This is a genomic window from Parabacteroides sp. KHUB-01 (assembly GCF_056640935.1).
On the sequence record NZ_CM153256.1, the window covers coordinates 3,756,345 to 3,814,015 of the forward strand.

General features: G+C 39.6%; 48 protein-coding genes and 1 pseudogene (2 of these 49 cut by a window edge). 34 read left to right on the forward strand and 15 right to left on the reverse strand.

Going from position 1 to position 57,671, the window contains the following annotated elements; all coding sequences use genetic code 11:
- The 5 genes from ACYIAR_RS15805 to ACYIAR_RS15825 form a co-directional block, all read left to right on the forward strand.
- Positions 1 to 1,296, forward strand: the 3' portion of a protein-coding gene (locus ACYIAR_RS15805) for an ABC transporter substrate-binding protein (RefSeq protein WP_480331053.1). The gene continues 51 nt to the left of window position 1, outside the view; 1,296 of the gene's 1,347 nt are visible here — the last part of the coding sequence; the start codon falls outside the window, past its left edge; the stop codon is at positions 1,294 to 1,296.
- Between the two features lie 17 nt (positions 1,297 to 1,313).
- The gene (locus ACYIAR_RS15810) at positions 1,314 to 1,937 is read left to right on the forward strand and encodes an HAD family hydrolase (RefSeq protein ID WP_480331055.1); all 624 of its coding nucleotides are present in this window, start codon (positions 1,314 to 1,316) and stop codon (positions 1,935 to 1,937) included.
- 20 nt (positions 1,938 to 1,957) lie between these two features.
- Positions 1,958 to 2,467, forward strand: a complete 510-nt coding sequence (locus ACYIAR_RS15815) for a methylated-DNA--[protein]-cysteine S-methyltransferase (protein ID WP_480331057.1) — start codon at positions 1,958 to 1,960, stop codon at positions 2,465 to 2,467.
- Between the two features lie 65 nt (positions 2,468 to 2,532).
- On the forward strand, positions 2,533 to 3,408 hold the full coding sequence (rfbA, locus tag ACYIAR_RS15820) for a glucose-1-phosphate thymidylyltransferase RfbA (RefSeq protein ID WP_480331059.1): 876 nt from the start codon (positions 2,533 to 2,535) through the stop codon (positions 3,406 to 3,408).
- Between the two features lie 176 nt (positions 3,409 to 3,584).
- Positions 3,585 to 4,727 carry an OmpA family protein gene (locus ACYIAR_RS15825; protein WP_480331061.1) on the forward strand — a complete coding sequence of 381 codons (1,143 nt, stop codon included), beginning with the start codon at positions 3,585 to 3,587 and terminating at the stop codon, positions 4,725 to 4,727.
- A 369-nt stretch (positions 4,728 to 5,096) separates the two neighbouring features.
- Here the strand turns inward: ACYIAR_RS15825 and ACYIAR_RS15830 are convergent, their stop codons facing one another.
- From ACYIAR_RS15830 to ACYIAR_RS15845, 4 genes are all read right to left on the reverse strand, one after another.
- A complete protein-coding gene (locus tag ACYIAR_RS15830; RefSeq protein WP_217298653.1) occupies positions 5,097 to 5,327 on the reverse strand; it encodes a hypothetical protein in 231 nt (76 codons plus the stop codon).
- A gap of 75 nt (positions 5,328 to 5,402) precedes the next feature.
- On the reverse strand, positions 5,403 to 5,714 hold the full coding sequence (locus ACYIAR_RS15835; protein ID WP_480331063.1) for a helix-turn-helix domain-containing protein: 312 nt from the start codon (positions 5,712 to 5,714) through the stop codon (positions 5,403 to 5,405).
- A 29-nt stretch (positions 5,715 to 5,743) separates the two neighbouring features.
- Complete coding sequence (locus ACYIAR_RS15840) at positions 5,744 to 6,058, reverse strand: helix-turn-helix domain-containing protein (protein ID WP_015531180.1); 315 nt, start codon at positions 6,056 to 6,058, stop codon at positions 5,744 to 5,746.
- Positions 6,059 to 6,393: 335 nt separating this feature from the next.
- A complete protein-coding gene (locus tag ACYIAR_RS15845; protein WP_480331066.1) occupies positions 6,394 to 6,519 on the reverse strand; it encodes a hypothetical protein in 126 nt (41 codons plus the stop codon).
- A gap of 278 nt (positions 6,520 to 6,797) precedes the next feature.
- Here ACYIAR_RS15845 and ACYIAR_RS15850 point away from each other — a divergent pair, with 278 nt between their 5' ends.
- From ACYIAR_RS15850 to ACYIAR_RS15900, 11 genes are all read left to right on the forward strand, one after another.
- On the forward strand, positions 6,798 to 7,325 hold the full coding sequence (locus ACYIAR_RS15850) for a DUF3408 domain-containing protein (RefSeq protein WP_480331068.1): 528 nt from the start codon (positions 6,798 to 6,800) through the stop codon (positions 7,323 to 7,325).
- A gap of 325 nt (positions 7,326 to 7,650) precedes the next feature.
- Complete coding sequence (locus ACYIAR_RS15855; protein ID WP_480331070.1) at positions 7,651 to 8,016, forward strand: plasmid mobilization protein; 366 nt, start codon at positions 7,651 to 7,653, stop codon at positions 8,014 to 8,016.
- The gene (locus ACYIAR_RS15860) at positions 8,013 to 8,945 is read left to right on the forward strand and encodes a relaxase/mobilization nuclease domain-containing protein (RefSeq protein ID WP_480333681.1); all 933 of its coding nucleotides are present in this window, start codon (positions 8,013 to 8,015) and stop codon (positions 8,943 to 8,945) included. Before ACYIAR_RS15855 ends, ACYIAR_RS15860 begins: the two co-directional genes overlap by 4 nt.
- Positions 8,946 to 8,972: 27 nt before the next feature.
- A complete protein-coding gene (locus ACYIAR_RS15865) occupies positions 8,973 to 9,707 on the forward strand; it encodes a hypothetical protein (protein ID WP_480331072.1) in 735 nt (244 codons plus the stop codon).
- A 7-nt stretch (positions 9,708 to 9,714) separates the two neighbouring features.
- Positions 9,715 to 10,923, forward strand: a complete 1,209-nt coding sequence (locus ACYIAR_RS15870) for a site-specific integrase (protein WP_480331074.1) — start codon at positions 9,715 to 9,717, stop codon at positions 10,921 to 10,923.
- Between the two features lie 326 nt (positions 10,924 to 11,249).
- Positions 11,250 to 12,803: a hypothetical protein gene (locus ACYIAR_RS15875; protein WP_480331076.1), complete on the forward strand. Its 1,554-nt coding sequence runs from the start codon at positions 11,250 to 11,252 to the stop codon at positions 12,801 to 12,803.
- Positions 12,804 to 13,113: 310 nt separating this feature from the next.
- A complete protein-coding gene (locus ACYIAR_RS15880; RefSeq protein ID WP_480331078.1) occupies positions 13,114 to 14,382 on the forward strand; it encodes a DUF3575 domain-containing protein in 1,269 nt (422 codons plus the stop codon).
- Positions 14,379 to 15,440, forward strand: coding sequence for a DUF6562 domain-containing protein (locus ACYIAR_RS15885; RefSeq protein WP_480331080.1), 1,062 nt, complete (start codon positions 14,379 to 14,381; stop codon positions 15,438 to 15,440). Before ACYIAR_RS15880 ends, ACYIAR_RS15885 begins: the two co-directional genes overlap by 4 nt.
- 12 nt (positions 15,441 to 15,452) lie before the next feature.
- Positions 15,453 to 16,313, forward strand: coding sequence for a DUF6562 domain-containing protein (locus ACYIAR_RS15890; RefSeq protein ID WP_279101817.1), 861 nt, complete (start codon positions 15,453 to 15,455; stop codon positions 16,311 to 16,313).
- Between the two features lie 263 nt (positions 16,314 to 16,576).
- Entirely contained in the window at positions 16,577 to 18,775 is a 2,199-nt protein-coding gene (locus tag ACYIAR_RS15895; protein ID WP_480331082.1) for a hypothetical protein, read from the forward strand.
- A gap of 280 nt (positions 18,776 to 19,055) precedes the next feature.
- The gene (locus ACYIAR_RS15900) at positions 19,056 to 19,787 is read left to right on the forward strand and encodes a DUF6261 family protein (RefSeq protein WP_480331084.1); all 732 of its coding nucleotides are present in this window, start codon (positions 19,056 to 19,058) and stop codon (positions 19,785 to 19,787) included.
- 91 nt (positions 19,788 to 19,878) lie between these two features.
- Here the strand turns inward: ACYIAR_RS15900 and ACYIAR_RS15905 are convergent, their stop codons facing one another.
- The 3 genes from ACYIAR_RS15905 to ACYIAR_RS15915 all read right to left on the reverse strand — a co-directional run bounded on the left by ACYIAR_RS15905 (position 19,879) and on the right by ACYIAR_RS15915 (position 22,831).
- On the reverse strand, positions 19,879 to 21,138 hold the full coding sequence (locus ACYIAR_RS15905; protein ID WP_279091251.1) for an ATP-binding protein: 1,260 nt from the start codon (positions 21,136 to 21,138) through the stop codon (positions 19,879 to 19,881).
- Positions 21,139 to 21,233: 95 nt separating this feature from the next.
- Positions 21,234 to 21,602, reverse strand: coding sequence for a virulence RhuM family protein (locus ACYIAR_RS15910; RefSeq protein WP_279091253.1), 369 nt, complete (start codon positions 21,600 to 21,602; stop codon positions 21,234 to 21,236).
- A 2-nt stretch (positions 21,603 to 21,604) separates the two neighbouring features.
- A complete protein-coding gene (locus tag ACYIAR_RS15915; protein ID WP_279091257.1) occupies positions 21,605 to 22,831 on the reverse strand; it encodes a site-specific integrase in 1,227 nt (408 codons plus the stop codon).
- Positions 22,832 to 23,126: 295 nt separating this feature from the next.
- On the opposite strand from ACYIAR_RS15915, the gene ACYIAR_RS15920 reads away from it, so the two are divergent.
- The 5 genes from ACYIAR_RS15920 to ACYIAR_RS15940 all read left to right on the forward strand — a co-directional run bounded on the left by ACYIAR_RS15920 (position 23,127) and on the right by ACYIAR_RS15940 (position 27,486).
- Positions 23,127 to 24,524: an undecaprenyl-phosphate glucose phosphotransferase gene (locus tag ACYIAR_RS15920; RefSeq protein ID WP_480331087.1), complete on the forward strand. Its 1,398-nt coding sequence runs from the start codon at positions 23,127 to 23,129 to the stop codon at positions 24,522 to 24,524.
- A gap of 77 nt (positions 24,525 to 24,601) precedes the next feature.
- Positions 24,602 to 25,024, forward strand: coding sequence for a Holliday junction resolvase RuvX (gene ruvX / locus ACYIAR_RS15925; protein ID WP_480331088.1), 423 nt, complete (start codon positions 24,602 to 24,604; stop codon positions 25,022 to 25,024).
- Between the two features lie 7 nt (positions 25,025 to 25,031).
- Positions 25,032 to 25,589, forward strand: a complete 558-nt coding sequence (gene def / locus ACYIAR_RS15930) for a peptide deformylase (RefSeq protein ID WP_480331090.1) — start codon at positions 25,032 to 25,034, stop codon at positions 25,587 to 25,589.
- Positions 25,590 to 25,598: 9 nt separating this feature from the next.
- Positions 25,599 to 27,146: an acyl-CoA carboxylase subunit beta gene (locus ACYIAR_RS15935; protein ID WP_480331093.1), complete on the forward strand. Its 1,548-nt coding sequence runs from the start codon at positions 25,599 to 25,601 to the stop codon at positions 27,144 to 27,146.
- A 13-nt stretch (positions 27,147 to 27,159) separates the two neighbouring features.
- Positions 27,160 to 27,486, forward strand: coding sequence for an acyl-CoA carboxylase biotin carboxyl carrier protein subunit (locus ACYIAR_RS15940; RefSeq protein ID WP_480331095.1), 327 nt, complete (start codon positions 27,160 to 27,162; stop codon positions 27,484 to 27,486).
- A 101-nt stretch (positions 27,487 to 27,587) separates the two neighbouring features.
- Here the strand turns inward: ACYIAR_RS15940 and ACYIAR_RS15945 are convergent, their stop codons facing one another.
- A complete protein-coding gene (locus ACYIAR_RS15945; protein WP_480331097.1) occupies positions 27,588 to 28,898 on the reverse strand; it encodes an anaerobic C4-dicarboxylate transporter family protein in 1,311 nt (436 codons plus the stop codon).
- A gap of 136 nt (positions 28,899 to 29,034) precedes the next feature.
- Here ACYIAR_RS15945 and ACYIAR_RS15950 point away from each other — a divergent pair, with 136 nt between their 5' ends.
- The 7 genes from ACYIAR_RS15950 (at position 29,035) to ACYIAR_RS15980 (ending at position 40,429) form a co-directional block, all read left to right on the forward strand.
- Complete coding sequence (locus tag ACYIAR_RS15950) at positions 29,035 to 30,204, forward strand: DUF418 domain-containing protein (RefSeq protein WP_480331098.1); 1,170 nt, start codon at positions 29,035 to 29,037, stop codon at positions 30,202 to 30,204.
- Positions 30,205 to 30,254: 50 nt separating this feature from the next.
- Complete coding sequence (locus tag ACYIAR_RS15955) at positions 30,255 to 31,703, forward strand: tagaturonate reductase (RefSeq protein ID WP_480331100.1); 1,449 nt, start codon at positions 30,255 to 30,257, stop codon at positions 31,701 to 31,703.
- A 331-nt stretch (positions 31,704 to 32,034) separates the two neighbouring features.
- On the forward strand, positions 32,035 to 33,519 hold the full coding sequence (locus ACYIAR_RS15960; protein WP_480331102.1) for a UxaA family hydrolase: 1,485 nt from the start codon (positions 32,035 to 32,037) through the stop codon (positions 33,517 to 33,519).
- Positions 33,520 to 33,634: 115 nt separating this feature from the next.
- A complete protein-coding gene (locus tag ACYIAR_RS15965) occupies positions 33,635 to 35,278 on the forward strand; it encodes a dipeptidase (RefSeq protein ID WP_480331104.1) in 1,644 nt (547 codons plus the stop codon).
- A gap of 232 nt (positions 35,279 to 35,510) precedes the next feature.
- The gene (locus ACYIAR_RS15970; protein WP_480331106.1) at positions 35,511 to 37,142 is read left to right on the forward strand and encodes an ArnT family glycosyltransferase; all 1,632 of its coding nucleotides are present in this window, start codon (positions 35,511 to 35,513) and stop codon (positions 37,140 to 37,142) included.
- A 51-nt stretch (positions 37,143 to 37,193) separates the two neighbouring features.
- On the forward strand, positions 37,194 to 38,135 hold the full coding sequence (locus ACYIAR_RS15975; protein WP_480331108.1) for a glycosyltransferase family 2 protein: 942 nt from the start codon (positions 37,194 to 37,196) through the stop codon (positions 38,133 to 38,135).
- Between the two features lie 71 nt (positions 38,136 to 38,206).
- Positions 38,207 to 40,429 (forward strand): GH92 family glycosyl hydrolase, encoded by a 2,223-nt coding sequence (locus ACYIAR_RS15980; RefSeq protein WP_480331110.1) that lies wholly within the window; start codon positions 38,207 to 38,209, stop codon positions 40,427 to 40,429.
- Positions 40,430 to 40,544: 115 nt separating this feature from the next.
- Here ACYIAR_RS15980 and ACYIAR_RS15985 read toward each other — a convergent pair whose 3' ends face one another.
- From ACYIAR_RS15985 to ACYIAR_RS16005, 5 genes are all read right to left on the reverse strand, one after another.
- The gene (locus ACYIAR_RS15985; RefSeq protein ID WP_480331112.1) at positions 40,545 to 42,122 is read right to left on the reverse strand and encodes a glycoside hydrolase family 43 protein; all 1,578 of its coding nucleotides are present in this window, start codon (positions 42,120 to 42,122) and stop codon (positions 40,545 to 40,547) included.
- 170 nt (positions 42,123 to 42,292) lie between these two features.
- Positions 42,293 to 44,290 (reverse strand): transcription termination factor Rho, encoded by a 1,998-nt coding sequence (gene rho / locus ACYIAR_RS15990; RefSeq protein WP_480331114.1) that lies wholly within the window; start codon positions 44,288 to 44,290, stop codon positions 42,293 to 42,295.
- 256 nt (positions 44,291 to 44,546) lie between these two features.
- Positions 44,547 to 45,899: a tRNA lysidine(34) synthetase TilS gene (gene tilS / locus ACYIAR_RS15995; RefSeq protein ID WP_480331116.1), complete on the reverse strand. Its 1,353-nt coding sequence runs from the start codon at positions 45,897 to 45,899 to the stop codon at positions 44,547 to 44,549.
- A gap of 93 nt (positions 45,900 to 45,992) precedes the next feature.
- Positions 45,993 to 46,754 carry a zinc ribbon domain-containing protein gene (locus ACYIAR_RS16000; RefSeq protein WP_480331118.1) on the reverse strand — a complete coding sequence of 254 codons (762 nt, stop codon included), beginning with the start codon at positions 46,752 to 46,754 and terminating at the stop codon, positions 45,993 to 45,995.
- Position 46,755: 1 nt separating this feature from the next.
- Positions 46,756 to 47,853 (reverse strand): Nif3-like dinuclear metal center hexameric protein, encoded by a 1,098-nt coding sequence (locus ACYIAR_RS16005; protein WP_480331120.1) that lies wholly within the window; start codon positions 47,851 to 47,853, stop codon positions 46,756 to 46,758.
- 490 nt (positions 47,854 to 48,343) lie between these two features.
- Here ACYIAR_RS16005 and ACYIAR_RS16010 point away from each other — a divergent pair, with 490 nt between their 5' ends.
- Both ACYIAR_RS16010 and ACYIAR_RS16015 read left to right on the forward strand, forming a co-directional pair.
- Complete coding sequence (locus ACYIAR_RS16010) at positions 48,344 to 49,432, forward strand: DNA/RNA non-specific endonuclease (protein ID WP_480331122.1); 1,089 nt, start codon at positions 48,344 to 48,346, stop codon at positions 49,430 to 49,432.
- Between the two features lie 92 nt (positions 49,433 to 49,524).
- Positions 49,525 to 50,439 (forward strand): annotated as a pseudogene (locus ACYIAR_RS16015) (DMT family transporter).
- 103 nt (positions 50,440 to 50,542) lie between these two features.
- Here the strand turns inward: ACYIAR_RS16015 and ACYIAR_RS16020 are convergent.
- Both ACYIAR_RS16020 and ACYIAR_RS16025 read right to left on the reverse strand, forming a co-directional pair.
- A complete protein-coding gene (locus ACYIAR_RS16020; RefSeq protein WP_480333683.1) occupies positions 50,543 to 52,159 on the reverse strand; it encodes an alpha-galactosidase D in 1,617 nt (538 codons plus the stop codon).
- A 197-nt stretch (positions 52,160 to 52,356) separates the two neighbouring features.
- Positions 52,357 to 52,857, reverse strand: coding sequence for a GNAT family N-acetyltransferase (locus tag ACYIAR_RS16025; RefSeq protein WP_480331124.1), 501 nt, complete (start codon positions 52,855 to 52,857; stop codon positions 52,357 to 52,359).
- Positions 52,858 to 53,205: 348 nt separating this feature from the next.
- Between ACYIAR_RS16025 and ACYIAR_RS16030 the strand changes: the two genes are divergently transcribed.
- The 4 genes from ACYIAR_RS16030 to ACYIAR_RS16045 all read left to right on the forward strand — a co-directional run.
- Positions 53,206 to 53,796, forward strand: coding sequence for a hypothetical protein (locus ACYIAR_RS16030; RefSeq protein ID WP_480331126.1), 591 nt, complete (start codon positions 53,206 to 53,208; stop codon positions 53,794 to 53,796).
- Between the two features lie 11 nt (positions 53,797 to 53,807).
- The gene (locus tag ACYIAR_RS16035) at positions 53,808 to 54,683 is read left to right on the forward strand and encodes a DUF2764 domain-containing protein (RefSeq protein ID WP_480331128.1); all 876 of its coding nucleotides are present in this window, start codon (positions 53,808 to 53,810) and stop codon (positions 54,681 to 54,683) included.
- Between the two features lie 51 nt (positions 54,684 to 54,734).
- On the forward strand, positions 54,735 to 56,492 hold the full coding sequence (locus tag ACYIAR_RS16040; protein WP_480331130.1) for a V-type ATP synthase subunit A: 1,758 nt from the start codon (positions 54,735 to 54,737) through the stop codon (positions 56,490 to 56,492).
- Positions 56,493 to 56,554: 62 nt separating this feature from the next.
- Positions 56,555 to 57,671, forward strand: partial view of a V-type ATP synthase subunit B gene (locus ACYIAR_RS16045; protein ID WP_480331131.1) — the 5' portion only. Its footprint extends 206 nt past the window's final position; the window shows 1,117 of its 1,323 coding nt (coding positions 1-1,117); its start codon is at positions 56,555 to 56,557; the stop codon falls past the right edge of the window.

Below are 57,671 nucleotides of genomic sequence, written 5' to 3' on the forward strand. Positions count from 1 at the left end.
GCATTGGTTATGCTGAGCGTTTCCTGTCATAGAAGTGACGAGGAGAGGAGCAAAATACTTAAAATATATAATTGGGCAGATTATATTGATGAAAGTGTTTTGGATGATTTCAAAGTATGGTACAAAGAACAGACAGGTGAAGATATCAGGATAATATATCAAGTGTTTGATATCAACGAGATAATGCTTACGAAAATTGAGCGTGGACATGAGGATTTCGATCTTATATGTCCTTCGGAATATATTATCGAACGAATGCTTAAGAAGAATCTGCTTTTGCCAATTGACAGAAATTTTGGTTCGACACCGGATTATATAGGAAATATTTCTCCGTTTATACAGATGCAGTTGAATAAGCTAAGCCAGCCAGGAATGAAAACTACAGATTATGCCATTGCGTATATGTGGGGAACTGCCGGTATATTGTATAACGAAAAATATGTAACAAAGGAAGATGTTTCAAGTTGGAGCTGCTTGTGGAATCCTCGCTACAAAGGTAAGATTCTGATGAAAGACAGCTATAGGGATGCTTTTGGCACGGCTGTTATTTATGCTAATGCTAAATCTCTGAAAGAGGGAAGAATTTCTGTTGAAGATATAATGAATAACAATTCCCATGAAGCTGTGGATTTAGCTGAAAAATATCTGAAAGATATGAAGCCTAATATTGCCGGATGGGAAACGGACTTCGGAAAGGAAATGATGACCAAGGAAAAAGCTTGGCTTAATTTTACATGGAGTGGAGATGCTGTATGGTCAATTGAGGAAGCAGCTTCTGTAAATGTGGATTTGGCATATATTGTACCCTCAGAAGGTAGTAATATATGGTATGATGGATGGGCTATTCCAAAGTATGCAAGAAATATAAAGGCAGCAAGTTATTTTATGAATTTCCTGTGCCGTCCTGATATTGCAATGCGCAATATGGATGCGACTGGATATGTGAGTGCCATAGCATCTGAAGAAATACTTGAAGCAGGTATTGATACTTCTTTTACAGAAAAATGTGATCTTACATATTTCTTTGGTAATATACCGGGAGCTGATAGTGCAAATGTTAATCCTGCTCTATATCCGGACAAGTCTGTTGTGGAACGTTGTGCAATGATACGTGATTTTGGCAGCGACACAGAATATGTACTTGAAATGTGGAGTCATGTTAAGGGAGATAATTTGAATATTGGAATACTTATTCTTATATTTGCTGTATTCGGTGTTTTGTTTGTATGGTCTGTATATAAAAAATATATAAGATACAAACAGAAGAAACGTCATCGTCGCCGTCGCAAGTGGTAATTTTAGGAGGTACTATTATGGGAGAGATTCGTAATGTAATCTTTGATTTCGGAGGAGTATTGATAAATATAACTCGTAACAGATGGATTGAGGCATTCAAAAATCTGGGAGTTTCCAGTATTTGGGAAAATATGATGTCTCCGTCATATCAGCATAAGGAGCTGTATATGCAGTTGGAATTAGGGAATATTTCAACTGCTGCATTTCGTGCAGGTATCCGTCGTCTGACTACTAAGGAAATTACAGACGAGGAAATTGATAATGCATGGATATCTATGCTTGGTGAAATAGCGGATTATAAGTTGGATTTACTCCTTAAGTTAAGAGAAAAATACCATATCTGTTTGTTGAGTAATACAAATATACTGCATTGGGAATGGGCAGAGAAGAATAGCTTTGTTTATCATAACCATAAGGCTGAGGACTTTTTTGATCGTATTTATTTATCTTATAAGCTACATATGCAGAAGCCGGATCTAGAGATTTTCCAGTACGTATTGGAAGATGCGGGAATGAAAGCTGAAGAAACTCTATTTTTGGATGATGCTTTGGTCAATTGCCGTGCAGCGGAGAAATTGGGTATAAGGACATATACACCGGAAGCTGATGAGGACTGGTCTCATGTGTTTGAAAACCTATAATAATATATATTATTGTAGATATGCTTGCCGCCAAAGAACATCATTACTTTTATGAATCTCCAATAGGAAAGATATTATTGTCCTTTAAAAATGAAGCTTTACAAGGTCTTTGGTTTGAGGGCCAAAAGTATTATGCTTCTAATTTAGGACGTGAATCATTATTGAAACTGTCCCCTGTAACAAAAAAAGTTATACAATGGTTGGATATGTATTTCTCTGGTGATTCCCCGGAAATAGATTTCCCTTTGTTTTTAGATGGTACAGATTTTAGGGTGAAGGTATGGAAAGCTCTAGAAACGATTCCGTATGGGAAAGTTGTTACATATTCAGAGTTGGCTTCTTCTATATATGGTAAACCATTTGCAGGAAATATGGCTAGAGCTGTGGGTGGTGCGGTTGGACATAATCCCATATCAATAATAGTTCCGTGTCATCGTGTTGTTGGTGCAAAAGACAATTTGACAGGATATGCAGGAGGTTTATGGCGTAAGTCATATTTGTTGGATTTGGAAAAATCTTTTTTGAAATAGTTTATAAGTAGATGAGTTGACTAAGGTTATATAATCTCGTCTACATTAATAAAAATATAATAAATATGAAAGGTATAGTGTTAGCCGGTGGTTCTGGAACAAGATTGTATCCAATTACCAAAGGAGTATCAAAGCAATTGTTGCCAATTTTTGATAAGCCTATGATTTATTATCCTATATCAGTGCTTATGTTGGCTGGTATAAGAGAAATTCTGATTATATCAACACCTCAGGATTTACCAGGTTTCAAACGTCTTCTAGGTGATGGTTCTGATTTTGGTGTTAAGTTTGAATATGCAGAACAGCCTTCGCCTGATGGTTTGGCCCAGGCTTTTATTATAGGTGAAGAGTTTATAGGTAAAGACTCTGTATGTCTGGTTTTAGGAGATAATATCTTTTATGGACAAAGTTTTACTTCAATGCTTGAAAATAGCGTAAGGATAGTTGAGGAAGAAGGTAAGGCCACAGTCTTCGGGTATTATGTGACAGATCCGGAGAGATATGGAGTTGCTGAATTTGATTCAGAAGGAAATGTCTTGAGCATCGAAGAAAAGCCAAAGGCTCCTAAATCAAACTATGCTGTGGTAGGATTATATTTTTATCCGAACAGTGTTGTTGAAATTGCCAAGAATATCAAACCTTCAGAAAGGGGAGAATTGGAAATAACGACAGTTAATCAGGAATATTTGGCAATGTCATCATTGAAAGTACAACTTTTGGGAAGAGGTTTTGCCTGGTTGGATACAGGAACACATGATTCATTGTCTGAGGCTTCTACTTTTATTGAGGTTATAGAGAAAAGACAAGGCTTGAAAGTGGCTTGTTTGGAAGAAATAGCTTATAATAAAGGATGGATTAATTCAGAAAAGTTAGAAAAACTAGCAAAACCTTTGTCTAAAAATCAATATGGTCAATATTTGCTGAAGTTATTGGTAAAGTGATGGTTAGATCTTGTATGTTCTAAAAAATGTAGAAATCTTCTATTTTTTATCATGTTTTTTTTCGTTTTTTTTGAACAAAATTGATTTGTGTTTGTTTTAATAGCAAAAGGAATGTATTTTTGTCCCGTAAATATGGTTCATTAATATATGAAATTGTTATTTAAATTTTAAGTTATATGAAAATCAAAGCATTACTTTTAGCATTGTTGTCAGGGTGTATCGTTAGTGTATCTGCCCAGGAATTCCAGCCTCAGGTTGGTTTTAGTACCGAAAAAGGATACAAAACAAATTTTAAGAAGAATAAAGCAAAAGATAACTGGTTTATATCTGTTGCAGGCGGTGCAAGCATTTTGTTGGGTGACCAGAATGGAAATGCAGATTTTGGAAACCGTTTGAATTTTGCTCCACAGTTGTCTTTCGGTAAGTGGTTCAATCCTTATTTAGGATTCCGTACTCAGTTTAATGGAGGTATTTTGCACGGATTTGAAGGAGAGGAAGCTTATATGCAGCATAACAAATATTTTGCAGCACATGTAGATTTGTTATGGGATGTTACAAACTTCTGGGCTCCATATAATGAAAAGAAAGTATTCCGTTTGATTCCTTGGGTCGGTTTTGGTTATGCTCAGCGTTTCGAAACATCAGAAGCATTTGAACGTCCAAGAACTGAATCTCCTACATTGAATGCAGGTATCTTGATGGCATTCCGTTTGAGTAAACGTGTTGATATTACTTTGGAAGCTCAGGGTTCTTTGTTGAATGAAGAATTTAACCGTGTTTCAATGTATCACTTGACAGATGGTATTGCTCAGGTTAGTGCCGGTTTGAACTTTAAACTTGGTAAGACTGATTTCGAAGTATTGGAACCAATGGATTATGCTTTGTTGAACGACTTGAACAATCAGATCAACACATTGCGTGCTGAAAATGACGAATTGAGCAAACGTCCAGAATCTTGTCCAGAATGTAAGGAAACAGTTACTGAAGTTGTTAATAATGTAATTGATAATATTGTATTCTTCCGTATCAATAGTTCTAAGATTGATAAGAATCAGCAGATCAATATCTATAACACTGCAGAGTATATGAAGGAAAACAATACTCCTATCAAAGTTATTGGTTATGCAGATAAGAAAACTGGTAAGGCTGATTACAATATGAAGCTTTCTGAAAAACGTGCGAAAGCCGTTGCTAAAGAATTGATGGAAAAATATGGTATTTCTTCAGACCAGATTTCTGTAGAATGGAAGGGTTGTGATGAACAGCCATATGATGAAAACAACTGGAACCGTGTTGTTATCATGAGAGCTAACAATTAATGTTTGTATATTTTTTGAATACCGATATAAGAGGCTGCATAATTTGATGCAGCCTCTTATTTTTGTAATATAATTGTTATTTTTGGAATAATCTCATAATCCGCTAAGAATAAAAAGTTTATGCGGAAAGTTCAAGAACGAGGTAATGAGTTGGCAACTGTTCTGATTTCTACATACTTGCGTGATTTGCATTGATGTACAACTCATCTTGGAACAAAGGTACAACTTTTTTATGAACGAGCAAAAGGACGGTGCATTTTTCATTGTTCAGGGTAATATTTGAAATTGGTCTATCATCAATCTGCGATATATGAGTTTCCCGATTCCGTCATTCGCCCCTTTCCTTTGCTCGTCTGCGAAGGTAGTACATCAGCCCTTGAAAGTTGAAAGGTCGGGGCGGCAAGCCGTTTCGGTCTGAATCTTCCTCCTGCGGAGAGTATTCAGCCCGAAAACCTTTCCCCTTTCAATGTCTGTACTCAGAAATGCAGACGGCAACGGAAATGAACGACTGACGAAAATGTAGATAAAGATAAACAGACAGCATACAAAAGGGTTCTTACATTGATAACCCATTTGTATGCTGTTCTTGTTTCTATCCATAGGGGCACTATTATTTTGCAACAGATGAATATAGGGCAAGCGGTAAATTTCACTCCCTCCAAAAATATAGAGTGCTTATCCGCTGTTATTCATTAGGTACTTGCCGTTGTACTCCCGTTTCAATGCCTGCTCAATCTCACTTCGCTTGTACAGAACTTTTCCACCGAGAACATAGTAAGGCAATGTGCCATTGCTTCGGTATTCGCTCAATGTCCTTCGGCTGACTTTAAGCATATACGCCACCTCCTTGTCGCATAGATACTCATCATCGTTTTGTAAGTTTGCACCATCTTTTGGCATACTATCGAGAATTTCCGATAGCTGGTCGATACTCTCGTGAATGGACTGCATCCACGCATCGTCTTTGGTTCGCATCTCTTGATACATAGTTCAAATGGTTTTTTGTTATACATTGATTAGATTTCTCGCCCTTTCCATTTGGCTTCTTTTCGTCTGTCCTCCACCTTCGTTACAATGCTTTCTACATCTTCGGGCAGGTAGTACGTGCGGTTGCCGATTTTGGTATAGGCAAGCGTACCATTATCCCGCAAGGTCTGCAATGTACGCTTGCTTATCTTCAATCTTTGACAAACATCCTGATGGTCGAGCCAATTGTTTGTCTTTTTCTTTCCGTTCTTTACAACGGGTGAGTTCGATACTCGCAGAATGAACTGCTCAATCTTCGTGGCAAATTCCTCGAATGCCTTTCTCTCAAAAATGATTAAATCCATACGCTTTTGTTTTATATTATTTCACTTGTTTTCTTGTTTCGCACTGCTAAATAAGGAAGAGATTTTCATACTTCAATGGCACTAACAATGGGTGTCATTGCTTGTCATATCCTTTCATCATAGACACGATAATCAGTCATTGAGATAGCCTCTGTTCTCATACGCAGTTTCGTTTTCTGAGGGCAAAGAAAGAGATAAGTAATCACACCTCAATCATATGGTGAGGCTGTTGCAGTATGTGGCACAGTTCGTGGCATTTTTAGATGTATATGATGATACATCTTTAAGCATACATCACATTGTAACCAATATTATATAAGAATATCCCCAAGCGATTATCCGTCTCGGATTTTGTCCGCTGCATTGTCGTTTGTCAGACCGATACCTATCCGTCTGCCAAACTTCTGCTCCGAACAGTCGAAACGGATAGTCGCTAATTCTATAATAGTAGTATAGACCAACTCTCGACACTTCGGCTGTCCGTCTATCCGCTATCGTATTTAAGCCCTTAATTTCCTCAATTAAGCATTTCGTCCTAATCCATAATTACCCGTTCAACTTGGGAAGAATTATGCAATCAGCACCGCTTATAAATCACCCCGAAAAGCAATACAATTCATAATTGCCTACATAGACCTAATTAGTTGTAGTAGAATTGTATGCACATTTTCTTTGCAGCAGATAAAAGGTCAAGATTGTGCACAAAGACCATATGTTGAACATTCAAAAAGTGATAAGTATGAAGAAAAAACAAGTTGAGTTGACACAAGAACAGTGTCAAGAAATTATCGACCAAATGACTACAAGGTCTTTTTACAGGAGTGATAAGGGTAATAGCTCAGATATGGAGAATTTGCAAACAATGGAATCTGTAGGATCATCCATTGACGACATTCTGCCAGAGCCTCTACCGTCAGTAGCAAAACAAGCCCAAACGGAAGCAGCGTCTTCCGTTGCAGAGGTGGCTACAGAGATTTCACCTATTGTTAATGCCGAGGAACAGCCACCTACACCACCCATCCAACGCCGAGTGAGCAGCAAACAACGCAAGCTCTCGTTGGAGGAGTACCGTAGCACCTTTATGCGACCTTATAAGATTGAAGACCGCAAACCGGTATTCATCAGTGGTAAGTTGCGTAAGATGCTCGATAAGTTCGCCTGCAAAATCGGTGAGGATCGAATGAGTATGTCAGGACTATTGGAGAACATCGTTCGCCATCACATTGAACTCTATGCCGAGGACTTCGAGCATTGGAAAGGGATGTAATCAATGGTTTGTGTGCTTGCCCAATTGTTTACTTGCTTGTGATATATCACCACAAAGTCGGGATAATGAAAAGGTAAGTATCCACACTATGAAGGACTATAAAAACCTGTTTACAACATCTTATTTCCATTCAATTAAGAACAATCCCAACGGTATTTCATTTTGAGGCACTCAAAATTAATTGACCTTCGGTTAGAAGGGAAGCAAGTTTATGTTTTGGGCAGACCAAAACCACTTGCTTCCACTCCCGAAGGTCGCAGAAGAAGACATCCCGTTGGTCTATCAAGTAAACAATGTATGTATCATTTTCAAAATCAGAAATCGTATGAAACGAAGTATCAATAACAAGACATCCAACAAAGGAGGACGACCAAAGAAGAAGTTGTCCGAGAAACGCAAGTACCGCATAACGGTAAAGATGGCTACCGAAGAGTACTATGCTATGAAACTTAAAGCCAAGAATGCAGGAGTCTCGGCAAGTGAGATTGTAAGAATGGCTATCCGTGATTGCCATATCAAGGCACGCCTTACCACCGAACAAGCGGACTATATCCGCAAGTTATGCGGTATGGCAAACAACCTCAATCAGCTTACACGCAAGGCACATCGGGAAGGCGTAAGGCTGCACTATGGGCAATGCCAACACCTATTGCTGTCAATGGAAAACATAATAGATCATATCAGCCTATGATGGCGAAGATTGTAAAAGGCTCTGGAGCCAGAGGGATTGTAGATTATATTCTTGATAAGAAGAAACAAGCCATGCTTATAGATTGTCAAGGTGTATTGTTCAATGATAACAGTACGATAGCCAAAAGTTTCATCGCTCAATCGAGGCTTAATCCACGAGTGGATAAGTTCATTGGACATTTATCGCTCAGCTTCTCGAAGCAGGATTTACCACGCTTAACGGATGAACTTATGATTCAGATAAGCCGAGAATATATGGAGAAGATGGGCATTCGTGATACGCAATATATCATCGGTCGACACTATGATAAGGAACATCCTCACGTTCATATTGCCTTTAATCGTGTGGATAATAACGGCAGAACCATCAGCGACAAGAACGACCGTTACCGCAGTGAACGCATCTGCAAGGAGCTGACACGCAAATACGGGCTATACTTCGCAAACGGTAAGGAACAGGTAAAAGCGCACCGACTGAAAGAGCCTGACAAAACTCGTTACGAGATATACCAAGTTCTCAAACGGGAAGTTGCAAGATGTTCGGATTGGACTACACTGTTGAAGCGGTTGAAAGCCGAAGGCATAGATGTCCGCTTCAAGTATAAGGGTAACACCAATGAGGTGCAAGGTATCATCTTTACCAAGAATGGCTACCACTTCAACGGCTCGAAGATAGACCGCAGTTTCAGTTATTCAAAGATTGATAAGGCACTGAATAGTCACAATCAAGCGGAATATCAGCGACAATATGAACCGCATCATATGCAGATAAGCCATTTCGAGAACAAGGAATCGGAACTTATCAACGGTTCATTAGGCTTGTTGGACTTCACATCTTCGCCCGATATGGATAGCCAGGAAGAGGCAGATTTCCGCCGTTTGATGCAGCAGAAGCCTAAGAAAAAGAGAACAAGAGGATTCAAACTCTAATCATTAATCACTTAAAAACAGAACAATATGCAAGAAAATAATTCAATCATTATCGCAATGTTGGAGGAGTTGCTGACAATCAGCAAAAGCCAACGACCAGAACAAACAGTTAATGCCAATGTAGATTTGACACCCATTAAGGAGTTAATCGAGAATGGGAACAGAGAAAACAAAGAGTATTATGATTCTAAAACCAATAAACTTGCAGGCTTTGTTGTCAATGAATTTAGCAAGATAAACAAGCGAATGGATGGCATCAGTGAGCAGGAGCAACCCGACTTTGAGGGTGTAAAACAACAGCTAACAGATGCTATCGACAAGATGGATGAAATAAAGGTAAAGCACAACATTGACGAGAAACGACACTCGTTTGCTCTTTACACAAAGGAATCTTGGATTCTCCTATCAATAATTATCTTCCTTATGGCAGCAGGAGTATCAGCAGTATATCACCTGTCAAGACCAAATGTTCAAAGGGATGATGATGCCCTCAAATACCGTTACATCAAGATGAAAGGCGATGCTTCGGCTGAGCAGATAGTTACATTGGAGGACATCTTTGAACTCAACCGCAATACCGAAGCAATTGAGCAGATGCGTGAAGATGTGGAGAACTACGAAGAGGCTGTGCGCAAACAAGCCACCCTCGCCGAGCAAGCACGCCTAAAAGAGCAAGCTGCAAAGGAACAGGAGAGCAAAGCCAAATCCATCAAGAACAAGCAGGATAATAGTAAGGTTAAACAAAATAAATCAAAACCCTGATTGTAATATGGCAACAGTAAAGATTAAGTTCCGACCATCAACAGTTGATGGCGGGCAAGGCTCAATTTTCTATCAAGTAATCCATAATCGTGTAGCCCGTCAGCAAAAGACGGGCTACCGTCTCTACGGCTATGAGTGGAACAGCCACTTGTCGGAAGTGGTGTTACCTAAGTTCAACGAAAACAGAAAACGCCACCTATCGGAGATTGGCGACAAAATCCGGATGGATGTAAAGCATTTCCAAAAGGTCATCGCTGATTTTGAGCATAGCGGTTGTGATTATACCGCAGGTGATGTGATAGCGGAATTTGCATCGGACAACCCCGAAAATTTTCTCTTTCCATTTATGGAGGGCGTTATTGCCAATCTGAAAGCACTGGGTAAAGTCCGTACATCGGAAACATATGCTGCGACCCTATGCAGTATCAGACGCTTCCGAGAGGACAAGGATGTGCCGTTGGATGATATGGACTCCGATATGATGATGGCATACGAAGCATATTTGAAGAATAACGGAGTGAGTCCAAACTCTTCATCATTCTATATGCGAAATCTCAGAGCAGTATATAATCGTGCCGTAGAAAAGGGACTTACCTCACAACGCTTCCCATTCAAGCACGTCTATACGGGAGTGGATAAGACTGTCAAGCGAGCCGTACCTCTGAAAGTCATCAAACGAATCAAGGAGATGGACTTCTCTATGAATCCGTCCTTTGACTTCGCCAGAGATATGTTCCTTATGAGCTTCTATACCCGAGGTATGTCATTCGTGGATATGGCATACCTGCGAAAAAAGGATTTGCAGAATGGTGTGCTTTCCTATCGCAGACGCAAGACGGGGCAGCAACTCTTCATCAAATGGGAGAAGTGTATGCAGGAGATTGTGGATAAGTACGATACTTCGCAATCCAATTACCTTTTGCCTATTATCAAACCTTTCGGTGATATAGATGAACGCAAGCAATATATCTATGCAGCCCATAATATCAACCGTTGTCTGAAAATCATCGGTAAAGAGTTGGGATTATCCGTTTCACTAACCTTGTATGTTGCTCGTCACGCTTGGGCGAGCATCGCCAAAAGCAAAAATGTACCACTCTCGGTAATCAGTGAGGGTATGGGACACGACTCGGAAGCCACCACACGTATCTATCTGGCATCATTAGACACCGTAGCCATCGACAAGGCGAACAGTATGATATTGAAATCTCTATGAGTGAAGGAGTGTTGAGCGAACGAGAAAATCTCTTGATAAGAGAAATGATTACCGTTGCAAATTTACGAAGAATAATATAATCGGAACCAAAAAAGGAATTAAAAAAGCAGGTTGATTTTCATTTTGTTTTGCTCCACAGGTCTATTGTTGAGCAAATTCCAATGTATCAACCTGCTAATAGACTCATTCATAGAATAGACCTACAATATGAATTGCTCTTATCAAGAGAGGTTTACTCTTTAGCTTCTTTATATGGAATTAAGGACTTGTAAACCTGACGATTGCCTACCCCAATTAAGTAACGCATAAAAATTGGCAACCAAAAATTGAAAGAGCAACGAGGAATTAGACACGAAACCAGAGAAAAGTATAGCGATGCAATTACCCTCTATGTAGAGACCGGTCTTTCCATAAAACAAATATGCGAGCAGACCGGGGTCGGCTTTTCCGCGTTCAGTTCTTACCTCTCCACTCATCACCGTGACCTAATCCTCAAACGACATAATCTTACAGAATTTAAGAATGTCAAACTTAGAGGAAAGAAAGGTCAAACTACTGCCGCCCATTACAAATACAAGGATGCCATTGCCGCTTGCGACAGTATGGAGTATATTGAATACAATATATCCCAGATAGCACGTATCTTCAACGTAGATTGTTCCTCTTTGGCAAGCCAACTTCGCAGACATTACCCCGATATCGTACCACGCAGAGAACAGGAACGCAGACGGATAGGAATAACCGTCAATCTGCAATATGGAGCACGCAAGTGGAGCAAGGAAGAGTATGCTACTGCCATTGAGATGTTGCAATCATCCGATAAAACCATTGAAGAGGTTGCAGAGGCTTGTAATGTATCCTACACGGGTTTGCGAGAACACATCTTAGCCTATTACCCACAAATTACCCGTAATAGGGAGGAGAAACGTATCCGTGCAACAGGTCAAAAGGTCAGAGGTATGCGTAACGGAAATTGGACTGTCTGTGAGCCAGACCGTGAAACTCTTGAAAAATATGAGAAAGCTATAGACCTGTATCGTACAACATCGAAGGATGTAAAGGATATAGTACGTATTGTTGGGGTAACTCTCGGTGGCTTCCGCTACCACTTGAGAACTTGGCATCCCGAGCTGATGGTTCTTAGACGTGGCTTTGACGAAGGTATGGCATTGGAGCAAACCAAACGTTATAAAAAATCTTCTGCTGAGAAATATGCCAATGCAATCGAAAGATTACAGAATACCGATTTGCCAACGGCAAAGGTCGCAGCGGAATTTGGACTGAATCCCGAAACATTCAGGATGTATCTCAGGGAGCATCATCCCGAATTGGTTACAGCCCGTGGAATGATAAGGACATCTGACGGTAAGGTCGTTTCCAATCGTAGTGCAGAAAAGTATGCGGAGGCGCTACGCATCTATGCAACCACTTCCGAGTCCTTGAAATCCATTGCCAAACGGTTGGGACTTACCTATAATAGTGTAGGCGGTTTTATACGCCGTAACTATCCCGAAGCCATCGAAAAGCATAATTCGTTGCTTGCATCCAGTGAACAGATGTTTGCTGAAGGGATAGAAAAGTTGAAATCAGGGAACGCCACTATCCATGCCGTGATGGACGAGTGTGGCTACAATGAATATTTCAGAACTTACATAAAGAGCAAGCACCCTGAATTGCTTCATCGTAAGACGGAACGCAAGCCGATAGTTAGGAAACAAAAGACGGCAGATAAATATGCAGCTGCTATCGAATGTATGAGAAATAGCACCGATACGATGAAAGATATTGCAGAACGATTTGGACTTAACATACATTCATTCCGCAAATATCTCTATAAATATACTCCTGAAATTATAAAGTCAAGACACAATAAGCCGTAAGAGCCAAAAGAATAGGGCTGATGTTGAAGGTGCAGAGCAGAATAGATTGTTGAGCGAATGAAAGGTCTCTTTGGAAGAGAGAACTTATCTCTTTGGAAGAGAAATGATTACCGGCACAAAATTACACATTTTTCGGCAAATAGCACCAATTTACACTAAAAAATGTTATGCTCGATTCAGATTTTGTTTAGTGGCAATGTGGATTGTTGAGCAAATTATGTCGTGACTGTTCAAATAACCTACTCGTAATCAATAGCAGTATGTCGCATAAATCACTCTTCCAAAGAGAAGTGACCTATTATTCTGATTTATGCGCATTAAGAAATATTGTATAACGCTGATTCTCTTGCTGTTTAGTGTAGGTATTGCGCATTCGCAAGAGAGACACACGGAAATCTGTATTGACTTCCGTGTGAACAGTACTGTCATAGACTCCGCCTATTCGGACAATGCCGTCCGTATGCAGGAGATGGTGGAGTTCCTACGAACTATCCGACAAGACAGTACAATCAATATCATTGAAGTATCCTTCTGCGGAGCAGCCTCTCCCGAAGGCAGTTATCAACTCAACCGCAAGTTGGCACAAAGCCGTCTCTCGGCACTTGAAAAGTTCATCCGCAGTGAGGTGGACATTCCCGACAGCCTTATTACCTATAATGACAGCTATATCCCGTGGGATTATCTCAAATCGCAGATTGAGGATTCGGGACTTATCCGTAAGGATGAAGTAATTGCCATCTTGGAGGAAGAAGCCCGATTGGTGGACTATCATCACCCGAATACGCATATCGATAACCGTGTCGTAAAATTGAGAGCATTGGACGGTGGTAAGGTATGGCAGCAGATGAACAAACTCTTCTTCGAGCAGATGCGAAATGCCTGTGCGGTATTCGTAACCTACAAGAAAGAGTTGCCACCCATACAAGAGCCTATAATCGTACCTGATACCATTAAGGTAGAGCCAATAGTTGAAGCCGTTGAAATGGTATCCGACACAACGGCTATTATAGAAACGGTTATTCCCGAAGTGGAGGAATGGAGCCGCAAACTGCACGTCAAGACCAACGCCATCGGCTTGGGAATGGGCATTGCCAATGTCGCAGCGGAAATCGACTTGGCAAAGCACTGGTCGTTCACTTTGCCCGTCTATTATTCGGCTTGGGACTATTTCAAGACCACCATCAAGTTCAGAACATTCAGCGTGCAGCCCGAGTTCCGCTATTGGCTGTCGGAAAACAACGATGGTTTCTTCGCAGGAGCACACTTCGGACTGGCATACTACAATTTTGCTTTTGATGGCGATTACCGCTACCAAGACCATAACCGTGAGACACCTGCCATCGGTGGAGGTGTGAGCATCGGTTATCGTCTGCCCATCAGCAAAAACAACCGTTGGAGGGTGGAGTTCTCTCTCGGAGCAGGAGTATATTCAAATCACTACGACAAGTTTCACAATACCCCACGCACAAAAGACGGTCTGATGATAGAGAGCATCAAGAAGACCTACTGGGGTATCGACCAAGCAGCGGTATCGTTCTCCTATTCGTTTGACTTAAAGAAGAAAGGAGGCAAGCGATGAGAAAGATTCTATACTTTATTATGTGCCTGCCGATATTGCTTCTTTCGGCTTGTGATGTTCACGAATGGCCTGAAACGCCGGAGTTTGTAAAAATGCATCTTCGCCTCAATTATGAAACGGATATGACCGAATGGGAACATCTGTATGATGGGGCATCGGTCATTGAGCAGGGATATGGCGAGACATACGACAATCATCGTGATTATGGCAAGATACGTTACATTGTCCGCACCTATCCCGTGTCGGAGAAAATGCGTACCACATCGGACTATACACAGGAGTTCGTATTCACGAAAGATATATCAGAGGGTTATGACCACGAAGTGACGCTCGACCTCTTGCCCGGCAACTACAATGTGATGGTATGGTCGGACTTGGTGCAGACAAGCGGTGACAGCCATTTCCACAATACCGACAACTTTGCGGAAATCAGACTGCAAGGCGACCACAAGGGTAATAATGACTATCGGGATGCCTTCCGAGGCTCAAACAACATTTCCCTTGTAGCGGATATTATGGAGCATTTGCCCGATACATTGGATATTGCGATGCAGCGTCCTCTTGCCAAATTTGAGTTCGTAACAAACGATGTGGTGGAGTTTATCGACAAGGAATCTGTACGTGTCGCTTCGAAAGCCAACGGAAACAAGGCTGCATCAACAGATGATACCCCGACAAGAGCCGTAAACGTCGAGGATTACAAGGTGGTGTTCTACTATGTAGGATTTATGCCCGATGCTTACAGTATGAATACCGACAAGCCTGTGGACTCCTCTACGGGAGTGATGTTTGAATCCACATTGAGAAAGCTCTCCGAATCGGAGGCAACGATGGGATTTGACTATGTGTTTGTGAACGGCAAGAAGTCGGCTGTAACCGTGCAGATAGGTATCTATGACAATGAGGGGACGCAACTCTCCTTGACAGAGCCAATAGAAGTTCCGTTGAAGCGTAGCCACCATACCATAATGACGGGTATGTTCCTTATGTCGGAGGCTTCGGGAGGTGTTACCATCAATCCCGACTTTGACGGAGACCATAACCTTATTTTCCCCTAACAGATAGACATAATGAAGAATCTACTACATAACATACAGATATTGGCGATGCTTGCCTTAACTATGATAGGCATACAATCCTGTTCGGATGAATTGCACGATGTGGGCGATGTTCAGGTGAGTTTCACAGCCACACTTCCAACTGACACCCGTACCCGTTCATTCGGTAAGGCGGAGCAGGTGAATACCCTTGTGGTCGGCATATTCAAAAAGGGTGTTGCCGATGTGCATACCAACAGCGGTGGCAGTTGGAACTATTATGAAATAGACCGCCAATCGTTCCCGATAAACGGCACTTCGGTTAATGTGCAGCTAACATTGGCTCAGGAACAGACATATAGTTTTGTCTTTTGGGCGTATGATAACAATCAGAACATCTACGATATAGATGATCTGACCTCCATCGAAATGAATACCTCGCCTAATCTAATAACATTCGCCCAGGCTGAATCCGCAGATGCATTCTTTGCCACGATGGAAGATATTAGCATTACAGGGGATTGCAGTTACCCTGTTGAACTTGTCCGTCCATTGGCTCAAATCAATGTGGGTACTACAGGAACACCGATGCAAGCAACGTTTACTGCAAGTGATGCTCCCAAGACATTCCACCCATTCACAAAATCAGTAAGTGGAGCAACCAATTATACTTGGAATTTCAACGAGACCACAACCGAAACATTCTCGGCTGATGGTACGGAATATAACTACCTCGCTATGGGATATGTATTTGCTCCGACCACAGCCACAAATATTTCTGCCGAACTGACTTTGACTGATGGCAATAACAGCAAAACGGTAGAATTTCTACAGGTAGAGATAGAGGCGAACCAAAGAAGCAATATTGCAGGAAATTTCACATCAACAGAATAAGAGATTTTCAATATAAGTATAGCCCTAACAACAAGTTAAAAGCCGAACAGAAAAGTACAAACAAGCTAACATCGCAAAGGTGAGGAACAGTTCCGAGACCTTTACCCTGCATCAGCAGGCAACGACAGATTGATGATAATACTCGGTTCTGCCTATGCAGAACAGCCCTCGACAATGAGTGCGACATTCACAAGGGATGTGGCAAACATTAAGAAACAAGAAAATCAAGATAACTATTTGTATAACAATTAAATTTTTCAAAGATGAACAAGAAATTATTCTTAGGTGTGTTCGCAGCAGCAGGTATGTTGCTCGCAACATCGTGTTCGAATGACGAACTGGATGTAGTTCAGTCAGGAAATGAGGCTCAGGTGTCTTTCTCACTGGGTCTTGAAGGTGGTATCGCTACCCGTGCTATCAGTGACGGTAAGAGTGCCGATGTTTTGATGTATGCCGTATTTGATAAGTACGGCAATCGTATCAATACCATTCAAAAGGTAAGTAAAAAAAAGGTAACATTCCCAACCACAGAAAGCATTACTTTGGCTAAGGGTCAGACTTACAAAGTGGCATTCTGGGCACAGGATGAAGATTGCAAGGCTTATACAGTATCTGATGACATGCAAGTTACTGTAAACTATGCCAACGATGAGAACAAAGTGAACAATGATGAAACTCGTGATGCATTCTTCAAGACTGTAGAATTTACAGTAACAGGTTCTACTTCTATTGATGTAGAAATGAAGCGTCCTTTCGCTCAAATCAATGTGGGTGTGACTAAGGAAGACTGGGATGCAGCTGTTGCATCAGGTGTTGAGATTGAAAATTCATCGGTTGTAATCAAGAATGCTGCAACTTCTTTGAATCTGCTCGACGGTACTGTAGGTACAGAGACTGTAGATGTGAACTATGCTCTCAACACAATTCCAAATGAACCATTATACGTAGATACTGACGGTGATGGTATAAAGGAAGAATACAACTGGCTTTCTATGAGCTACATCTTGGTAGCAGATGAAATCGATGGAGCAAGCAAGGCAACTTTACAGAGCCTTCAGTACACATTTACTCCTGAGAATGGTAACCCTATTGACTTCAAGGAGGGGTTGAACACTGTTCCTGTACAGCGTAACTGGAGAACAAATATCCTCGGTAAGATTTTGACTGGTGATATTCAGTTCAATATTACTATCGACCCTGTATATGACGGTGATTATATTTTCCCTAACACAAGTGGTTCTATTCAGGATTTGGAATTTGCTGCAAGTTTTGGAGGCACAGTTACTTTAGTTGAAGATGTAACAATGCCTGAAGATAGACCATTCCTCCAAGTTGCTGCAGACTTTACTCTTAATATCAATGAAAATGTAACATTTACATCTGGTAATGCTACTAATTATGGTATCATTGTTAATAGTGGAACTACAACAATTAATGGTGATGGCAATATTAAGTCTAACGGAGGTGGTATTGGAATTACCAATGGTGCAAATATTATTTTCAATGGTGGCAACCTTGATATTAACACAACAAGTACGAGCGGTAGATATTTATTCTATCTTGTTGGTGAGGGAAGTACTGCTACTATCAATGGTGGTAACTTTGACTTCAACAAAACTCAGAATCAGAAGAGAGCATATATCTATGCAGAGGAAGGAACAACTGTTTATGTAAAGGGCGGTAACTTTGGTAAGGCCTCTACCCGAGATGGTTATACAACAGGAATCTTGGGGAACGGTACTGTAATTATCACTGGTGGTTCATTTAAGTTCGATCCTTCGGCTTGGGTTCCCACAGACTATAAGGTTGAAAAAGTTGGTTCTACATATTATGTATTACCTGCGAATGCTGTATCAGTATCAAATTCAAATGATTTAGAGGCTGTGCTTAATGGCTCTGAGTCTAACATAGATGCTTCTGTAGCAATTGATTATAGCAACAATCAGATTCGTATTGACCGCAACCTCATTTTTGATATGAACAACAATGAGGTTAAGGCAGGTTCTGCCAGTGCATATGGTCTTGTTGCAGATGGTGTATATGTTCAATTTGATGAGGCAAACATTTACTCACTCGGTGGTGGTGTAGGTGCTGTTAATGGTGCAAATGTTGTATTCAATGGCGGTAAATTGGAGATTAATACCACAAGTACATCAGGTCGCTATTTGTTCTATGCTAATGGTGAGGGAAGTACTATCACTATCAATGATGGTAATTTTAATTTCAACAAAACTCAGAATCAAAAACGTGCTTACATTTATGCAGAGTCTGGTACTACTGTATATGTAAAGGGTGGTAATTTTGGAGAGGCTTCAACACGTAGCGGCTATACTGCAGGTATCTTGGGAGAAGGTACTGTAATTATCACTGGCGGTTCATTTGGTTTCGATCCTTCTGCTTGGGTTGCTTCAGGTTACACAGCAACTGAGAACAATGGAGTTTGGACTGTTTCAGCAAATTAAAATTCCGTTAATACATAACATTCCGTGTCCCTCATTTGTGGAGGACACGGAATCTCTATAATCAATCCCCGAAACCCAGTTTCTCTTGCAATTCAGCCTTTCGGAACATTCCGAAACAAAGAACGAGAGGAGGAACAGCCCTTCGGAACATTCCGAAACCCAGTTCTTCAAGTGATTCTACCTTTCGGAACTTCCGATACTCGGAACAAGGCGAGGAACACACTTTCGGGATTTCACAACAAGCGGAACGATTGTTTAACCCAATAAAAACAACAGAATTATGGTACAAATCAAATCATTGGACATCAGCCGACTTCGCAATGACGAGGATTTCGGCTATCAGAAACGAGTGGTGAATCTTGCAGTGGCAATGCTCTCACAAGATGTGGACAAACCAGTGGTGGATGCATACAAGGCCGCCTTGACAGCATTTGATGCAGCATTGAAACAGGCTGCAAAAAACAGTCAGACCGAAGCCGTGGCAGCAGCCGATGAGGTGGTTGACCGTCTGTACACGGGATTGACACTCTATCTGCGTTCGCTCACCTATCACCCTACGGAGAACATACGCACCACCGCCGAGGGCGTGCTCGCCATTATCGACAAGTACGGCAAGCTGACAACCCTCCCCTACAACCAGCAGTACGGAGCATTGCAGAACTCGATGCAGGAACTCAATGCCCTTGACGGGGAAACCCTCGCCGTGCTCGTGCTTGATGACTGGTTGGCAGGGCTTGCCACCGCCGTAGCACAGTTCCAAGCGGCACGCGACAGTCAGACCGCCGAGCAGAGCAACTATCAGGTGGGCTTGGTGAAGGATACCCGTACCGCAGCCGATGCTGCCTACAAGCAGTTCGTGGCAAGCATCAACGCCTTTGCCATTGCCTTCGGTGAAACCAATTACGCAACATTCATCAACCAAATGAATGTGATGATTGCCGATGTGCAAGCAGAACTGAAAGCTCGCAAGACCCGTGCTGAAAATGCGAAGGAGAAAACGGCAGCGGAATAGGACGAGGGGATTTGTATCGGAATAATTCTAATTGCAAGTGAGGGCGGCATACTGATAAAGATGCCGCCCTCACTCATTGAATGATTATCCTTTATATCCGCTCAGTACTGCCCGTATCAAGCAGGAAATCGTAGATGCTCATTGTCTGAATACCGCTTTCGTCGCTCCACGACTTGGTATGCTCACCCACAATCAGGAGCTTTCGGAAAGAATCTCCCACCAACTGTAACGAACGTTTTTCCTGTTCCATTTTCTCCTCGTCCGGCATACGCCAAGCCGATTGGATATAAATGCGTTCACTGCCTTTATTACAAACAAAATCAACCTCCAACGTGACCCGTTGCTGCTGTCCTTCGGCATTGCGGATGCGATGATAGATGTTGCCCACATCCACCAGCCAGCCACGCTGACGCATTTCGTTATAAATCACGTTCTCCATTAAGTGGGTAGGCTCGTTTTGGCGGAACGAAAGGATGGCATTCCGAAGACCTATATCCTGATAATAGCATTTATACAGCGATCCGATGTATTTGCGCCCCTTGATGTCGTACCTTTCGGATTTCTCTATCAAGAAGGCATCCTGCATATATCCCATATAGGCAGATACGGTCTTGTCGGAAATGTCCTGCACTTTGCTGACGGACTTGAATGTATTAGCAATATTGGAAGCGTTGACCGGTGCTCCTATACTGGAAGCAATAGTTTTGGAAAGCTCTTCAAACTCAGGCTTCAGTTCGATGTTGTTCCGTTCGTAAATATCACGCAGATACACGGTGCGGTACAGACGACGCAGGAAGTCCGCTTTCTTTTCATCACCATCCTGTGTGAGCAATTGTGGAAGTCCTCCATACATCAGATACTCAGCCCAACCATCTTCTTTATTACTCTCATACACGGACATAAATTCCTTGAACGACAACGGCCATACATGTATTTCATCGCCCCTCCCACGAAATTCGGTAACGACATCCGATGAAAGGAATCGGGAATTGGAGCCTGTGACATACACATCCGTACCCTCGGTTACGGACAGCGTGGAGAGCACTTCTACAAAATCGTTTACTTCCTGCACCTCATCAATGATGATATAGTAGGTAGAATCGTCCAACATCTTGCTTTCTACCCAATCCAACAAGTAGTCCGGGTCTTTGAATGCCTTGTTCTTTCGACTTTCCATGTCAATGATAAGAATGTGGTCTTCATTTACACCGTCATCAAGCAGATGTTGGCGGAACAGTTTCTTCAGTAGAAACGACTTTCCTGAACGGCGCAATCCGGTGATGATTTTGATAAGTCCATTTCCCTTAGACCGCTGGAGCTTTTCAATATAGGTCTTTCTGTCTATAATCATTTTCTACGAATTTGTGTCACGTGTGACAGTTTTTCGGAGGCAAAGATACATCTTTCTATTGAATATAAGTTGTATTACGAGATAAAATCTTTTCTTCAATTACGAAATTGATTGATGTGTCCTGTCGGAATATACAAACTGATTCCGCTTTCTTTTCGCTGGCATAAACTCTCTAACACCTTTTGCCTTATTCTGCTCGCCTCATAGGTATTCAACCGAAATGCAAGTGTAATGACCACTTCAAGATTGTAGTATGTAGCCCAACCTTTAGGGGTGGCTAAATCACATCGTTGGGTGCTTACAGGACAAAGCGTTCCACTCTTGTATATCGCTTTTATAGCGGCTCGGAGTGTCGGGGATATTACCCCGAACAACTCCACCAATTCCATTTCTGACATCCAAACATTACCGCTTGGAATATTTACCTTGCCATTTTCGCTGATTGTTATAATTGCTCGTTCCATAGTTACATTGCTACTGAAATTTCACTAAACGATTGATTAAGTCTGTTGCCGAACATCGTCAAATCCTTGTCTATTTTCTCGGTGGTAATCTTCGCATATCGCTGTGTCGTGGTAATATTCGTATGCCCCAATACTCGGCTCACACTCTCAATGGGAACGCCCTTGCTCAGAGCAAGCGTAGCGAACCCATGGCGAGTGCAGTGGAAGGAAATATCCTTTGAAATTCCACACTCTTTTATCATCTTTTTCAGAGGTTTACAGATGTTCCAATAGTTAAGATTAGGGAACACCAATTTCTCCTCTTGGAATCTCTCGTAACGCTTGATTATCTGCAACGGAATATCAAGCAACTTCACTTGGAAATTGACCTTTGTTTTATGTCTCTTAGATAGAATCCACTTCTCTCCGTTAATCTCTACAATATCATCGGTGGTCAGTTCCTTTATATCCACGAATGACAAGGCTGTAAAACTTGCAAACACGAACAAGTCTCGGATATAAGCCAACTTCTTATCCGCAAATTCGTGTGTCATTACAGCCTTGATTTCATCTTCTGTAAGATATTGTCGCTCCTTGATGTTCTGATTCACCCGATACTGAGCAAACGGATTTCTTGGTGTCAGTCCATTATAATGAGCCTTAGAAACAATTGTCTTCAACCACATACAATGTGACCATACACTGCCATTATGTAGTCCTGCATCAGTAGAGAGATAGATTTCATACTCCTTTATAAAGTCGGGAGTAAGTTCAAGCATGGAAATATCACTACGCTTGTAGCATTTCTTGATGAATGCAGCCAAATGATTTCGTGACCTTACACGCACCTTATAGGAACTTGCAGCACGGTCTATGCCGATACGCTTCTTGAAACTCTCGTTGTCTTTATCAAACGCCCCGAGCAATGTTTCATACTCAGTTCCTATACCCTGATAGGCATTGCGTACCATTTCGGCAGTAACATAGGCTTCTCTATCCGAGATGCGCTGATAATGCTTGATGATTTGAGCCTTGATGTTATCCAAAGCCAAATTGATGTCCCGTGCCTCCTTGCTCTTACCTTTTGCCCGATTGCCTTTGGCATCCCACATTGTTTTTACAATGGTCAGTTTGCAGCTGAATTGAGCCACCGAGCCATTGATTGTAACTCGTCCCATAATGGGGACAATACCGTTTTTCTCTTTGCTTCCGTTCACGTAGAACAGCACCTTAAATGTACTTCGCATAATCCAATTATTTTTGGTTACAAAATTAGTTATCAGCGAGTTGTACACTGTTATGCAGAATGTAGCAGAGAGTAGAAATAAACTCCAACGACCTATAACCTTACCTCGTTATCGGGTAATGATTTGAAAACTGTCCGCCCTCATTACCTTTCATTTCCTTGCACTTTTACTTCGGTGAAGCTTTCAGTATAAGTCCTCATAAGTCATTGAACACCAGTGCTGCCATCATTATTTCCCCTCATTCGTTAGATTTTCCCAGAGATAAAGCATATATTTGTGAAATTTAAAATCACAAATAATGGAGACGAATAACAAGTATGGCTATTTAATACGCTGGCTTATTGGGGTGGGTGATATGATTATCCTAAACTTTGTGTTTATTTTAACATGTAATATCTTAGGTGGTAGGAGTTTGGATTTTATATATCATAACCTTAGGGAAGTGATTTTGTTATTGAACTTTTCTTATTTTCTTTCTTTGTATTTTGTTCCGATACAATTACATAAATCAGTCGTGTTTATAGATAAGATAGTTCAGAGAGCTGTTACATTGGTTACCATTTTAATTTTCTTGTTTGCAACATGTCTGATGTTTCTTAATGTTGGAAGTGTTTTGGCTAGTTTTATTTTGGTATATTATGTGTCAATAGCTTTTATTTTATCTTTGTGGAGAGTTTTTGTACGTGTAATATTAAAATGGTATAGACGAAAAGGTTACAATTTTAAGAAAGTCATAATTGTTGGAGCAGGAAAGAATGGAATGGATTTATACCGTGTGATGAAGGATGATTTGTCATATGGTTTTAATATATTAGGTTTCTTTGATGATAATCCTGAATTGAAAAAAACTTTACCTAATCTTTTAGGTACTACTTCTGATGTTGAGGAGTTTGCATTGGCTCATGACATAGATGAAATATATTGTACATTGCCTGGAACAAATGATGAGAAAATAGTGCGTTTACTTAATTTCTCAGAAAAGCACATGATTAGATTTTTCATTGTTCCGGAATTTTATAGAAACTTAAAGAAAAGTCTTGTTATGGAAGTAATGGAATCTGTACCATTACTAACTGTTAGACGTGAACCGTTGCAGGCTGTCTATAATAGAGCCTTAAAGAGAAGTTTCGATATTGTGTTCTCTTTAGCTATTCTACTTACTGTTTTTCCTATATTATATATAATAGTAGGAACTCTTATTAAATTAAGTTCTCCGGGACCGATTTTGTTTAAACAGAAAAGAACTGGACTTTACGGCAGAGATTTTGAGTGTTACAAATTCAGAACTATGAAGGTTAATGCCGAGGCTGATACAATGCAAGCCGTTAAGGATGACCCAAGAAAAACTAAGATAGGAAGTTTCTTAAGAAAAACGAACTTGGATGAATTTCCTCAATTTGTTAATGTTTTGTTGGGTGATATGTCTGTTGTAGGTCCACGTCCACATATGCTTAAACATACAGAGGAATACTCTGCACTGATTGACAAATATATGATCCGTCATTTGGTTAAGCCGGGTATAACTGGTTGGGCTCAGGTTACAGGCTATAGAGGTGAAACTAAAACATTAGAGCAGATGGAAGGACGTGTCAAACGTGATGTTTGGTATATTGAGAATTGGACTTTCTTCCTTGATTTGAAGATTATAGTTGTTACTTTATTGAATATGCTGAGAGGTGAAAAGAATGCATATTGAGTTTAAAATAATATAATGTTTTTGCACACTTCTTGATAATGTGTGTAGTTTATGCCTTTTTTTATATCTTTGTGCCGATGGGACGAATAATTTCAATAGACTACGGTAGAAAACGAACAGGTTTGGCAGCAAGTGATACATTGCAAATGATTGCAAATGGTCTTACAACTTTGCCTAGTGGAGAGGTTGTAAACTTTTTGTCAGAATATGTCAAAAAAGAGCCAGTAGATGTGTTTGTCGTTGGCTTACCTAAACAAATGAACAACGAGCCTTCAGAGAATATGAAGTATGTGGAGGCTTTTGTTACTCACCTAAAGAGAGTTATACCTGAAATTCCAGTAGAATATTATGATGAACGTTTCACTTCAGTATTGGCACATAAAGCTATGCTTGAAGGTGGACTTAAGAAAAAGAAACGTCAGGACAAGGCATTAGTTGATGAAATAAGTGCGGTCATAATTCTGCAGGAATACTTGGAAAGTAAGAAATTCAAATTTTAGTATAGATATGATTTTACCAGTATATTTATATGGACAGCCTGTTTTGAGAAAAGAGGCTGAAGAAGTTCAGAAGGATTATCCTGAATTAAAGCAATTGGTTGCCAATATGTATGAAACTATGTATAATGCTGATGGTGTAGGATTGGCTGCTCCTCAGGTTGGTTTGTCTTTGAGATTATTGGTGATTGATGCTGACGTAATAGGAGATGATTATCCTGAATGCAAAGGATTTAAGAAAACAATGATTAATCCTGTGTTCTTGGAGAAAAGTGAGGAAACAGTTGCAATGGAAGAAGGATGTTTAAGTTTGCCTGGAATTCATGAAAAAGTTTCGCGTTCAGTAAGAATAAGAGTGAAATATTTCGATGAAAACTGGGTAGAACATGATGAAGTGTTTGAAAACTTTGCTGCAAGAGTTGTCCAGCATGAGTGCGAACATTTAGGTGGACATGTCTTTATTGATAATGTTTCTGCAATTCGTCGTCAGTTGAATAAGAGCAAGTTGAATAATATTATAAAAGGTGCAGTTCGTTGTTCTTATAGAGCAAAAGCTGTAGGTAAGTAATTTAGAATTATGACAGATTTAAGCAAAAACATTCAGGCTCTCAGGGAAAAGAAAGCCGTTGTTGAAAAAGGCGGAGGTGATGCTGCTATCGAAAAACAGATAGCCATGGGTAAACTTACTGCACGTGATCGTATATTATCATTGTTGGACAAAAATTCATTCCATGAATATGATATGTTCGTTAAACATGACGGACGTGACTTTGGAATGGAGAAGAAAGATTTGCCTGGTGACGGTGTTGTAACTGGTACTGGTACAATCTTTGGAGCTCCAGTATGTATTTATGCACAGGATTTTACTGTTGCAGGTGGTTCTCTAGGATTACAGCATGCGCGTAAGATTACCAAAATTATGGACCATGCTTTGAAAATGAAGTGTCCTATTATCGGTATAAACGATTCTGGTGGAGCTCGTATCCAGGAAGGTGTTGGAGCTTTGGCTGGTTATGGCGAAATATTCTATAGAAATACAATCGCTTCAGGTGTGATACCTCAGATATCTTTGATTCTTGGTCCTTGTGCCGGTGGTGCTGTTTATTCTCCTGCATTGACAGACTTCGTTTTTGTTGTTGAGAATATTTCAAAGATGTTTATTACTGGTCCTAATGTTATCAAGACAGTATTGGGCGAAGATATCTCAATGGAAGATTTGGGTGGAGCTCGTGTTCATGCTGAAATTACCGGTAATGCACATTTTTATGCAAAGAGTGAGCAGGAATGTTTTGAGCAGGTAAAACAGCTTGTAAGCTTTATTCCATGGAATAATATGCATAAGGCTAAGGCTGTTGAACCAAAAGAGCCTGCTACAACTATGAATATCGAGGAAATAGTTCCTTCAGATCCAAAACAGCCATATGATGTAAGAGACGTTATCAAATGCATCGTTGATGATTCTGAATTCTTGGAAGTTCAGGAATTGTGGGCTGCCAATATTGTTATCGGATTTGGTAGAATGGGTGGCGAAACAGTAGGTTTTGTTGCTAACCAGCCTATGGTTTTGGCAGGAGTTTTGGATTGTGACAGCGCTGATAAAGCAGCTCGTTTTATTCGATTCTGTGATTCTTTCAATATTCCTATTATTACATTGGAAGATATGCCGGGATATTTGCCTGGTGTTGACCAGGAACATGCGGGCGTTATTCGTCACGGAGCGAAAGTTCTTTATGCTTATTCAGAAGCAACTGTTCCTAAGATTACAGTTATCCTTAGAAAAGCATACGGCGGTGGTTATATCGCTATGAACTCTCGTCACCTTGGTGCAGACTTTATGTTTGCATGGCCTAGCGCTGAAATCGCAGTTATGGGACCGGAAGGAGCTGCTAACATTATTTTCCGTAAAGAAATTATGGCAGCTGAGGATCAGGAAGCTATGCGTCAGGAAAAGGTGAAAGAATATATCGAGAAATTTGCAAATCCTTATGTTGCTGCATCTCGTGGTTTCATTGATTCAGTAATTGAACCGAAAGAAACTAGAGCATTATTGCTGCACGCTCTTAAACTTTCTGTATTGAAAGAAGAGTTCCGTCCTGCCAAAAAACATGGTTTACCTCCATTCTAAAATATAGATTATTATGGAAAATGGAAAAAAAGAATTAGTTGATTTTGTTGTTACTGCGCGTAAGTATAAAACAACTTTGACTGAAAAGTATAAGAATCGCCCGGTATGGAAGAAACCGTTAATAGGCGATGTTGTATCCCATTTACCTGGAACTATTGTTACTATTGAGGTGAAGGAAGGTGACACTGTTGAAGCTGGTCAGTTGCTTTTGATACATCAAGCAATGAAGATGTTGAACAGAGTTGTTTCTCCCGTTTCCGGTGTAATTGAGAAAGTAAACGTCGTTGAAGGTGAGCAAATACCAAAAGATCATCTTATGATTAGAGTTTTACCTAAATAATGATTTACTTAGGATAAATAATAAGAAAGCCCGCAGATTCATTAGAATCTGCGGGCTTTTGTTTTTATATGTTTTGTATAAAACTTATCCCTTATTATGAATTATAAAAACTGGATAAACAGGAAGCCAAGTATAACAGAAACTCCTGTTGCAATAATTCCAGGCATCATAAATGAATGGTTCAGTATGTATTTACCTATTCTTGTAGTTCCTGTTCTGTCAAAATTGATTGCAGCAACTACTGTCGGATAATTTGGAATGAAGAAATATCCGTTTACTGCCGGGAAAAGAGCAATCAACAAATATGGAGAAATACCAAGGCTTATCCCCAAAGGAAGCATTGCTCTGATTGTTGCAGCCTGACTGAATAGAAGTATTGACATTACAAATAATGCAAGACCAAAAAGCCAAGGCATTTCAGTTACAATTTGTTCAATTGAACCTTTCAGTTCAGTCATATTACCATTAATGAAAGTGTCGCCCATCCATGCAATACCGAAAATAGCAACTACAGCCTGCATACCAGCAGAGAATACTGAACCTTGAGCAGCTTTTATTCCATCTGTTTTAGTTACAAGTAGTATGAGTGTTGCGGCTGTGAGCATAAGCACTTCAATTATATGTGACATTTCCATTGTAACAGGACCTTTCGCTGTTTCAAATGTTGGACGAAGCGATTCAATTGAACCGAACAAAACGATACCTATTGTTGCCGCAAGGAAAATAGCCACTGCTAGAGCTGCTTTACTTTGGCTTTGAACATCTTTTGTTGTATAATGCTGATTATTGAATTCCCCTTCTTCGAGTCGACGTTTATATTCAGGGTCGTCAACCAATTCCTTACCGACTTTTAAAGAATATAAAGCGCCGGCGATTACACCTAACAATGTGCAAGGAACAGAAATCATAAGGATATCCATCAAGCTGATATTATACCCGGAAAGCATACTTAACAAAGCAACTGTAGCTGCAGAAATAGGACTTGCTGTTATTGCCTGCTGAGATGCGATAACTGCAATGCCTAGCGGACGCTCAGGTCTGATTTTTGTTTCTGTTGCTACTTCTGCAATTACAGGAAGTACTGAATATGCAACATGGCCTGTTCCCGCTATGAATGTGAATAGGTAAGTCACAAGCGGACTAAGAATTGTAATTTGCTGAGGATTTTTCCTAAGAAGTTTTTCAGCCCATTTAACCATTAAATCCAATCCTCCGGCAGCTTGCATACATCCGGCAGCAGAGATTACGGCTACAATCATGAGCATTACATCAATTGGCGGTGCTGTTGGTGCAAGACCAAATCCAAAAGTTAGAACTGCCAATCCGGCTCCGCCTAAAACTCCCAAGCCAATACCGCCGAGACGGGCTCCAATTACGATGGCGATAAGTACAAATAGTAACTGAATAAGCATTTTTAGTTTCTTAATGTTTATGTTTAGTTGTTGAGTTTGCAAAGATACGACATTTATTGTGTTGTTTAAGGAGTTTATGCTATTTTTGTGAATCAAAAGCTGTTTGTTAACGTATAAAATTATAAATATAATATATATGAATACCGGAAGAATAGAAGTTGTTGATGCTTTGCGTGGTGCAGCATTGTGTGCTATTGTTATTATACATTGCCTGGAACATTATAATTTATATTATATACCTCAGGGAATGCCTGATTGGCTTAATATTTTGGATAAAGGTGTTTGGACAGCAACATGGTTTTTGTTGGCAGGCAAGGCATTTTCTACATTCTCACTTCTATTTGGATTTAGTTTTTTCATACAATTGGGAAATGCTGAGAGGCGAGGAGTTGATTTCCGCGCACGTTTTGCTTGGAGAATGTTGATGCTTGTTCTATTTTCTCAACTACATTCCCTTTTCTATAACGGAGATATTTTATTGTTATATTCTATAATCGGTCTTTTGCTTGTTGCAATGTGCCGCTTCTCAACTAAAACGATAGCAATAGTTGCAACTGTTCTGATTATCCAGCCTGTAGAATGGTTGAGGTTGATATTGGCAGCTTTTGATATTCCTTTCTTCGAATACGGACAGCATTGGATGGAATTTGCAGCAAAGGCTAAGCCTGTGATGGAGAATGGTAATTTCTTTGAGATTGTATGTTCAAACATAACTTACGGACAGTTGTATGGAAACCTGTGGCAGATAGAAAACGGACGTATATGCCAGATTGGTGGTTTGTTTCTCTATGGACTTGTTGCCGGACGCTTGGGTTTGTTCCTGCGTTCAGAACAGAGCATTTCTTACTGGAACAAACTGGTTCGTGTAGCAATATTATTATTTATCCCGTTATATTTTGTCAAAAATCTTTATCCATCATGGATTGGAAACGATAAATCTATGAGCGTTCTTTTGGAGATTGCTCTACCATCAATTATGAATTTCCTGTTTATGGTTGTTCTCGTCGGTATTTTTACTCAAATCTGGTATAAGAAAGGTGATGGAACAAAGTTTATGAGGATTTTTATTCCTTATGGAAAGATGAGTCTGACAAATTATATTGTTCAGTCAATAATTGGAACAACTATCTTCTATGGTTTCGGATTTGGTTTATATAAATATACAGGGGCAACAGCATGCTTTATAATCGCTATATTTATATTTATGTTTCAATTGTATTATAGCAGGAAGTGGCTTGCTTCGCATAAGCAAGGTCCGCTTGAATATTTATGGAAGAAACTTACTTATTTAGGTGCAGATAAATAACATTTATCTGTAACAGATATATTTGTAAACCTCATTATAAAAAAGTGTGTATGAAAAAACTATGTAAAGAAAATGTGCAGACTACGGTTCGTCCGGAACGTGTGATTCAGTTTGGTGAAGGAAACTTTCTTCGTGCTTTTGTGGACTGGATTATTTCTTATATGAACGAAAAAACGGATTTCAATGGAAGTGTTGTTGTGGTCCAGCCAATTGAGCATGGAATGATTGACAAACTTAATGCTCAGGATTGCCTTTATCACGTAAATCTTCAAGGCATAGAAAATGGAAAGGAAATAAATTCATATCGGCTGATAGATGTTATAAGCCGAGCACTGAATCCATATTCGGAATATAATGAATTCCTGAAATTGGCAGAGCAGTCTGAAATCCGCTTTGTTATATCAAATACTACTGAAGCCGGAATTGCTTTTGATCCTTCATGCCGTTTGGATGACGCTCCGGCTTCGTCTTATCCTGCAAAACTGCTCCAGTTGCTATGGCGGAGATATAATTTCTTTTCCGGAGATGAATCAAAAGGATTGATAATTCTGCCTTGCGAGCTTATATTTCTGAATGGAAGGAAATTGCGTGAAGTTATCTTGAAATATATTGATTTGTGGGAATTAGGCGATGATTTCCGTAAATGGTTTGAGAAATCTTGTATGGTTTGCTCAACATTGGTGGACAGAATCGTTCCGGGATTTCCACGCAAGGATATCGACAATATAAAAGAATATTTGCAATATGACGACAATATGGTTGTGCAGGGCGAGCATTTCCATTTGTGGGTAATCGAAGCTCCTCAAGAAGTGGCAGAAGAATTTCCTGCAAATAAGGCTGGACTTAATGTGCTCTTCGTTCCATCGGAAGAACCTTATCATGAACGTAAGGTGACTCTGCTCAACGGTCCGCATACAGTGCTGGCTCCTGTTTCGTTCCTATGTGGTGTTGATATTGTAAGGGATGCATGTAATCATCCGTTGATAGGCAAATTTATTCATAAAGTTATGTTTGAAGAATTGATGCCTACATTGAATCTTCCGGAAAGCGAGTTGCGAATTTTTGCCAGTCAGGTTCTCGAGAGATTCAACAATCCGTTTGTTGATCATCAGGTTACATCCATAATGCTTAATTCTTTCTCAAAATACTCTACCCGTGATCTTCCCGGACTGAAAACGTATCTGCAAAGAAAAGGAAAATTGCCGGAATGTCTGATTATTGGTCTGGCAGCAATTATTGTATATTATAATGGTTACACACGTAATGATGGTGTAACTGCTGTTCCGAATGATTCTCCAGAAGTTCTTTCTTTATTGGAAAAAGCATGGCAGGCAGACAACGCATCAGCAGTGGCAATGTCTGTTTTGGGTGCTGAAAGTATTTGGGGCGAGGATTTGAATACTATTCCGGGATTGACTGAGTCTCTTGCCGGATATATCGACATAATTCAGAACGAAGGTATGGAGAAAGTATTGGCTACAATGTTTGCATCAAGATAAAGTTCTTGAAGTTTCGCTAGTTCAATTTATACATGAACATTTATTAGTATAGTATGATGGCAAATTTCTGTCGGCTGAAAAATTATTTTCATGTATATGAAAAAACATTTTTTTGCAGATGGAAAAAAATTTCATCTAGATGAAAAAAGTTTTCCAACCGCAAAAAATGGGCTGAAAATGTAATGTTCATATTTAGAGATAGTTATGTTGTGTGCTTGTAAATGTATTATTCTTTGCCATAATCAAAGTATATTGAAAACTGTTTTTACAGTTTCTCGACTTGGAAAAGATGAGGTAGCGAAACTTCAACAAATAGATATCAGATAATTATATGAAATACATACAAATCAATCCTTTGGATAATGTGGCAGTTGCACTTGAGAATCTCAATCCCGGAGATATACTTCAGGTGAATGGCCGTAGTGTTTGTGTTGCGGAAGAAATCCCTCGTGGACATAAAGTGGCACTGACCGATTTGTCTGCCGGAAGTGAGGTGATAAAATATGGATTCAGCATAGGAAACATGACTGAGGGAGTAAAAGAAGGTTGCCTTGTAAATGAACGTAATCTTCATACTTCTCTTTCCGGTTTGTCGGAATATGAGTATAAACCTTGTATTGCTGAGATTGAAAAAAATGAGTGTAATCGCACCTTCAATGGCTTCAGACGTTCAAATGGCAGTGTTGGAATACGCAATGAAATGTGGATTGTGCCGACAGTCGGCTGTGTGAACGGTGTTGCCGAACGTTTGGCGTCTGCAATGCGTGAGGAAACAAAGTGTGAAGGAATAGATGCAATAGTTGCATATACGCATAACTATGGATGCTCGCAATTGGGTGATGACCATGAGAATACTCGCAATATATTACGAAACTTGGTTAAGCATCCGAATGCCGGGGCTGTGTTGGTTGTCGGACTTGGTTGTGAAAACAATCAGCCTTCGGTGTTCAAGGAAATATTGGGAGATTATGATAGTTCCAGAATTCGTTTTCTTGTGTGCCAGGAGGAAGATGATGAAGAGCAGCGTGGAATGGAAATGCTCAGGGAAATGTATGCAATTATGCGTAAAGATGCAAGGACTTCGATTCCATTGTCGGAATTGCGGATTGGTCTTAAATGTGGAGGTTCGGACGGATTCTCAGGCATAACTGCAAATCCTTTGCTAGGCATGTTTTCGGATTATCTGGTTTCTTGTGGCGGAACAACTGTTCTTACCGAAGTGCCGGAGATGTTTGGCGCCGAAACAATATTGATGAATCGCTGCGTTTCCCGCGAAGTATTCAACAAGACAGTTGCTTTGATTAATAATTTTAAGTCATATTTCATTGCCAATAAGCAACCGATATATGAAAATCCTTCTCCCGGAAACAAAGCTGGAGGCATTTCAACACTTGAGGAAAAATCATTGGGATGTACTCAGAAATCTGGCTCATCGGCAGTTTGCGATGTTTTGGAATATGGCGAAACGCTTTGTGAAAAAGGACTTAATTTGCTGTCGGCTCCCGGAAATGATTTGGTGGCAAGTACGGCATTGGCTGCTGCAGGATGTCATATAGTTCTGTTTACAACCGGTCGTGGAACACCTTTCGGAACATTTGTGCCTACTGTAAAAGTGTCTACAAATTCTGATTTGTATAATAAGAAAAGGCAATGGATAGATTTCAATGCCGGTGTGTTGGTTGAGGGAGTTTCTATGGATGAGCTGTTAAATGATTTCATTGATATGCTGGTGTCGGTGGCTTCAGGTGAGAAAGTCTTGAACGAGAAGAATGATTACAGAGGAATTGCCATATTTAAAACAGGTGTGACTTTGTAGGGCTTTTGATTCGATGCGGCTCGGAAGAGTAAAGTCAAAAACAAGTTTTTTATTTTGCTCTCCACTCACGTTTGATTATCTTTGTCACAGAAAAAAATCTGTTTATACATAATATATGAAGAAATTTTGGATTATGATTGCAGCATGCTTGTCAGCTTTTTCTGCAAGTGATGCTGATGCGTGTACAGGTCTGCTCGTCGGAAAGAAAGCATCTACTGACGGTTCTGTGATGATTAGTTATGCGGCAGATTCGCATACTTTGTATGGTGAGTTATATAGATGGCCTGCTGCAACATGGCCTGAAGGTTCAATGCTTCAGATAAAAGAATGGGATACAGGCAAACCTCTGGGTGAGATTCCACAGGTGCGACAGACATATTCTGTTGTCGGAAACATGAATGAACATCAGGTGGCAATTACAGAAAGTACATTTGGCGGACGTCCTGAACTGGTAAATCCTAAAGGTATAATGGATTACGGAAGTCTGATATATGTAGCACTTCAGCGTTCCAAAACTGCCCGTGAGGCAATAAAGGTTATGACAGACCTTGTTGCTGAATATGGCTACTACAGCAGTGGTGAGTCATTCTCAATTGCAGATAAAAATGAAGCCTGGATAATGGAAATGATAGGCAAGGGACCGGACAAGAAGGGCGCGGTTTGGGTTGCAATCCGTATTCCGGATGATTGTATTTCAGCTCATGCCAACCAGTCACGCATTCAGCAAATCCCGTTTGACGACAAGGAAAACTGTATGTATTCTCCAGACGTTGTGTCATTGGCTCGCGAAAAAGGATATTTCAAGGGTGAAGATAAAGATTTCAGTTTTGCTAAGGCTTATTGCCCTTATGAATTTGGTGGATTGCGCGGATGTGAAGCTCGTGTATGGTCTTTCTTCCGTAAGTACGACAATTCAATGGATAAGTATGAGGACTTCATAAAAGGTGACCCAACAAAGGAACCAATGCCTTTATATATCAAGCCTAACAGAAAACTTTCTGTTCAGGATGTTCAGGCTGGAATGCGCGACCATTATGAAGGTACAGACCTTGATATGACTAAAGATGCCGGTGCAGGTCCATATAAAGTTCCTTATCGTTGGCGTCCGATGACATTCGAAGTTGACGGACAGGAATACACAAACGAACGTGCCATTGCTACTCAGCAAACCGGTTTCGTAATTGTTCCTCAGATGCGTAATTGGTTGCCTGATGCAGTTGGCGGTATTCTTTGGTTTGGTGTTGATGATGCTGATATGGCAGTGTTCAACCCAATTTATTGTTCAACTACTGCTTCTCCTGAATGCTACAGAGTTGGCAATGGCGACATGATGAATTTCTCATGGACATCAGCTTTCTGGATTCATAACTGGGTGGCAAATATGGCTTACAACAAATATAGCTTTATGATTGAAGATATCCGCAAAGTTCAGCAAGAACTTGAAAATGGATATCAGGAAATGATTCCGGCAATCGATAAAGCAGCTTCTGAATTGTATGCAAAAGATCCGGCTGAAGCTGTGAAATTCCTGACATGGTTCAGCACTACTACTGCTGATGATGCTACAGCACGCTGGAAAAAACTTGGAGAATATCTTCTTGTGAAATATATTGACGGAAACGTCAAGAAAGAGGAAAACGGTCAGTTCAAGCAAAACGGTTACGGATTGTCTGCTTCTCCTGATTTCCCTGGATATGATGAAAACTATTATCGAAGCATTGTCAAGAGTGCAGGCGAGAGATTGAAAGTTAAGAAGTAAGAAAAGGACTACACTGTAAAACGGTGTGCCGAATTGAATATTATTAACTAAAGGAAACACCGAAATACGGAGATATTTATTGTCCGATAAATCAAACTCCGGATTTCGGTGTTTTATTTTTATAAATTGACCGGTTTTATTTATTGAGATGTTGGAGAATTATTCTAAAAAGACATTATTGCTTTTGTGTCTTTTATGTATATGCTTTTTGTTTCCTTTTCTTGGAGAGGCTATGTTCCATACTAAAGGCGAGCCACGAGAAGCTGTCGTAGCTCTATCAATGTTGGAGAGAGGAAACTGGATTCTTCCTGTAAATAATGGCGTGGATATTGCATATAAGCCACCATTGTTTCATTGGATGATTGCTGCTGTGTCATTGTTGGTTGGAACTGTTACAGAATTTACGGCACGTTTTCCGTCTGCTTTATCGTTGACTGTGATGCTTCTTGCCGGTTATGTATTTTATGCTCGTCGCCGTGGTGAAGAACTGGCAGTAATTACCACATTATTGACACTGACAAATTTTGAAGTTCATCGTGCCGGGGTAAATTGCCGCGTAGATATGCTTTTGGCTGCATTTATGGTTCTGGCACTTTATCAGTTATATTATTGGTATGAAAAGGATTTCAAAGGCTTCCCTTTATTGGCTGTGTTATGTCTGAGTGGCGCTGCTCTGACGAAAGGTCCGGTAGGAATAGCATTGCCATGTCTTGTTGCTTTTGTTTTTGCTTTGATAAAAGGTTATAAACTTTTTCCAATGATTGCCCGTTTCTTTTTGGTAGGGATTTCTTCCTGTATTTTGCCTATGCTTTGGTATGTGGCTGCATATCAGCAGGGCGGAGAGCGATTCCTGGATTTGGTGCTCGAGGAGAATGTCTTGAGGTTTATGGGAAAAATGAGTTATTCTTCACACGAGAATCCAGCATATTATAATGTCATAACTCTTGTTGCAGGATTTATTCCATATACATTGTTAGTTGTTATGTCATTGTTTGTTCTGAAATATAAAGGGTTAAAGGTCAGATTATCCGGACTTTGGAGTAATATTCCCAATCGAATAAAAAGTATGGATGACGCGCGTCTGTATTCATTGCTTTGTGCCGTAATAATATTTGTGTTTTATTGCATACCGAAAAGCAAACGGAGTGTATATCTTTTGCCAATGTATCCTTTTGTAGCATATTTCCTTGCTGAATATTTCATATATCTTCGCAATCGTCATAATTCAGTAGTGAAAGTGTTTGGATATACAGTGAGTGTTTTGGCATTTCTGTTAATTGGTGTATATGTTGTTTTGCAGTTTATTCCAGTTCCGGAGTTTCTTTTGGGTGGACACCATCCGGAAGAAACCAGAGCATATATTGAAGCTTTGCAGAACGAACCATTAGGAGTAATCTCAATATTGTTATTGCTTTTCCCTGTGTTTGCCGGTATTTATTTCGTAAGAAAAACTGTAAAGATGGGAAAAGTACAATTATTACCTATATTTACAGTAATAATTAGTATTTTTATGTCGCTCGACGGTTTTCTTCAGCCGACAGTTCTGAATGTTAAATCAGATAAGCCGATGGCAGAGAAGATAGCGTCAATAGTTCCAGAAGGCAATATATATTCATATCGTAGTGATTTTGTCCCGGGAAACAGGATGCATCCGTTTTCTGTGAACTTTTATGTTGGCGATCGTGTTATTCCTTTTGACGAGTTTATGCCTTCGTCTGGCTATCTTATGATGGGCGAACATGAATTTGAGCCTTTTATGAATAAATATGGCTCAGACTATAAGCTCGAGGAAATATATAATTCAAAAAGAAGAAGCTGTGATGATCACTCTGTAATTAAGTTATACAGATTTGAGAAAATATAATAACAGTTTTTAGAGCTAGAATAAATTAATTCGTACGACATTTGCTTGAAGATGGAAAAATCTCAGTTATTGATAGTTGTTCCTTGCTATAATGAGGAAGAGGTGTTGCGCGAAACGACAACACGCTTGTCTGCATTATTGCATACAATGGTAACAGAAGGCGAGATAGCCAGCGGAAGGATATTGTATGTTGATGATGGAAGCAAAGACAATACATGGAAATTAATAGAATCGTTTGCTGCCGGAGGACTTCCCGTAAGCGGACTGAAGTTAGCTCATAATGTTGGTCACCAGCAGGCTTTATGGGCTGGTCTTGAATATGCTGCAGTTAATTCTGATGTAGCTGTGTCGATTGATGCTGATTTGCAGGATGATATTTTTGCTATACGTAAAATGGTGGAATATTACAATAACGGAATAGATATCGTTTACGGCATACGTAAAGAAAGAAAAACAGACACATATTTCAAGAAACACACTGCGCAGATGTTTTATAAACTGATGAGTAGTCTGGGAGGAGAGATTGTGTACAATCATGCTGATTTCAGACTTATGAGCCGAAGGACGTTACAGGCTCTTATAAGTTACCCGGAAAGGAATCTCTTCCTGCGTGGAATGGTCTGTACGCTTGGTTTTCCGTCGGCGAATGTATATTATGACCGTCAGAAACGCTTCGCGGGTGAATCAAAGTATCCTTTCAACAAAATGCTGAGTTTTGCAATAGATGGTATAACTTCGTTTTCTGTCCGTCCATTACGATATATTGTTATGCTAGGCATAATTATGATATTGGTTTCTTTATGTGCAATAGTCTATGGAATATTCTCATATATACAAGGGGATACAAATCCGGGTTGGGCTTCTTTGATGGTTTCCATGTGGCTTATTGGTGGAGCTGTCATAACATCAATAGGAATAATTGGTGAATATGTCGGAAAAATATATAAAGAAGTCAAACAAAGACCTAGATATTTTATAGAGAAGCAGATATAGATTTTATTATATCGTTGATTTATATTAACTTTGTGATTATAAAACAATAAGTCAAAATAAATTTTTAGACAATGAAACACAGTTTTCTAGTGGCAGCTTCCTCATTGGCATTGTTGGCGGCTTGCACTTCTCCGAAAGAAAATGAGCCATCAGTTTCTTTCGCTCAATATGTGAATCCTATGATTGGAACGGATTTCACTGGTAATACTTACCCTGGTGCCCAACTGCCTTTTGGCTCAGTGCAGTTAAGTCCGGATAACGGATTGCCAGGTTGGGACCGCATAGCTGGATATTTCTATCCTGATACAACTATTGCTGGTTTCAGTCATACACATTTGTCTGGAACTGGTGCAGGAGATTTGTATGACATTTTGTTTATGCCTGTAACTCGTCCGTATAAAGAAGCAGAGGCTCCATTAGGAATTTACTCAACTTTCTCACATAATGATGAGATGGCTTCTGCAGGATATTATAGAGTTCTTCTTCAGGATTACAACATCAATGTAGAACTTACTGCAACTGAAAGATGTGGTATTCAGAGATATACTTTCCCAAAAGCTGAGTCTTCTGTATTCCTTAACCTTAAGAAGGCAATGAACTGGGATTTCACTCTTGATTCTTATATCGAAGTTGTTGATTCATGTACTATTCGTGGCTATAGAATATCACAAGGATGGTCTCCAAAGCAGCACGTCTATTTCCAAACTCGTTTCTCTCGTCCGTTCGATAACTGTACTATTGATAAAACAGATATTACATTGAAGGACAAAGGAAAAATCGGAACGGCTTATGTTGCAAGATTTGACTTTAATACTGAAAAGGATGAGGAAATCCTTGTTACAACCGGAATTTCTGGTGTAAGTATGGAAGGAGCAGCGTTGAATCTGAAAACAGAAGCACCTAAAGATGATTTCGATTATTATTATGCTAAGGCTGTTGAGAACTGGAATAATCAGCTCGGCAAAATAGAAATTGAAGGCGGAACTACAGACCAGAAGACTGTATTCTATACTGCTCTTTATCATAGCATGCTTGCTCCAACTCTTTACAATGATGTAGATGGTTCATACATGGGAGCGGACAGAGAAATTCATAAGGCTGAAGGTTGGAATAATTATTCTACTTTCTCTTTGTGGGATACTTACAGAGCTTCACATCCTTTGTTCACATATATGCATCCGGAACGAGTTAATGATATGGTTAAAGGTTTCATAAAGTTCTATGAAGAAAGTGGCGCACTTCCTTTGTGGAATCTGTATGGTTGGGAAACTGATATGATGATTGGATATCATGCTGTTCCTGTAGTTGTGGATGCTTATTTGAAAGGTATTGGCGACTTTGATGCAGAAAAAGCTCTTGAAGCTTGTGTTGCTACAGCAAACAGAGACGAATATCACGGTATAGGCGAGTACAAGAAATTAGGTTATGTTCCTGCTTATTCTGACAAAGCATTGTGGAAGAGCTGGTCAATGTCTAAGACAATGGAATATGCTTATGATGACTATTGTATTGCCCGAATGGCAGAAAAGATGGGCAAAAAAGATATTGCTGATGAATTCTATAAACGCTCACAGAACTATCGTAATGTCTATAATCCTGAATCTACATTTATGCAGCCGCGTGATGAGAATGGTAATTTTGCAAAAGATTTCAAAGCTGAGGTTTATACCGAAGATATTTGCGAAAGTAATGGATGGCAGTATTTATGCTCTGTCCAGCATGATGTAGAAGGCTTAATAAGTTTGGTTGGCGGTAAAGATAGATTTGTTCAGAAACTTGACAGTATGTTCACATATGTTCCAGGTGCTGATGAAGAACTTCCTATTTTCAGTACTGGTATGATTGGTCAGTATGCTCATGGAAATGAACCAAGCCATCATGTTATTTATTTGTATAACAAGGTTGGTCAGCCATGGAAGACTCAGAAATATGCAGCACAAGTGATGCATGAGCTTTATACAAACACTCCGGACGGATTGTGCGGTAATGAGGATTGTGGTCAGATGTCTTCTTGGTATGTGTTCAGTGCTATGGGCTTCTATCCTGTAGATCCTGTTAGCGGTGAGTATGAGATTGGAACACCATTGTTCCCGAAGATGAAAATGAATTTGTCAAACGGTAAGTCTTTCACAGTTCTGGCTTCTAATGTAAGTAAGGATAATATTTATATTCAGTCTGTGAAAGTCAATGGCAAACCTTACGACAAGAGTTATATCACACATGATTTAATAATGAGTGGTGCAACTGTAGAGTTTGAAATGGGCAATCAGCCGGGACCAGTATGGTATAATTAATAATAGAATTAGTTAGATTAGATTACTTGTTAGAATTCACAGTCTGCAAGGTGTAAAATAAAAGGCACATAGAATATGAGTTTTATTAGCTCTTTTCTATGTGCCTTTCTTTTTATTATTTCTTTTCCCGATAATCGAACCAATCAACGTCGGCAATTATACTTCCCGGATTTTGTGCTGATTCAGCAAACAGACCAATATAAACACCGGTAAACACATTGTTTGTTTCCTTGCTTAAGTATCTCGTGTCAGCTTCGCCCAGGAATTTGAAAGTCTTTCCTTCATCTTCTGAATAATAGAAGCTGTAGAATTCCGCTTTTCCTTCAGCTTTCAATAATATAGGAGAAATTCCTACAGGGATTTTCTTTTCGATATGTTTTATTTTGCCTAGTTTGTATTCAAGACAAACATATCTTTGATTATTCTCCTCTGTAATGAAAACGCTATAATGATTGTTGCTATTCATATAAACGCTTAATCCGCTTCTGTCTTTTTCGCTTATTTGCTTTATTTCTATTTTTGCAGTAGCTTCAAAGTTCATATGCTGCTGACGTCTGCCTATGAAGGTTGGACTGTCATTTTGGTCGATATATATTGTATCACCTTTCAGGCGCATAAAACCTTTACGTTCAGAAAGAGAGTAATTGCTTCTGTTTGGATTTCTAAGGTAATTCCATATCATTGCAACTTCTTTTCCATCGAATTCTTCCTTGTTGTCGAAATTCTGAGACTGAACAGCCTGTACTGGCAATTTGCAATTCATGTCTAAAGTAACCGGTTTGCCTCCATTTACGATTGGCCATCCGTCTTTGTCCCATTCAACTGGTGCCAGATATGTTTCACGTCCAAGCAAATGATTTGTATCAACATTAGGTCTGAATGCCAGGAATACAATCCACCATGAACCATCTTGCGCCTGGACTAAATCACCATGCCCAGTGCCTTGAATAGGATTTGATTGAGCTTCAACGCGGCAGTGAGTAAGGATTGGATTGCGAGGACAGCTTTCATACGGACCATAAATATTTTTGCTTCGTGCTATAGTTATCATATGAGCATATTCCGTACCGCCTTCAGCTATGAGTAGATAATAATATCCATCCTTCTTGTATACATGAGGAGCTTCTGGATATCTGCCTCCGGTTCCGCCCCAAACGGCAACTGGTTTATTAAGAAGTTCTCCGTTTTCTATGTTTATTTCTGACATGAAAATTTTATTGTCCATTGTTGACATAAAATATGTTTTTCCGTCTTCATCCCAGAATATTGTCGGGTCAATTCCTCCTTGCTTCACTTTTATTGGTTCGGACCATGGTCCGGCAGGATTCTTTGCTGTGACATAGAAATTACCTAGGGTGCTTACATTGGTAGTAACCATATAATAAGTTCCTTTATTATATCTTATTGTCGGCGCATAAATACCACCGGAAAAACGAGCCTTTTGCAGCGGTAATTGCTCGTCTGTTGTTAAGCAATGACCAATTTGTTCCCAGTTAACTAAATCTTTACTGTGGAAAATTGGAACACCAGGGAAATACTCAAATGAACTGTTAACTAAATAATAATCATTGTTCACTCTGCAAATAGATGGATCCGGATAGAATCCCGGTAAAATAGGGTTGTTGAATTTACTTTGTGATGAAGCTCCAAACACTGAGCACATCATCATTACACCAATAGCCAGATTTTTCATAAAAATAATTGATTAAGTCTTTTACGGCAGTAAATATATGAAAAATATATTATTTACACTTATTACATTCATATAAAAGGTTAAGCTATTAAAAAAGACAAGCCGACTAAGATTTCTCTCGTCGGCTTGTCTATCTTATATTATGGCTAATTTATTATTTAGGAATATCTTTATCCGTTCATTGAAGCCAAGAATTCTTTGTTGTCAATAGTTTGTTCCATACGTTGTTTTACAAACTCCATAGCTTCCACTGAATTCATATCTGCAAGATATTTACGTAGAATCCACATTCTGTTCAATGTAGTTTCGTCCTGAAGCAAATCATCACGGCGTGTACTTGAAGCAGTGATATCAACTGCAGGATAAATACGTTTGTTAGAAAGCTTGCGGTCAAGCTGCAATTCCATATTACCAGTTCCTTTGAACTCTTCAAAGATGACTTCGTCCATTTTTGAACCAGTTTCTGTCAATGCAGTTGCAAGGATAGTCAAGCTACCGCCGTTTTCGATATTACGTGCAGCACCGAAGAAGCGCTTAGGTTTTTGAAGAGCGTTGGCGTCAACACCACCGGAAAGAACTTTTCCCGAAGCAGGCTGAACAGTATTATATGCTCTTGCAAGGCGAGTAATTGAGTCAAGCAAGATAACCACATCATGTCCACATTCAACCAGACGTTTTGCCTTATTCAGTACAATCTCTGCAATTTTTACGTGTCTTTCGGCAGGTTCGTCGAATGTTGAGGCGATAACTTCTGCATCAACGCTTCTTGCCATATCGGTAACTTCTTCCGGACGCTCGTCAATAAGAAGAATAATCATATAAACTTCCGGATGATTAGCTGCGATTGCATTTGCAATATCTTTCAACAATACAGTTTTACCGGTTTTAGGAGGAGCAACAATCAAACCGCGCTGTCCTTTTCCGATAGGAGAGAACAAGTCAACAACTCTCACTGCAATGTTGTCATAAACTTTCGGTGAGCGTTTGTCTGTCAATTGGAATTTCTCATCCGGGAACAAAGGAGTAAGATGGTCGAAAGGAACACGGTCTCTAACTTCTTCTGGTGAACGGCCGTTTATCTTATCAACTTTTACTAGAGGGAAATATTTTTCACCTTCCTTTGGAGGACGGATTGCACCTTCAACAACATCTCCGGTTTTCAAACCGAACAATTTGATTTGTGACTGTGAAACATAAATATCATCCGGAGAAGTCAGGTAGTTATAGTCTGATGAGCGAAGGAATCCATATCCATCCTGCATCATTTCCAAAACTCCGGAGCCAGTCAATATACCGTCAAATTCATAAGGCTTTTCCTGATTCTGAGCATTATTGTTCTGACGATTGTTCTGTCTGTTATTATTGTTGTTGTTATTATTATTCTGTCTGTTATTGTTTTGGGCAGAAGCATTATGAGGTTCAGAACCATTGTTGTTATTGTTCTGATTATTATTGTTTTGCTGTACAGCTTTATTTTCTTGTTTTGGAGCAGCAGCAAATGGGAAAATCTGGTCTAGAACAGATTTTGCATCTCTGTGTCTGAAAACTATTCTTTTTGGCTCTTCGTTGTTGCCAGTAGGGATAATTTCTGTAGATACGTTTTGGAAGTTTTCTTTGTTGCTTTCCTTGTTATCGGCATTGTCAGTAACATTTATAGGAGTATTGTTGTCACTGTTGTTGTTTGAATTTGTAATTGTATTATTGTTTGTGCCGTTGTTATCAACTTTTTCTGCAATCTTTTCTTCCGTAATAGCAATGTTGTTATTATCAACTTCTTTTGCCTGAGTATCTGTTTTCCCTTTTTTATCAGTTCTTGTTTTTCTTTTTTTCTCAGTAGCTGCCTTTTCCTGAGGCAAGTTTTCAGTTGTTTTTTCAACATTGGTTATGTTCACAGTTTCAGTTTGAGCAGCTTCTTCAGCAACAGTAGCAGGTTTTTCTTCTTTAACTGTTTTCTTTGCTCTTACTTTCTTTTCTGTTTTCTTGACCTCTTTTTCCTTTGATTTTTCTGCCTGTATTCCTGCATAGGAAATTGCTTGCTCGTCAAGGATTTTATATATCAATTCATCCTTTTTAAAAGAGCGGACTTTCTTGATTCCCAATTCCTCTGCAATTGTTTGCAGCTCTGGAAGAAGTTTTTCATTTAGTTCGAGAATGTTATATTTTTGCATATTGCGGAAAGTAAAATAAATAAATGTAGTTACATAGACATACCTAAAGTTTTCGCATAAAACTTTATTGTATGAAAAAGCAATAAAATATTTAGTATTTAATTATGAAAATTCTTTGAATAAAACCGATTGCTGAAACACTAATAAGAATGTACATTAGCTTCAGATCTGCGGAGTAAATCTGTGCAAATATAATAATATTTTCTTATATCCATAAAAAATCATATTGGATTTTTATGCAAAATATGGAATATTGTTAATACTTTTCGAGCAATTTTACAGTCAGGATATTTCTTGTCTTTTCTGTTATTCTAAATCTGTTATCGGCTCTTTCTCCGATTATCCATAATATATCTTCGCCCGAAACCAATAGCCAAATATTCTCCTTTTGGATTCGGTTTAACTTCTTGTCGCTGAAGTAATCACTAAGTTTCTTTTTCCCTTTCATGCCAAACGGAACGAACCAATCACCATGATTCCAGTGTCTGATGTTAAGTTCCGAACCAATTTTGTCAAGGTCAAAATATGCTATGGATTTGTCCTTCACGATTTCAAAATTCGCAATACTTTCAACAGTTTCAATGCTGAACTCCAGATTTATAGGAGCATTGATTGCGGCAATTCCTTTTCCAGGTTTCAGATTTACCGGATATATTGTTTCAGCCTCGCTTTCATCTTTATTTTCATTCAGTTGCAAATATCCGCTTGCAGTTACAAGAGTCCAGTTTTTTGATTGAAAACATTTGCCGGGTTCCTTCTCGAGGCAAGAACAAATATTTGAGCATACTATCCTTGAGAAACCGAAAGGCTGCAACAATTCAAATATAATAGTCTCATAAGCCGGATATTTCATTATAATATTGGTATCAAGTCTGAGGCGGTCTTTATCCCAAGCTTTCTCTCTGACCTCTTCAACAACATTCATATATAAGGCTTCGGCAGCCGACAGATTTTCTGCAGTACGCGCAATGTTCTGTTTTGCCGCAGGATTAATTTTCTCCAGCATAGGCATTATGTTGAGCCGGATAAAATTCCTTGCATATTCGTCCGATAAATTCGAGCTGTCAGTTATATAATCCAGAGATTCCTTTTTCAGCCATTGCAAAATCTCCTCACGGCTGCATGACAATAGCGGACGGATTATATTGTTGTTCTTTGGCAACATCCCTCTCATTCCTCTTATTCCGCTTCCTCTGACAATATTCAGCAGGAGAGTCTCGGCATTGTCATCTCTGTGGTGAGCCACGGCAATAGCCTGAGCTTTCAACTCTTTTCTTTGTGCTTCAAACCATTCGTATCTTAATTCCCTTGCAGCCATCTCGATGGATAGATGCTTTTCTTTTGCGAATTCCACAGTGTCAAAATCAATTTTCACAAAAGGAACGTTGAGCTTTTCTGCCGTTTTTCTCGCAAAGTCTTCGTCTCTCATTGATTCGTCGCCTCTGAGGTGGAAATTGCAATGCAAGGCTATACAATTATATCCCAGCTTCGACAATACCGAAAGAAGCGCAACAGAATCGGCTCCGCCACTCAACCCGACAAGAACTGGCACATTACTGTAGTCAAGAAGTTTGTGCTTGTTTATGTAAAGACGAATGTTGTTCAGCATATATCAGTCATAATAAAAAACACAAAGAGACAGATTTGTGTTTTGTCGAAATCTGAATCTTTGTGTTTTGCGTATTCAGTATGAAAATAAAAATTATTCTACACCTGCAAGTTCCGGGTCAATCATGATTCTACCGCAATATTCGCAAACGATAACTTTTTTGCGAAGCTTGATGTCGAGCTGTTTCTGAGGCGGAATCTTGTTGAAGCATCCACCGCAAGCGTCGCGCTGGATGTAAACAACAGCCAAACCGTTTCTTGCACCCTTACGGATACGTTTGAATGCAGTAAGCAAGCGAGGCTCAATCATTGATTCCAAAGATTTAGCCTTTTCGCGCAAGTTTTCTTCAGTCTGTTTTGTTTCAGAAATAATCTGTTCCAATTCGCCTTTTTTCTGAGCCAAATCAGCTTTTCTGCCTTCCATGCGCTCTTTCAGCTGCACTATATCGTTCTTTTTAGTTTCGATGGCATTGTTGAATTCTCTGATTTTTTTCTCTGCAAATTCAATTTCCAAGCCCTGGAATTCGATTTCTTTTGACAAGTTGTCGAATTCTCTGTTGTTGCGCACGTTGTCCAACTGTGCTTTGTATTTTTCAATCAGTCCGGTAGATTCTGTGATTTTATTTTTTTGTTCACTCACTGAAACTTCATAATCCTTAATGTCGGCCTGATAGTTCTGAAGACGAGTTTCCAAACCGGCGATTTCGTCTTCCAAATCCTGAACCTCCAAAGGAAGTTCGCCACGAAGCGTTCTGATTTTATCTATTTCAGAAACTGTTTTCTGAAGCTGATAAAGTGTAGATAGCTTTTCCTCAACCGTATATTCTCTTTCAGCTGATTGTTTCTCTGTAGCCATTCTATAAATATTTTACTGGGTTTGAATTAACATTAGAAAAATATAGGGCAAAGGTAGGGAATTTTTTCGAAATAATAGAATAAAAGATATCTTTTGTACAAACTTCCGATTCATAATGCCCTATTACTGCAAGTAAAATTTGCCCGTCAACGTCGAAAAAGTCATTATACTTGGCTTCTCCTGTAATGAAAATGTCTGCTCCATAGTTTATGGCGTCTTTTATCAGAAACGCACCGCTACCACCGCATATTGCCACTTCGCGGATAGGTTTTCCCGTCAGTGCCGAATGTTTTACACATCCCACATGAAACAAATCCTTTATTCTTTGCAGGAATGGTAACTCTTCTTCCTCCTCAGGCAGTTCGCCTACTATGCCGGAACCCACTTGTTCCCACGTATTGTCCAACTGATAAAAATCATAAGCCGGTTCTTCATAAGGATGAACTGCAAGCAAGGCTCTCAGCACTGCTCCTTTGCGGAATGCCGGAAGTATTGTTTCGATTCTAACTTCCGTTTCCGAATGCAATTCGCCTATTTCGCCGCAATATGGATTGCAGTTTTCTCCCGCCTTGAAAGTTCCCTGACCGACAACATTGAAGCTGCACGAATCATAATTCCCGATGCTTCCGGCTCCGGCATTGAACAATGCCGACCTTACTGACTCAGCCTGGCTTTGAGGCACGAATGTTACCAGCTTCAGCAGCGAGTCTTTTAATGGACTTAACACACGTATGTTCTGCAAACCAATGAGCTCTGCCAGCTTGAAATTAACTCCGCCAAAAGCATTGTCCATATTTGTATGTGCAGAATAAACCACAATGTCATATTTGCAAGCCTTCATTATACATCTTTCTATATACGTTTTTCCCGTAAGTGATTTGAAAGGCTTGAAAGCTAAAGGATGATGCGAGATGATTAGATTGCAGTTTTCTTCAATAGCTTCGTCGATGACTTCTTCCGTAACGTCGAGACATAGTAATGCTCCGGTTGCTTCCTGATTGACATCACCGATTTGCACTCCTGCGTTGTCAAAACCTTCCTGCAACGGGAGCGGAGCATAAATCTCAAGTTCCTTTATTATATCTTTTATTTTATACATATGGAAAGTTATCTGTGATTTTATTTATCTACAAAAATAGTTTTTTCTGTCAAAAAAAGAAACAAAACATTCTTTAATCAGGCTCATCTCTGCCGGTTATGCAATATGCTGTCATAAATTAATATGTTATAAGGCTGCTAAAGTCTTGAATATATTTTACAAAGTACTGACGTATTCTTAAAACTAAGCTTTAGTTTTTAAAAACTAAGATTTAATTTGTAAAAACTGAGACTAAGATTTTAAAAACTAAGCCTTAGTTTTAAGAAAAATTCTCTATCTATAAGTTTGGGATAAGTATATTTCTTGCTTTATATTAAAGTTTTGCAAGCTCAATTTCCAGTTTATGAGTTGACAAGAAGACGAGCTGACAAGAGTTTTTGCAAAACTCAAATTACATATAATATAAGTACAAATCAAAAACTTAAAATCACCGTAATATCCTTTGATGTTTTTTCCATAAATTTGCCGGACTTTTTTATAAGTAGAATATATGGCAAAAAGAAAAACTAATAACAGAACACGAAAATCATCTGCCGCATCGGGCAAAGGTTATATCAGGAAATTTGGCAAATGGCTTTGTCTGTCAGTATTTGTCGTTTCATGCTTTGTGGCATCACATTATATATATGATTATCTGAATGATGTTGAATGGAAGAAACTAGCTCCAAGTGATACGAAGGAAATAGTTGAAAATAAGGTCAAAGACATCAAGGATGAAGTAAGCGATAAAGCAGAGGATATTTTGTCTGATATAAAGGAAACGGACATCAAACTTCCGTCTTCTTCCGTGTCGAAATCAGCAGAAAAACCTAAGAGTCAGGAAAAGAAGGATGAGAAATCTGTTGAAACTAAAAAAACGATTAATTCAGCGAAGGCCGAACATTTGTCAGGGTTGGAAATACCTTCTTTGATTACAAAGAAAACCGAACAGGTAATAAAGCACGAAGGATACACGGTTTCTTATAATTCGGATTATCGCATAGCCAATTGGGTTGCATATGAACTGACAAAGAGTGAGGCTAAAAGTACAAGATATTCGCGCTCGAACAAGTTTGTTCCGGACCCGGATGTTAAAGGCGCAACAGCAATGAACGAAGATTATTCCAGAACCGGATTTGACAAAGGTCATCTGGCTCCTGCGGGTGATATGAAATGGTCGGCAAAGGCTATGCGTGAATCTTTCTATTTCAGTAATATTTGTCCGCAGATTCCTGGACTTAATCGCGGAATATGGCGTGAGCTCGAAGAGCAATGCAGGCTGTGGGCTTCGGACAATGGTGTTCTGTATGTTGCCACCGGACCAGTAATAACCGGAGAGATGCGCAGACTTGGAAAACACCGCGTTGGCGTTCCTGCAAAATTTTATAAAGTTCTTTGCACTATCGTAAATGGCAAATATGAGGCTACAGGCTTTTTGTTCGACAACAAGGACTATGACAATGATGCAGTTCTAAAGTCATTTATGGTTCCGGTCGATAAGGTCGAAGAAATTACCGGTATTGACTTTTTCCCTAAATTGCCTGATGGAGTGGAGAAGGAGATAGAGTCCAGAGTTAATTTCAAAGCTTGGTCGTATTAGTCACTCAAGTTTTGCAAGTTCAATTTTCAGTAACGAGCCTATAAAAATTTGACAGTAAACACAAATCAATAATCAAAATATAATAAAGCTAAATGAATAGTTTGAAAGGATTTTTCTATGGGATAATGACGTCCGTAACATTTGGCCTTATCCCTTTGTTCACTTTACCGTTGATGGCAAAAGGTATGCACTTCGAGTCAATTCTGTTTTATCGTTTTATAATTGCAACCATAGCCTTAGGATGTATGATGAAAATAAAAGGAGAGTCGTTTGCCGTTGAGAAGAAAGACATTCCATACTTTCTGCTTTTAGGCTTGTTTTATACAGGCTCAGCAATGTTTCTCTTTTGGGGATATGATTTTATGGGTGCAGGAATTGCAACAACATTGCATTTCACTTATCCTGTGTTTGTCACTCTGATAATGCTGTTGTTCTTCAGATAAAAGACATCGTGGATAACAATTCTGGCAATATTGATGGCAATAGCCGGAGTGGCACGTTTGTCGATAAGTGGAGAAGTTGAGATGAATATTACGGGTCTTATTATCGTCTTGCTTTCTGCTGTTGCCTATGCATTATATATCGTTACAGTAAATAAATCCAGAGTTTGCACGATGAACGGACGTAAGCTTGCATTTTACGTATTTATTGTAAGTACAATTCTTTTTGGAATTAGGGCAAATACGCATTTAGGTCTTCAGGCAGTTCCAGACACTATGTCTTTGATTAATCTTATTTTGCTGGCAATTGTCCCGACAGTTATTTCCAATATAACTTTGGTTCTTGCTGTGCATAACATCGGTGGAACTCTGACTTCCGTTCTTGGTGCAATGGAACCGCTTACGGCAGTATGTGTTGGAGTTCTAGTCTTCGGAGAAGCTTTCACAGCAAACGAAGCTTTCGGAATGTTGCTTATAATAACTGCGGTGACTTTGATAATACTTTCCGGAACTATTAAAAAGGCTCTTTCTGTTTTGTTTAGAGGAGTGCGGTCGAAGTTTATGTAAGTATATTAATATTTTTAGGGAGTTGAGTAATTAAATCAACTCCCTAATTTTTATCAATACTGACTTGCTTTTATTTTCTGTTTTCCAGACATTGTTTGTCGGATTATTCTTTAATTAGAGTAAAACAGTCAATATCTGGAGCCCAAGTCAGACGGCTGCCCATTCTTATTGTGTTATATCCTGGTTGAAGTTCCACTGCAAATTCCACTGTCTGTACACCTTTTGAGCGGTCTGTATTTAGATTGCTGAAAGACGTACGCGTTCCATTTACTGTTATTTCCAGCTTGCGGTCAGCAATTTCTCTTTCCCCGATTTCTGCAGGAATATAATATACTGTCATTTTGTATTTTCCTCCATTTTCACTGAAGACTTTATTCCATTCAGCATAATTGTCTTTATCACCTCCAAGGTTACAAACAGTCATTTTCCCGGAAGCAGCATCGAATGGAATATATTTTATACCGCGTTTACGCTTGCCCAAAGCGTTATACAGATTCAGATAAGCATGTTCTGCTTCATATATTTTACGTTCTATACGTCTTTGACCTTCTAATCTCATGATTTTTACACCATGAGGTTTGATATCAAAGCTTATTACGTCATTTGTAGTGGTTTCATCTTTATGTTTTATTAAGTCTCGAATCTTTGTTTCTCCTTCAAGTTCAAGAATATCCAGAGGAACGTTGAAATGGCAAATTTCATCTGAAGGATTGTAAAAAGCTACTGCACGTATATTTCCCCTTTCTTTCTCTATGTCTTTTACCAGAACATAGCCTTCTCCTTCGTGCTGTACAACATATGCCTGTTGTCCTAAAGGGTCTTGGTTTAATGCAATTAATTCTTTGTTGGTAAGAAGTTTTAATGAGGATTCTGGAATATTAGTTAAGTCGCATCCTATAAGCATAGGTGAACTCATAATACACCACATACCAAAATGAGTTTCTTCCTCTTCTGGTTTCAAACCTCTGCCTATTTCCAACATGTCCATGTCGTTGTAATGACCTTCTCCGGCATAAGCAGACAGATACATGTTCATTGACAGGATTTGTTTAATAGACCACCAGCTTGGAGTTATATCAGAACTTATTCTCCATGATCTTGCTAGATTCTTTACCCAAGTTCCAGGATATGCCCAACGACATATATTTATAGAAATATTTTTGGTACTTACGTCGCGGATGGCATTGACAATTTCTGTATATCTTTTTTCTTCGTCCAGTTCCAGTTGTTGCCCTGCGCCACAATAATCTATTTTTATAAAATCAAAACCCCATTGGTTGAAATATAAATCTGCATCTTGGTGCTCATATCCATAAAGTCCTACGCCAATACCATTTTTATCTGCATCCCAAAGTGAACCACAAGTGTTTGCTCCGGCTTCAGAATATATTCCGGCTTTTAGCCCTTTGGAATGGATATAATCTGCTACAATTTTCATTCCGTTTGGAAAACGCTCCGGGTGAGAGTGTAGTATTCCTCTATCATCCCTGTGTCCGAAAAATCCGTCATCAATATTTATATAGTTATATCCAACATCTTTCAGACCTAAAGAAACCATAGCATCTGCTTGTTTCTTTATGAGATCTTCATTTATGTTTACACGATATGTGTTCCATGAACTCCATCCCATAATTGGTGGTTCTACATAATTAGTTTGTGCATTTGTGTGTACATTTAAACCAACTGCAACTAAAGCCGATATTAAAATTTTAGTATTTATATTTCCCATATAGATTATAATTTTTGAAATTTAAAAATACAGATAATAATTGATTTATATATAATTCTCAGCAGAAAACATATGCTGGTAATAATATTGAGTATCTTTTGCCTTAGGTACGAGTATAAAAATAACCTGTGTCGGCTAAGCAATTAATACTTTGTCGACACAGGTTGTAATCGTGGAGATAATGTATTTTATTTAATCTCCATTTCCATAATATAGTCGTTCATATAAAATCCGTTTCCTATATCATGGTCTCTTGTATCAACTATGGATAAACCCATGTGTTTGTAGAAATCTACAGCTTTATTGTAACGATTAACGTAAAGTTCAACTATGAATGGAGTTGGATAGTTTTTCTTCAGATATTCTACACCTTGTTCGATGATGAATCGTCCGATGCCTTTTCCGTGTATTGATGGTAAAGAATAAATTTTTTGGAAGTTGAATCTGTTGTCTGCTTTCTTCTCGATGGACAAATAGCCTGATGGAATACCGTCAGAATAGATAATGAAAAACTTGTGTTTAAGAATTTCCATCTGTTTTTTCAAATTCTCGGTAGAATACATCATATCATACATATAGTCCAACTGTTCTTTCGACAATATGGAACCATAAGTTGCTCCCCAAGTTTGAGACGCCACCTCTTGAATAGTGTGACAGTCGTCAATAGTTGCTTCTTTTATTGAATACATAGTGATATAGTTTAAAAGTTTGTTGTCCTTTCATTGTATTGTAATATAAGATATTTAGTCGTATGGAGCCTTATTAAAGGTCGTACAGGTTTTAAAATATAAGATGACTGATATTACAAAATTGTTACATTTTGGTAGCAAATATAACAATATTGTTTTTCTTTCAATAGTTAAAACACGAATTTATCTGTAAAAGAAGAAAAGTTGGATATATTTTGTTCGATTAGTAATCCAATATTACAAAATTGTTAATTTCTTAATTTTTTTCGCACGAAACTATAGCATCATTCAAAGAAAAAACTATCTTTGGGCAAAGGTTTTTTGATAATAACTTAAATAAGTTAAGAAATGGATACAAAAATTCAGGAATTAACCGACAAAATCTACAAGGAAGGTGTAGAAAAAGGAAATGAAGAAGCTGCCCGCATTATTTCGGAAGCTAATGCGGAAAAAGAAAGGCTGCTTGCTTCAGCTCGTGCCGAAGCCGAGCAAATATTGTCGGTAGCGGAAAAACAAGCTGCTGAATTGAAGAAAAATACTGAAGCAGAATTGAAATTGTTCGCAGCTCAGTCTGTTGAAGCTTTGAAAAGCGAGATCGCTAATCTTATTACCGGAGAAATCACCTCGTCAAATGTTAAATCGGCTTTGGCTGATTCTACTTTTATGCAAAAGGTTATTCTTGAATTGGTTAAAGGTTGGCCAAGCAATGAGAATCTTACTATACAGACATCAGAAGCTGAGTCTTTGCGCCAATATTTCGTTAAGAATGCGAAATCTTTGTTGGATAAAGGAGTAAAGATTGAGCAGGTGAATGGTAAAAAAGCTTCTTTCTCGATAATGCCTGCCGATGGCTCTTATAAGGTCTCATTCGGTGAGGAAGAGTTCATTGAATATTTTAAAGAGTTTCTCCGTCCTCAACTGGTAGAAGCTTTGTTTTAAAGCTGAAATTTATGGGTAAGTATTATTGTTTAATAGCTGGACTTCCCAATATAGCTTTGGAGGATACAAAACTAGCTTATTCGGTAGCGGAATTCGGTAGTGAATTATCAGGTATATTGACATCGCGCGACAAGAAGCTTATAGATTGGTTTTATCTAAAGTTTGATAATCGGAATCTGTTGGCTTTCTTGAAGAATCCGGAATCACAGATGGATGAACGCGGAACGATATCGCAGCAGGAAATAGCTGACTTGTATAGAGCCATGAAGAACGAAGAAAAAACCTCTTCCTCTAAACGAATCCCTCAATTTTATAAAGATTTCCTTCGCCAGTATATTGCTGAAGAAGCAAATGACAATAAAGGTTTTGCGAAGAAATCTATTTCATGGGATGACCGTCTTTCTGCTTTATACTATTCTCAGGCAATGAAATGCCGTAATTCATTTGTGGCAGACTGGTTTGAATTGAATTTAAACATCAACAATGTTCTGACTGCCATAACTTGCCGGAAGCATCAACTTGATAAAGCTGAATATATCGTTGGTGACAATGAGGTTGCCGAGTCTATCAGGACTTCAAACGCGCGCGATTTCGGTTTGGGCGACTCTGTGGAATATCTGCCGGAGCTGCAACGAATTGCCGAGGAGCAGGATTTGCTGCTTAGGGAAAAGAAAATCGATGTGCTGAAATGGAAGTGGCTTGATGATCATACTTTCTTCAAGACTTTCGACATCGAGAGCGTGTTTGCGTATCTTCTGAAGTTGGAGATGATTGAACGCTGGGTTACCCTGGATAAGGTTACAGGCGAACAGACTTTCCGACAATTGGTAGGTTCAATGAAGAAAGGCAGCATAAATGCCTTGGAAGAATTTAAAAAGAATAATTAGAATAATCTGTATGTTTCGTGCATACGGAATACAAACAATAAGGAATAAAACATGGCAACAAAAGGAACAGTAAAAGGAATCGTATCCAACCTTGTGACTGTCGAGGTTGAAGGTCCGGTTTCTCAGAATGAAATCTGTTATATTTCTGTCGGTGGTGTAAACCTTATGGCGGAAGTTATCAAGGTTATCGGAAAGGATGCCTTCGTCCAGGTGTTTGAAAGCACGCGTGGTATGCGTGTGGGCGATGTGGCTGAATTCCAAGGACACATGTTGGAAGTGTCACTGGGTCCGGGTATGCTTTCACGAAACTACGATGGTTTGCAGAACGACCTCGACAAGATGGAAGGTGTGTTCTTGCGCCGAGGTGAATATACGTATCCTCTTGACGAAAATAAGAAATGGGCTTTCAAACCATTGGCTAAGGCTGGTGATATTGTAGAAGCCGGTGACTGGCTGGGCGAGGTTGACGAGAACAACCAGCCGCATAAAATCATGGTTCCTTTCACTTTCAAAGGTTCATACACTGTTAAGTCTGTGGCTGCTGAAGGTGAATATACCATACATGAAACTATGGCTGTGCTGACATCGGCAGACGGCAAGGAGGAAAATGTAACTATGGTGCAGAAATGGCCGGTGAAGAAAGCGATTACTTGCTTCAAAGAAAAACCGCGTCCATTCAAACTTCTTGAAACTGGTGTGAGAACTATCGATACAGTGAATCCTATCGTTGAAGGTGGTACAGGATTTATCCCTGGTCCGTTCGGTACTGGTAAGACAGTTCTTCAGCATGCTATTTCAAAACAGGCTGAAGCTGATATTGTGATTATCGCTGCCTGCGGTGAACGTGCAAACGAGGTTGTGGAAGTCTTCACAGAGTTCCCTGAACTGGTTGACCCACATACAGGACGTAAGTTGATGGAACGTACAATTATCATTGCCAACACTTCAAACATGCCGGTTGCTGCTCGTGAAGCTTCTGTATATACTGCCATGACAATTGCTGAGTATTACAGAAGTATGGGATTGAAGGTGTTGCTTATGGCGGACTCTACTTCACGTTGGGCTCAGGCGTTGCGTGAGATGTCAAACCGTTTGGAAGAGTTGCCTGGACCTGATGCGTTCCCAATGGACTTGTCGGCTATCGTGGCAAACTTCTATGCTCGTGCTGGTTTCGTTCATTTGAAGAATGGCGCTACTGGTTCTGTTACGTTCATCGGTACTGTTTCTCCAGCCGGTGGTAACTTGAAAGAGCCAGTAACAGAGAATACCAAGAAGGTGGCACGTTGTTTCTATGCTTTGGAGCAGGAACGTGCGGACCGTAAGCGTTATCCGGCTGTTAATCCTATTGACAGTTATTCCAAATATCTTGAATATCCGGAATTTCAGGAATATATCTCAAAGCATGTTTCTCCGGATTGGATAGAAATGGTGAATGAGGTGAAGACAAGAATGTTGCGTGGTAAGGAAATTTCAGAACAGATCAACATCCTTGGTGATGACGGTGTGCCTGTTGAATATCACGTTACGTTCTGGAAGTCTGAGTTGATTGACTTCGTTATCCTTCAGCAGGATGCTTTTGATGCAATCGATGCTGTTACGCCTCTTGCACGCCAGGAATTCATGCTGAACCGCATTGTTTCAATCTGCCGTTCGGAATTCAAGTTCGACACATTCCTTGAAGTTATGGATTATTTCAAGAATATGATCAATATCTTCAAACAGATGAACTATTCTGAATACGAGAGCGAACAGTTCAAGAAATTCAATGCCGACTTGGATACTCTGTTGGCAGAACGAGTTGTAAAATGATTTAGGTTGTACGGCTTATGAGATTGGTAAACATTCCTCGAAGCTAATAACTCAATATAAATATGGCAACAAAAGCATTTCAGAAAATATACACTAAAATTACCCAGATCACCAAGGCAACCTGTTCGTTGAAGGCGACAGGTGTTGGGTATGATGAGTTGGCTTCAGTTGACGGAAAGCTGGCTCAGGTGGTAAAAATTATTGGTGATGAAGTGACATTGCAGGTTTTCTCAGGAACTGAAGGAATCCGTACAAATGCGGAGGTTGTTTTCATGGGAAAAGCTCCGTCATTGAAAGTGGGCGACCAGCTTGCCGGCCGTTTCTTCAATGCCTATGGCGAGCCTATCGACGGTGGCCCTGTTCCTGAAGGAAAGGAAGTGGAAATCGGTGGTCCGTCTGTTAACCCTGTGCGCCGTAAGCAGCCTTCTGAGCTGATTGCAACAGGTATTGCCGGTATCGACTTGAACAATACGCTGGTAACAGGACAGAAGATTCCGTTCTTTGCTGACCCAGACCAGCCTTTCAACCAGGTTATGGCTATGGTGGCATTGCGTGCGCAGTCTGACAAGATTATTCTGGGCGGTATGGGTATGACTAATGATGATTATCTGTTCTTCAAGAATACGTTCAGCAATGCAGGTGCTTTGGACCGTATCGTAAGCTTTATCAACACAACAGAAGACCCTTCAGTTGAGCGAATCCTTATTCCGGATATGGCTTTGTGTGCTGCTGAATATTTTGCAGTTGAAAAGCATGAGAAAGTTTTGGTTCTGCTGACAGACATGACTAACTACGCCGATGCTTTGGCTATTGTGTCTAACCGTATGGATCAGATTCCGTCAAAAGACTCAATGCCGGGTTCTTTGTATTCAGATTTGGCTAAGATTTACGAAAAGGCAGTGCAGTTCCCTGATGGCGGTTCTATCACTATTATTGCTGTAACAACTTTGTCAGGTGGTGATATTACACATGCAGTACCTGATAATACCGGTTATATCACAGAAGGTCAGTTGTATTTGCGTCGCGACAGTGATGTCGGCAAGGTTATCGTTGACCCGTTCCGAAGCTTGTCTCGTTTGAAACAGCTTGTAACTGGTAAGAAGACACGTGAAGACCATCCGCAGGTTATGAATGCTGCTGTACGTTTGTATGCCGATGCTGCAAATGCCAAGACTAAGT

What these genes read in the sequence shown, in the direction of transcription:
- ACYIAR_RS15900 (WP_480331084.1), top strand. Translation starts at nt 19,056, where the DNA reads ATGGTACAAATCAAATCATTGGACATCAGCCGACTTCGCAATGACGAG.
- ACYIAR_RS15950 (WP_480331098.1), top strand. Translation starts at nt 29,035, where the DNA reads ATGAATACCGGAAGAATAGAAGTTGTTGATGCTTTGCGTGGTGCAGCA.
- ACYIAR_RS15955 (WP_480331100.1), top strand. Translation starts at nt 30,255, where the DNA reads ATGAAAAAACTATGTAAAGAAAATGTGCAGACTACGGTTCGTCCGGAA.
- ACYIAR_RS15825 (WP_480331061.1), top strand. Translation starts at nt 3,585, where the DNA reads ATGAAAATCAAAGCATTACTTTTAGCATTGTTGTCAGGGTGTATCGTT.
- ACYIAR_RS15970 (WP_480331106.1), top strand. Translation starts at nt 35,511, where the DNA reads ATGTTCCATACTAAAGGCGAGCCACGAGAAGCTGTCGTAGCTCTATCA.
- ACYIAR_RS15840 (WP_015531180.1), bottom strand. Translation starts at nt 6,058, where the DNA reads ATGGATTTAATCATTTTTGAGAGAAAGGCATTCGAGGAATTTGCCACG.
- ACYIAR_RS16000 (WP_480331118.1), bottom strand. Translation starts at nt 46,754, where the DNA reads ATGGCTACAGAGAAACAATCAGCTGAAAGAGAATATACGGTTGAGGAA.
- ACYIAR_RS15860 (WP_480333681.1), top strand. Translation starts at nt 8,013, where the DNA reads ATGATGGCGAAGATTGTAAAAGGCTCTGGAGCCAGAGGGATTGTAGAT.
- ACYIAR_RS15945 (WP_480331097.1), bottom strand. Translation starts at nt 28,898, where the DNA reads ATGCTTATTCAGTTACTATTTGTACTTATCGCCATCGTAATTGGAGCC.
- ACYIAR_RS16005 (WP_480331120.1), bottom strand. Translation starts at nt 47,853, where the DNA reads ATGTATAAAATAAAAGATATAATAAAGGAACTTGAGATTTATGCTCCG.
- ACYIAR_RS15870 (WP_480331074.1), top strand. Translation starts at nt 9,715, where the DNA reads ATGGCAACAGTAAAGATTAAGTTCCGACCATCAACAGTTGATGGCGGG.
- ACYIAR_RS15890 (WP_279101817.1), top strand. Translation starts at nt 15,453, where the DNA reads ATGAAGAATCTACTACATAACATACAGATATTGGCGATGCTTGCCTTA.
- ACYIAR_RS15940 (WP_480331095.1), top strand. Translation starts at nt 27,160, where the DNA reads ATGGAAAATGGAAAAAAAGAATTAGTTGATTTTGTTGTTACTGCGCGT.
- ACYIAR_RS15855 (WP_480331070.1), top strand. Translation starts at nt 7,651, where the DNA reads ATGAAACGAAGTATCAATAACAAGACATCCAACAAAGGAGGACGACCA.
- rfbA (WP_480331059.1), top strand. Translation starts at nt 2,533, where the DNA reads ATGAAAGGTATAGTGTTAGCCGGTGGTTCTGGAACAAGATTGTATCCA.
- ACYIAR_RS15885 (WP_480331080.1), top strand. Translation starts at nt 14,379, where the DNA reads ATGAGAAAGATTCTATACTTTATTATGTGCCTGCCGATATTGCTTCTT.
- def (WP_480331090.1), top strand. Translation starts at nt 25,032, where the DNA reads ATGATTTTACCAGTATATTTATATGGACAGCCTGTTTTGAGAAAAGAG.
- ACYIAR_RS16025 (WP_480331124.1), bottom strand. Translation starts at nt 52,857, where the DNA reads ATGTATTCAATAAAAGAAGCAACTATTGACGACTGTCACACTATTCAA.
- rho (WP_480331114.1), bottom strand. Translation starts at nt 44,290, where the DNA reads ATGCAAAAATATAACATTCTCGAACTAAATGAAAAACTTCTTCCAGAG.
- ACYIAR_RS15865 (WP_480331072.1), top strand. Translation starts at nt 8,973, where the DNA reads ATGCAAGAAAATAATTCAATCATTATCGCAATGTTGGAGGAGTTGCTG.
- ACYIAR_RS15850 (WP_480331068.1), top strand. Translation starts at nt 6,798, where the DNA reads ATGAAGAAAAAACAAGTTGAGTTGACACAAGAACAGTGTCAAGAAATT.
- ACYIAR_RS16040 (WP_480331130.1), top strand. Translation starts at nt 54,735, where the DNA reads ATGGCAACAAAAGGAACAGTAAAAGGAATCGTATCCAACCTTGTGACT.
- ACYIAR_RS15895 (WP_480331082.1), top strand. Translation starts at nt 16,577, where the DNA reads ATGAACAAGAAATTATTCTTAGGTGTGTTCGCAGCAGCAGGTATGTTG.
- ACYIAR_RS15920 (WP_480331087.1), top strand. Translation starts at nt 23,127, where the DNA reads ATGGAGACGAATAACAAGTATGGCTATTTAATACGCTGGCTTATTGGG.
- ACYIAR_RS15815 (WP_480331057.1), top strand. Translation starts at nt 1,958, where the DNA reads ATGCTTGCCGCCAAAGAACATCATTACTTTTATGAATCTCCAATAGGA.
- ACYIAR_RS15880 (WP_480331078.1), top strand. Translation starts at nt 13,114, where the DNA reads ATGCGCATTAAGAAATATTGTATAACGCTGATTCTCTTGCTGTTTAGT.
- ACYIAR_RS15830 (WP_217298653.1), bottom strand. Translation starts at nt 5,327, where the DNA reads ATGGATAGAAACAAGAACAGCATACAAATGGGTTATCAATGTAAGAAC.
- ACYIAR_RS16010 (WP_480331122.1), top strand. Translation starts at nt 48,344, where the DNA reads ATGGCAAAAAGAAAAACTAATAACAGAACACGAAAATCATCTGCCGCA.
- ACYIAR_RS15905 (WP_279091251.1), bottom strand. Translation starts at nt 21,138, where the DNA reads ATGATTATAGACAGAAAGACCTATATTGAAAAGCTCCAGCGGTCTAAG.
- ACYIAR_RS16035 (WP_480331128.1), top strand. Translation starts at nt 53,808, where the DNA reads ATGGGTAAGTATTATTGTTTAATAGCTGGACTTCCCAATATAGCTTTG.
- tilS (WP_480331116.1), bottom strand. Translation starts at nt 45,899, where the DNA reads ATGCTGAACAACATTCGTCTTTACATAAACAAGCACAAACTTCTTGAC.
- ACYIAR_RS15810 (WP_480331055.1), top strand. Translation starts at nt 1,314, where the DNA reads ATGGGAGAGATTCGTAATGTAATCTTTGATTTCGGAGGAGTATTGATA.
- ACYIAR_RS15935 (WP_480331093.1), top strand. Translation starts at nt 25,599, where the DNA reads ATGACAGATTTAAGCAAAAACATTCAGGCTCTCAGGGAAAAGAAAGCC.
- ACYIAR_RS15965 (WP_480331104.1), top strand. Translation starts at nt 33,635, where the DNA reads ATGAAGAAATTTTGGATTATGATTGCAGCATGCTTGTCAGCTTTTTCT.
- ACYIAR_RS15975 (WP_480331108.1), top strand. Translation starts at nt 37,194, where the DNA reads ATGGAAAAATCTCAGTTATTGATAGTTGTTCCTTGCTATAATGAGGAA.
- ACYIAR_RS15960 (WP_480331102.1), top strand. Translation starts at nt 32,035, where the DNA reads ATGAAATACATACAAATCAATCCTTTGGATAATGTGGCAGTTGCACTT.
- ACYIAR_RS15910 (WP_279091253.1), bottom strand. Translation starts at nt 21,602, where the DNA reads ATGGAACGAGCAATTATAACAATCAGCGAAAATGGCAAGGTAAATATT.
- ACYIAR_RS15985 (WP_480331112.1), bottom strand. Translation starts at nt 42,122, where the DNA reads ATGAAAAATCTGGCTATTGGTGTAATGATGATGTGCTCAGTGTTTGGA.
- ACYIAR_RS16030 (WP_480331126.1), top strand. Translation starts at nt 53,206, where the DNA reads ATGGATACAAAAATTCAGGAATTAACCGACAAAATCTACAAGGAAGGT.
- ruvX (WP_480331088.1), top strand. Translation starts at nt 24,602, where the DNA reads ATGGGACGAATAATTTCAATAGACTACGGTAGAAAACGAACAGGTTTG.
- ACYIAR_RS15980 (WP_480331110.1), top strand. Translation starts at nt 38,207, where the DNA reads ATGAAACACAGTTTTCTAGTGGCAGCTTCCTCATTGGCATTGTTGGCG.
- ACYIAR_RS15835 (WP_480331063.1), bottom strand. Translation starts at nt 5,714, where the DNA reads ATGTATCAAGAGATGCGAACCAAAGACGATGCGTGGATGCAGTCCATT.